56 protein-coding genes (1 of these 56 only partly in view) are annotated in these 55,569 nt (G+C 72.2%); 25 read left to right on the top strand and 31 right to left on the bottom strand.

Annotated features, from left to right (window positions below; genetic code table 11):
• Positions 1–174: 174 nt before the first annotated feature.
• From map to AC6EI4_RS18825, 4 genes are all read right to left on the bottom strand, one after another.
• Complete coding sequence (map, locus tag AC6EI4_RS18810) at positions 175–939, bottom strand: type I methionyl aminopeptidase (protein WP_498423117.1); 765 nt, start codon at positions 937–939, stop codon at positions 175–177.
• 183 nt (positions 940–1,122) lie between these two features.
• Positions 1,123–2,286, bottom strand: coding sequence for a thiolase family protein (locus tag AC6EI4_RS18815; protein ID WP_498452399.1), 1,164 nt, complete (start codon positions 2,284–2,286; stop codon positions 1,123–1,125).
• On the bottom strand, positions 2,286–3,338 hold the full coding sequence (locus tag AC6EI4_RS18820; RefSeq protein ID WP_498452400.1) for a thiolase family protein: 1,053 nt from the start codon (positions 3,336–3,338) through the stop codon (positions 2,286–2,288). The genes AC6EI4_RS18815 and AC6EI4_RS18820 overlap by 1 nt, the downstream gene beginning before the upstream one ends.
• 19 nt (positions 3,339–3,357) lie before the next feature.
• Positions 3,358–4,320, bottom strand: a complete 963-nt coding sequence (locus AC6EI4_RS18825) for a Zn-ribbon domain-containing OB-fold protein (RefSeq protein WP_498423111.1) — start codon at positions 4,318–4,320, stop codon at positions 3,358–3,360.
• Positions 4,321–4,400: 80 nt separating this feature from the next.
• On the opposite strand from AC6EI4_RS18825, the gene AC6EI4_RS18830 reads away from it, so the two are divergent.
• The 4 genes from AC6EI4_RS18830 to AC6EI4_RS18845 all read left to right on the top strand — a co-directional run bounded on the left by AC6EI4_RS18830 (position 4,401) and on the right by AC6EI4_RS18845 (position 8,908).
• Positions 4,401–5,444, top strand: coding sequence for an LLM class F420-dependent oxidoreductase (locus AC6EI4_RS18830; RefSeq protein ID WP_498452401.1), 1,044 nt, complete (start codon positions 4,401–4,403; stop codon positions 5,442–5,444).
• On the top strand, positions 5,441–7,102 hold the full coding sequence (gene fadD8, locus AC6EI4_RS18835) for a fatty-acid--CoA ligase FadD8 (protein WP_498452402.1): 1,662 nt from the start codon (positions 5,441–5,443) through the stop codon (positions 7,100–7,102). Before AC6EI4_RS18830 ends, fadD8 begins: the two co-directional genes overlap by 4 nt.
• 40 nt (positions 7,103–7,142) lie before the next feature.
• The gene (locus AC6EI4_RS18840; RefSeq protein ID WP_498452403.1) at positions 7,143–7,943 is read left to right on the top strand and encodes an alpha/beta fold hydrolase; all 801 of its coding nucleotides are present in this window, start codon (positions 7,143–7,145) and stop codon (positions 7,941–7,943) included.
• 152 nt (positions 7,944–8,095) lie between these two features.
• Positions 8,096–8,908 carry a hypothetical protein gene (locus tag AC6EI4_RS18845; protein WP_498452404.1) on the top strand — a complete coding sequence of 271 codons (813 nt, stop codon included), beginning with the start codon at positions 8,096–8,098 and terminating at the stop codon, positions 8,906–8,908.
• 14 nt (positions 8,909–8,922) lie between these two features.
• On the opposite strand, the gene AC6EI4_RS18850 is transcribed toward AC6EI4_RS18845, so the two are convergent.
• Positions 8,923–9,255 (bottom strand): hypothetical protein, encoded by a 333-nt coding sequence (locus AC6EI4_RS18850; RefSeq protein ID WP_498423101.1) that lies wholly within the window; start codon positions 9,253–9,255, stop codon positions 8,923–8,925.
• A 384-nt stretch (positions 9,256–9,639) separates the two neighbouring features.
• On the opposite strand from AC6EI4_RS18850, the gene AC6EI4_RS18855 reads away from it, so the two are divergent.
• The gene (locus tag AC6EI4_RS18855; protein WP_498423099.1) at positions 9,640–9,990 is read left to right on the top strand and encodes a type II toxin-antitoxin system HicB family antitoxin; all 351 of its coding nucleotides are present in this window, start codon (positions 9,640–9,642) and stop codon (positions 9,988–9,990) included.
• Positions 9,991–10,011: 21 nt separating this feature from the next.
• Here the strand turns inward: AC6EI4_RS18855 and AC6EI4_RS18860 are convergent, their stop codons facing one another.
• From AC6EI4_RS18860 to AC6EI4_RS18885, 6 genes are all read right to left on the bottom strand, one after another.
• Positions 10,012–10,719: a hypothetical protein gene (locus tag AC6EI4_RS18860; protein WP_498452405.1), complete on the bottom strand. Its 708-nt coding sequence runs from the start codon at positions 10,717–10,719 to the stop codon at positions 10,012–10,014.
• On the bottom strand, positions 10,716–11,546 hold the full coding sequence (locus AC6EI4_RS18865) for a hypothetical protein (protein WP_498423140.1): 831 nt from the start codon (positions 11,544–11,546) through the stop codon (positions 10,716–10,718). The genes AC6EI4_RS18860 and AC6EI4_RS18865 overlap by 4 nt, the downstream gene beginning before the upstream one ends.
• Positions 11,547–11,804: 258 nt before the next feature.
• The gene (locus tag AC6EI4_RS18870) at positions 11,805–13,172 is read right to left on the bottom strand and encodes a GntP family permease (protein ID WP_498452406.1); all 1,368 of its coding nucleotides are present in this window, start codon (positions 13,170–13,172) and stop codon (positions 11,805–11,807) included.
• Positions 13,173–13,258: 86 nt separating this feature from the next.
• Positions 13,259–14,242, bottom strand: a complete 984-nt coding sequence (locus AC6EI4_RS18875; RefSeq protein ID WP_498452407.1) for an AraC family transcriptional regulator — start codon at positions 14,240–14,242, stop codon at positions 13,259–13,261.
• A gap of 9 nt (positions 14,243–14,251) precedes the next feature.
• Entirely contained in the window at positions 14,252–14,551 is a 300-nt protein-coding gene (locus AC6EI4_RS18880) for an NAD(P)-dependent oxidoreductase (protein ID WP_498452408.1), read from the bottom strand.
• A gap of 50 nt (positions 14,552–14,601) precedes the next feature.
• A complete protein-coding gene (locus tag AC6EI4_RS18885) occupies positions 14,602–15,093 on the bottom strand; it encodes an anthrone oxygenase family protein (RefSeq protein WP_498452409.1) in 492 nt (163 codons plus the stop codon).
• A gap of 142 nt (positions 15,094–15,235) precedes the next feature.
• Here AC6EI4_RS18885 and AC6EI4_RS18890 point away from each other — a divergent pair, with 142 nt between their 5' ends.
• Positions 15,236–15,619, top strand: a complete 384-nt coding sequence (locus AC6EI4_RS18890; RefSeq protein WP_498452410.1) for a VOC family protein — start codon at positions 15,236–15,238, stop codon at positions 15,617–15,619.
• 297 nt (positions 15,620–15,916) lie between these two features.
• Positions 15,917–16,681 (top strand): hypothetical protein, encoded by a 765-nt coding sequence (locus AC6EI4_RS18895; RefSeq protein WP_498452411.1) that lies wholly within the window; start codon positions 15,917–15,919, stop codon positions 16,679–16,681.
• Positions 16,682–16,726: 45 nt separating this feature from the next.
• Here the strand turns inward: AC6EI4_RS18895 and AC6EI4_RS18900 are convergent, their stop codons facing one another.
• Together AC6EI4_RS18900 and AC6EI4_RS18905 are read right to left on the bottom strand one after the other, a co-directional pair.
• The gene (locus AC6EI4_RS18900; RefSeq protein ID WP_498423085.1) at positions 16,727–17,176 is read right to left on the bottom strand and encodes an iron chaperone; all 450 of its coding nucleotides are present in this window, start codon (positions 17,174–17,176) and stop codon (positions 16,727–16,729) included.
• A gap of 113 nt (positions 17,177–17,289) precedes the next feature.
• On the bottom strand, positions 17,290–17,943 hold the full coding sequence (locus tag AC6EI4_RS18905) for an HD domain-containing protein (RefSeq protein WP_498452412.1): 654 nt from the start codon (positions 17,941–17,943) through the stop codon (positions 17,290–17,292).
• 236 nt (positions 17,944–18,179) lie between these two features.
• Between AC6EI4_RS18905 and AC6EI4_RS18910 the strand changes: the two genes are divergently transcribed.
• Positions 18,180–18,737, top strand: a complete 558-nt coding sequence (locus AC6EI4_RS18910; protein ID WP_498452413.1) for a DUF2087 domain-containing protein — start codon at positions 18,180–18,182, stop codon at positions 18,735–18,737.
• Here AC6EI4_RS18910 and AC6EI4_RS18915 read toward each other — a convergent pair.
• Positions 18,716–19,291 (bottom strand): TetR/AcrR family transcriptional regulator, encoded by a 576-nt coding sequence (locus AC6EI4_RS18915; RefSeq protein WP_498452414.1) that lies wholly within the window; start codon positions 19,289–19,291, stop codon positions 18,716–18,718. The genes AC6EI4_RS18910 and AC6EI4_RS18915 overlap by 22 nt on opposite strands.
• A gap of 23 nt (positions 19,292–19,314) precedes the next feature.
• Here AC6EI4_RS18915 and AC6EI4_RS18920 point away from each other — a divergent pair, with 23 nt between their 5' ends.
• Entirely contained in the window at positions 19,315–20,526 is a 1,212-nt protein-coding gene (locus tag AC6EI4_RS18920) for an MFS transporter (RefSeq protein ID WP_498452415.1), read from the top strand.
• Here the strand turns inward: AC6EI4_RS18920 and AC6EI4_RS18925 are convergent.
• From AC6EI4_RS18925 to AC6EI4_RS18970, 10 genes are all read right to left on the bottom strand, one after another.
• The gene (locus AC6EI4_RS18925) at positions 20,523–21,839 is read right to left on the bottom strand and encodes a PP2C family protein-serine/threonine phosphatase (RefSeq protein WP_498452416.1); all 1,317 of its coding nucleotides are present in this window, start codon (positions 21,837–21,839) and stop codon (positions 20,523–20,525) included. The genes AC6EI4_RS18920 and AC6EI4_RS18925 overlap by 4 nt on opposite strands.
• Before the next feature lie 59 nt (positions 21,840–21,898).
• Positions 21,899–22,852 carry a mycothiol transferase gene (locus AC6EI4_RS18930; RefSeq protein ID WP_498452417.1) on the bottom strand — a complete coding sequence of 318 codons (954 nt, stop codon included), beginning with the start codon at positions 22,850–22,852 and terminating at the stop codon, positions 21,899–21,901.
• Between the two features lie 67 nt (positions 22,853–22,919).
• Positions 22,920–24,554: an ABC transporter permease gene (locus tag AC6EI4_RS18935; RefSeq protein ID WP_498452418.1), complete on the bottom strand. Its 1,635-nt coding sequence runs from the start codon at positions 24,552–24,554 to the stop codon at positions 22,920–22,922.
• A complete protein-coding gene (locus tag AC6EI4_RS18940; protein WP_498452419.1) occupies positions 24,551–25,540 on the bottom strand; it encodes an ABC transporter ATP-binding protein in 990 nt (329 codons plus the stop codon). The genes AC6EI4_RS18935 and AC6EI4_RS18940 overlap by 4 nt, the downstream gene beginning before the upstream one ends.
• A gap of 13 nt (positions 25,541–25,553) precedes the next feature.
• Positions 25,554–26,285, bottom strand: coding sequence for a TetR/AcrR family transcriptional regulator (locus AC6EI4_RS18945; RefSeq protein ID WP_498452420.1), 732 nt, complete (start codon positions 26,283–26,285; stop codon positions 25,554–25,556).
• 263 nt (positions 26,286–26,548) lie between these two features.
• Positions 26,549–26,923, bottom strand: coding sequence for a PaaI family thioesterase (locus AC6EI4_RS18950; protein ID WP_498423066.1), 375 nt, complete (start codon positions 26,921–26,923; stop codon positions 26,549–26,551).
• An 89-nt stretch (positions 26,924–27,012) separates the two neighbouring features.
• Positions 27,013–27,186 carry a hypothetical protein gene (locus AC6EI4_RS18955; RefSeq protein WP_498423064.1) on the bottom strand — a complete coding sequence of 58 codons (174 nt, stop codon included), beginning with the start codon at positions 27,184–27,186 and terminating at the stop codon, positions 27,013–27,015.
• Between the two features lie 6 nt (positions 27,187–27,192).
• A complete protein-coding gene (locus AC6EI4_RS18960) occupies positions 27,193–27,858 on the bottom strand; it encodes a potassium channel family protein (RefSeq protein ID WP_498423062.1) in 666 nt (221 codons plus the stop codon).
• Positions 27,851–29,236, bottom strand: coding sequence for a TrkH family potassium uptake protein (locus AC6EI4_RS18965; protein WP_498452421.1), 1,386 nt, complete (start codon positions 29,234–29,236; stop codon positions 27,851–27,853). The genes AC6EI4_RS18960 and AC6EI4_RS18965 overlap by 8 nt, the downstream gene beginning before the upstream one ends.
• A gap of 169 nt (positions 29,237–29,405) precedes the next feature.
• A complete protein-coding gene (locus tag AC6EI4_RS18970) occupies positions 29,406–30,227 on the bottom strand; it encodes a crotonase/enoyl-CoA hydratase family protein (protein WP_498452422.1) in 822 nt (273 codons plus the stop codon).
• A gap of 118 nt (positions 30,228–30,345) precedes the next feature.
• Between AC6EI4_RS18970 and AC6EI4_RS18975 the strand changes: the two genes are divergently transcribed.
• A complete protein-coding gene (locus AC6EI4_RS18975; protein ID WP_498452423.1) occupies positions 30,346–31,464 on the top strand; it encodes an NAD(P)H-dependent flavin oxidoreductase in 1,119 nt (372 codons plus the stop codon).
• 10 nt (positions 31,465–31,474) lie between these two features.
• On the opposite strand, the gene AC6EI4_RS18980 is transcribed toward AC6EI4_RS18975, so the two are convergent.
• The gene (locus AC6EI4_RS18980) at positions 31,475–32,140 is read right to left on the bottom strand and encodes a hypothetical protein (RefSeq protein WP_498452424.1); all 666 of its coding nucleotides are present in this window, start codon (positions 32,138–32,140) and stop codon (positions 31,475–31,477) included.
• A 104-nt stretch (positions 32,141–32,244) separates the two neighbouring features.
• On the opposite strand from AC6EI4_RS18980, the gene AC6EI4_RS18985 reads away from it, so the two are divergent.
• The 3 genes from AC6EI4_RS18985 (at position 32,245) to AC6EI4_RS18995 (ending at position 35,488) form a co-directional block, all read left to right on the top strand.
• Positions 32,245–32,898 carry an HD domain-containing protein gene (locus tag AC6EI4_RS18985; protein ID WP_498452425.1) on the top strand — a complete coding sequence of 218 codons (654 nt, stop codon included), beginning with the start codon at positions 32,245–32,247 and terminating at the stop codon, positions 32,896–32,898.
• Positions 32,899–33,110: 212 nt separating this feature from the next.
• A complete protein-coding gene (locus tag AC6EI4_RS18990; protein ID WP_498452426.1) occupies positions 33,111–34,469 on the top strand; it encodes a hemolysin family protein in 1,359 nt (452 codons plus the stop codon).
• Complete coding sequence (locus tag AC6EI4_RS18995; RefSeq protein WP_498452427.1) at positions 34,469–35,488, top strand: CNNM domain-containing protein; 1,020 nt, start codon at positions 34,469–34,471, stop codon at positions 35,486–35,488. The genes AC6EI4_RS18990 and AC6EI4_RS18995 overlap by 1 nt, the downstream gene beginning before the upstream one ends.
• 145 nt (positions 35,489–35,633) lie before the next feature.
• On the opposite strand, the gene fadD1 is transcribed toward AC6EI4_RS18995, so the two are convergent.
• The 3 genes from fadD1 to AC6EI4_RS19010 form a co-directional block, all read right to left on the bottom strand.
• A complete protein-coding gene (gene fadD1, locus AC6EI4_RS19000) occupies positions 35,634–37,220 on the bottom strand; it encodes a fatty-acid--CoA ligase FadD1 (RefSeq protein ID WP_498452428.1) in 1,587 nt (528 codons plus the stop codon).
• Between the two features lie 88 nt (positions 37,221–37,308).
• A complete protein-coding gene (locus AC6EI4_RS19005; RefSeq protein ID WP_498452429.1) occupies positions 37,309–38,427 on the bottom strand; it encodes an acyl-CoA dehydrogenase family protein in 1,119 nt (372 codons plus the stop codon).
• 7 nt (positions 38,428–38,434) lie between these two features.
• A complete protein-coding gene (locus tag AC6EI4_RS19010; RefSeq protein ID WP_498423044.1) occupies positions 38,435–39,625 on the bottom strand; it encodes an acyl-CoA dehydrogenase family protein in 1,191 nt (396 codons plus the stop codon).
• A gap of 129 nt (positions 39,626–39,754) precedes the next feature.
• On the opposite strand from AC6EI4_RS19010, the gene AC6EI4_RS19015 reads away from it, so the two are divergent.
• The 5 genes from AC6EI4_RS19015 (at position 39,755) to AC6EI4_RS19035 (ending at position 43,506) form a co-directional block, all read left to right on the top strand.
• Positions 39,755–40,948 carry a 3-ketosteroid-9-alpha-monooxygenase, oxygenase component gene (locus AC6EI4_RS19015; RefSeq protein WP_498452430.1) on the top strand — a complete coding sequence of 398 codons (1,194 nt, stop codon included), beginning with the start codon at positions 39,755–39,757 and terminating at the stop codon, positions 40,946–40,948.
• Positions 40,948–41,250 carry a hypothetical protein gene (locus AC6EI4_RS19020; RefSeq protein WP_498452431.1) on the top strand — a complete coding sequence of 101 codons (303 nt, stop codon included), beginning with the start codon at positions 40,948–40,950 and terminating at the stop codon, positions 41,248–41,250. The genes AC6EI4_RS19015 and AC6EI4_RS19020 overlap by 1 nt, the downstream gene beginning before the upstream one ends.
• The gene (locus AC6EI4_RS19025; protein WP_498452432.1) at positions 41,240–42,340 is read left to right on the top strand and encodes a 2Fe-2S iron-sulfur cluster-binding protein; all 1,101 of its coding nucleotides are present in this window, start codon (positions 41,240–41,242) and stop codon (positions 42,338–42,340) included. Before AC6EI4_RS19020 ends, AC6EI4_RS19025 begins: the two co-directional genes overlap by 11 nt.
• Before the next feature lie 96 nt (positions 42,341–42,436).
• Entirely contained in the window at positions 42,437–42,694 is a 258-nt protein-coding gene (locus tag AC6EI4_RS19030; protein WP_498423038.1) for a hypothetical protein, read from the top strand.
• A 23-nt stretch (positions 42,695–42,717) separates the two neighbouring features.
• Complete coding sequence (locus tag AC6EI4_RS19035; RefSeq protein ID WP_498452433.1) at positions 42,718–43,506, top strand: spermidine synthase; 789 nt, start codon at positions 42,718–42,720, stop codon at positions 43,504–43,506.
• A gap of 268 nt (positions 43,507–43,774) precedes the next feature.
• Here AC6EI4_RS19035 and AC6EI4_RS19040 read toward each other — a convergent pair whose 3' ends face one another.
• Both AC6EI4_RS19040 and AC6EI4_RS19045 read right to left on the bottom strand, forming a co-directional pair.
• Complete coding sequence (locus tag AC6EI4_RS19040; protein ID WP_498452434.1) at positions 43,775–44,449, bottom strand: MBL fold metallo-hydrolase; 675 nt, start codon at positions 44,447–44,449, stop codon at positions 43,775–43,777.
• Positions 44,425–45,150, bottom strand: coding sequence for a maleylpyruvate isomerase family mycothiol-dependent enzyme (locus tag AC6EI4_RS19045; protein WP_498452435.1), 726 nt, complete (start codon positions 45,148–45,150; stop codon positions 44,425–44,427). Before AC6EI4_RS19045 ends, AC6EI4_RS19040 begins: the two co-directional genes overlap by 25 nt.
• Positions 45,151–45,325: 175 nt before the next feature.
• On the opposite strand from AC6EI4_RS19045, the gene uvrA reads away from it, so the two are divergent.
• On the top strand, positions 45,326–48,379 hold the full coding sequence (uvrA, locus tag AC6EI4_RS19050) for an excinuclease ABC subunit UvrA (protein ID WP_498452436.1): 3,054 nt from the start codon (positions 45,326–45,328) through the stop codon (positions 48,377–48,379).
• A gap of 49 nt (positions 48,380–48,428) precedes the next feature.
• On the top strand, positions 48,429–48,896 hold the full coding sequence (locus tag AC6EI4_RS19055) for a Rieske (2Fe-2S) protein (RefSeq protein ID WP_498452437.1): 468 nt from the start codon (positions 48,429–48,431) through the stop codon (positions 48,894–48,896).
• Here AC6EI4_RS19055 and AC6EI4_RS19060 read toward each other — a convergent pair.
• Complete coding sequence (locus AC6EI4_RS19060; protein ID WP_498452438.1) at positions 48,862–50,226, bottom strand: tetratricopeptide repeat protein; 1,365 nt, start codon at positions 50,224–50,226, stop codon at positions 48,862–48,864. The two genes, AC6EI4_RS19055 and AC6EI4_RS19060, sit on opposite strands and share 35 nt — an antisense overlap.
• 92 nt (positions 50,227–50,318) lie before the next feature.
• On the opposite strand from AC6EI4_RS19060, the gene uvrC reads away from it, so the two are divergent.
• From uvrC to gap, 5 genes are all read left to right on the top strand, one after another.
• Entirely contained in the window at positions 50,319–52,331 is a 2,013-nt protein-coding gene (gene uvrC, locus AC6EI4_RS19065) for an excinuclease ABC subunit UvrC (protein ID WP_498423025.1), read from the top strand.
• Positions 52,331–53,242: an RNase adapter RapZ gene (rapZ, locus tag AC6EI4_RS19070; protein WP_498423023.1), complete on the top strand. Its 912-nt coding sequence runs from the start codon at positions 52,331–52,333 to the stop codon at positions 53,240–53,242. Before uvrC ends, rapZ begins: the two co-directional genes overlap by 1 nt.
• Positions 53,239–54,207 (top strand): gluconeogenesis factor YvcK family protein, encoded by a 969-nt coding sequence (locus AC6EI4_RS19075; protein ID WP_498452439.1) that lies wholly within the window; start codon positions 53,239–53,241, stop codon positions 54,205–54,207. Before rapZ ends, AC6EI4_RS19075 begins: the two co-directional genes overlap by 4 nt.
• Positions 54,208–54,267: 60 nt before the next feature.
• Positions 54,268–55,254 carry a DNA-binding protein WhiA gene (whiA, locus tag AC6EI4_RS19080; RefSeq protein ID WP_498423020.1) on the top strand — a complete coding sequence of 329 codons (987 nt, stop codon included), beginning with the start codon at positions 54,268–54,270 and terminating at the stop codon, positions 55,252–55,254.
• A 166-nt stretch (positions 55,255–55,420) separates the two neighbouring features.
• A protein-coding gene (gene gap, locus AC6EI4_RS19085; RefSeq protein WP_498423018.1) for a type I glyceraldehyde-3-phosphate dehydrogenase crosses the window boundary here: on the top strand, positions 55,421–55,569 show its 5' portion. It continues 856 nt past the right edge of the window; the window shows 149 of its 1,005 coding nt (coding positions 1–149); it begins with the start codon at positions 55,421–55,423; its stop codon lies off the right edge, out of view.

Consider the following 55,569-nt stretch of genomic DNA (forward strand, 5'->3'; position numbering starts at 1 on the left):
CCAAGCAGACCAGCTCGAAGAACTCCTCGCGCTCCTCGTAAGGCACGTACCGCTTCGCCATCCACAACACCACCATCGGTCAGCGTTGCTACGACCGATGGAGTCCGCGGCGTTATTTCGCTGTGGTGGTGGACATAACCCCGCGTTACATGGAGCGCGGGGCCCGCGCGGGGGTCAGCGGGCGGTGAGGATCTGGGGGCCGTCGGCGGTGATCGCGATCGTGTGCTCGCTGTGGGCTCCGCGGGAGCCGTCCGCGCTGCGCAGGGTCCAGCCGTCGGGGTCGGTGAAGATCTCGTCGGTGCTGTGCAGGAACCACGGCTCGATCGCGATGACCAGGCCCTCGGGGAGCTTGAAGCCGCGCCCGGCGCGCCCGTCGTTGGGGATGTGCGGGTCGCCGTGCATGGTGCGCCCGACGCCGTGGCCGCCGAACTGGGTGTTGATGCGCAGCCCCGCCTCGCGGGCGACGCCGGCGATGGCGGCGGAGATGTCGCCGATCCGGTTGCCGACGAGCGCGGCGGCGATGCCCGCGGAGAGCGCCCGCTCGGAGACGTCGATGAGGCGCAGGTCCTCCTCGCGCGGGGTACCGACCACGACGCTGACCGCGGAGTCACAGACCCAGCCGTCCACCGCGACCGCGAAGTCGAGGCTGAGCAGGTCGCCGTCGCGCAGCTTGTAGTCGTGGGGGAGGCCGTGCAGCACGGCGTCGTTGACCGAGGTGCACAGCACCTTGCCGAACGGGGAGGCCCCGAACGACGGGTGGTAGTCGATGTAGCACGACTCCGCCCCGCGCTCGCGGATCATCTGGTGGGCCAGGGCGTCCAGCTCGAGCAGGTTCACGCCGACGTCGGCGACCTCGGTGAGCCGGGTGAGGACCTCGGCCACGAAGCGGCCGGCGGGTCGCATCTCCTCGATCTGGCTGGGGGTACGGAGCTCGATCACGGCCCCAGCCTAGGCGGACGGCCCCCTCGCAGCAGAACCGCGCCAGCGAACACCACCCCCAGCTGCCTGCCGCGCCGGTGACCGGCGGGTAACTGGAGATTCCCACGCACCTGGTGCCTGAAGAACTCCAGTTACCTATCGGTAGCGCGCGGCGCGCGCGGCCAGGAGCGCGCTCGGCGCTGATCAGCTCGCCGGACGCTCCGCGCCCACCACCCACATCGCGAAGAACTGCGACCCACCGCCGTACGCATGCCCGAGCGCGCGGCGTACCCCGTCGACCTGGTGCTCGCCGGCCTGCCCGCGGGCCTGCAGCGCGGCCTCGGCGAAGCGGAGCATGCCGGAGGCGCCGATCGGGTTGGAGGAGAGCACCCCGCCCGAGCAGTTCACCGGGATCCGGCCGTCCATCGCGGTCTCGCCGGACTCGGTGAGCTTCCAGCCCTCGCCCTCGGCGGCGAAGCCGAGATTCTCCATCCACATCGGCTCGAACCAGGAGAACGGCACGTAGATCTCCGCCGCGTCGATCTCGTCGAGCGGGTGGGTGATCCCGGCCTGCTTCCACAGCGCCGCCGCCGCCTCCCGGCCCGCCTGCGGGTTGACCTGGTCGCGCTCGGCGGCGGTGGTCGGCTCCGAGCGCATCACGGTGCCGTGGATCCAAGCCGGTGAGGTGGCCGCGCGGGCGGTGTCCTCGTCGGCGATCACCATCGCGCAGGCCCCGTCGGAGGAGGGGCAGGTCTCGTCGTAGCGGATCGGGTCCCACAGCATCTGCGAGGCGAGCACCGACTCCACCGTGGTGTCCTTGTTGCGCAGGTGCGCGTACGGGTTGCGCAGCGCGTTCTGCCGGTCCTTGGCCGCCACGACCGCCCCCACGTGCAGCGGCGCGCCCGAGCGGCGGATGTAGGAGCGCACGTGCGGCGCGAAGTAGCCGCCGGCCCCGGCGTGCACCGGCATGATGAACGGCACCGGCACCGACAGCGCCCACATCGCGTTGGACTCCGACTGCTTCTCGAAGGCCACCGTCAGCACCCGCTTGTGCACCCCGGCCTGCACCAGGGACGCCGCGACGATCGCGGTCGAGCCGCCCACCGACCCGGCGGTGTGCACCCGCAGCAGCGGCTTCCCGGCGGCGCCGAGGGCCTCGGCGAGGTACAGCTCGGGCATCATCACGCCCTCGAACAGGTCGGGGGCCTTGCCGATCACGATCGCGTCGATGTCGGCGAACGTCATCCCGGCGTCCTCGAGGGCCCGGTCGACGGCCTCGCGGCACAGCCCCGCCATCGAGACGTCCAGGCGCTTGGCGCGGTGGTGGGTCTGGCCGACCCCGACCACGGCGGCGAGCTGCTTGCCCATCAGCTGTTCCCTTCCATCACGCACACGAGGTTCTGCTGCAGCACCGGGCCCGAGGTGGCGTGGGCGAGCACCTTGCTCGCCGAGCCCTCCCAGACCCGCCGGGCCGCCTCGCCGATCCGGTTCAGGCCCGCGGTGAACATCGGGTTGGCGACCAGCGCCCCGCCGGAGGGGTTGACCCGGACGTCGTCGGGCAGGCCCAGCGCCGCGCGCAGCACCAGCTCCTGGTGGCTGAACGGCGCGTGCAGCTCGGCCACCTGGACCCCGTCGGTGTCGAGGCCGCGGGCGGCGGCCGCCGTCGAGGCCGAGCGGGTCAGGTCGCGGGCGCCCAGGTGCAGCGGGTCGACGCTGTGGGCGATGCCGGTGATCCAGGCCGGGTGCTGGGTGACGGCGCGGGCCCGGTCGTCGGCGGCGAGGACGATCGCCGCGGCGCCGTCGCTGACCGGGGCGATGTCGTGTTTGCGCAACGGGTCGGCGTACATCGCCCGAGCCAGCAGCTCCTCGACCGAGGAGCCGCCGCTGCGCACGGCGTACTCGTTCTTCTCCGCGTCGCTCAGGGACCGGTTGGCCACCTCGGCCATCGCCCGCTCGTCCCACAGCCCGGCCTCCAGGCCCAGGCGGGCCTGCAGCCCGGCGAGGGAGACGGTGTCGGGCCACAGCGGCGTCATCGTGTAGGGGTCGAGCTGGAGGGTGAGGGTACGGCGCAGCACGCCGGCCGAGGACTTGCCGAAGCCGTAGACCAGCGCGGTGTCGATCTCGCCGGTCTGGATCTTCAGCCACGCCTCGTAGAGCGCCCAGGCGGCGTCCATCTCCACGTGCGACTCGTTGACCGGCGGCAGCGCGCCGATCGCGTCGACGGCCGAGACGAAGGAGAAGGAGCGCCCGGCCAGGTAGTCCGAGGAGCCCGAGCACCAGAACCCGATGTCCTGGCGGGTGAGCCCGGTCTGCTCGTAGAGCTCGGCGAAGATCGGCACCAGCATCTCCACGCAGGTGGGGGAGCCGTCGAACTCCTTCATCTGTCGCTGGGCGAACCCGACGACCGCTACGTCTCTCACAGCCACGTTGTCCTTCGTCTCAGAGGTGCTGCTTGTAGGTGTCGTAGTCCGCGTCCGGCTCCCCGGTCGGGCGGAAGTGGCTGATGTTCTCCACGGTGGTGCCCCACTCCTCGCGCGGGCGCCACACGGCCTCGACGCGCATCCCCATCCGGACCTCCTCGGCGGGCACGTCCAGGATCAGGTGCAGGAAGGCGATGTCGGCGCCGTCGAGGAGCACATAGGCCGACACGTAGGGCGGCTTGATCCGCTGGCCGAGGAACGGCACGTTCACCACGCAGTACGTCGTCACGGTGCCGGTGTGCGCCAGCTCCACCTCCTCGGTGGGGGCGACCCCGTCGACCGGGCAGGCGCTGCGCGGCGGCACGTAGACCTTGTGGCACACCGGGCAGCGCTGGCCGAGGATGCGGCCCTGCTCGAGGCCGCGGAAGAACGCCGACTCCTCCGGCGAGGCGGCGTAGAGGTAGTCCAGCGCGACCGGGGTGACGATGCCGGTGACCGGGTCCTCGGTGGCCGCGAACGGCGTCAGCTCACCGACCACCGCGAGGCTGTCGTCCGGCTCGAAGCAGGCGATGTCGGTGATCACGCCGCTGCGCTCGTCGGCCCAGCGCACCCGGACCCGCATCCCGGCCGAGACCGCGTCGGGGGAGTCCACGTCCAGGGCGTGCAGGAACGGCACGCTCGCCCCGTCGAGGCGGACCAGCGCCCAGGCGAAGGGCCGGTCGAAGGGCTGCCCGGCCACCGGCTCGGGCACCCACGCCCAGGAGACCACCGCGCCGGTGGCGGCGACCTCGACCAGGTCGGCGAGTGGCTCGTGGGTGTGCGGGTCGAACTCCGGCGGCGGCAGGACCACGGATCCGTCGCTGGTGCGGCCCGCGACGAGGCGTCCGTCGCGCAGTCCGGTGAAGAACGCGCCGAGCACGGGGCCGACCGAGCGGGTGTAGTCGAAGGCCACCTGGACGGGGGCCTGCAGGGTGCGGGTCATGGCTCGGAAGTGAAACATGTTCTATTGTGTGTGGCAAGCGTCACGCGGGGCCTGCGGGTCCGGTCACCACAGGAGGTTGGATGAAGCTCGGTCTACAGCTCGGCTACTGGGGAGCGGCTCCCCCCGCCGGTGTCGGGGAGCTGGTGGCGGCGGCCGAGGAGGCCGGCTTCGACGCGATCTTCACCGCCGAGGCCTGGGGCTCGGACGCCTTCACGCCGCTGGCCTGGTGGGGTCGGGACACCTCCCGGCTGCGCCTGGGCACCGCGATCGCGCAGCTCTCGGGGCGCACCCCCACCTCGACCGCGATGCACGCCCTGACCCTGGACCACCTCAGCGGCGGCCGGGTGATCCTCGGCCTCGGCGTGAGCGGCCCCCAGGTCGTCGAGGGCTGGTACGGCCGACCCTTCACCAAGCCGCTCGCGCGAACCCGGGAGTACGTCGACATCGTGCGCCAGGTCCTCGCCCGCGAGGACAAGGTCACCAGCGACGGCCCGCACTACCCGCTGCCCTACCCCGGCGACGACGGGGTGGGGCTGGGCAAGCCGCTCAAGCCGATCGTGCACCCGCTGCGCGCGGACCTGCCGATCTGGATGGGCGCCGAGGGGCCCAAGAACGTCGCGCTGGCCGCCGAGATCGCCGACGGCTGGCTGCCGATCTACTTCTCGCCGCGGATGGCCGACATGTACGCCGGCTGGCTCGACGAGGGCTTCGCGCGCCCCGGCGCACGTCGTACCCGTGAGACGTTCGAGGTCGCCGCCACCTGTCACGTGGTGATCGCCGACGACGAGCGGCAGGCCGCCGCCGCCAGGGACGCCTACCGGCCGTGGCTGGCGCTGTACATGGGCGGGATGGGCGCCAAGGAGCAGAACTTCCACAAGCAGGTCTTCGAGCGGATGGGCTACGCCGACGTGGCCGACCGGATCCAGGAGCTCTACCTCGAGGGCCGTAAGGACGAGGCCAGCGCCCTGGTGCCCGACGAGCTGGTCGACGAGGTCACGATCATCGGCACCCCCGAGCAGGTCCGCGTGGGCGCGCAGCGCTGGGCGGACGCCGGCGTGACGATGCTGCTGCTGACCGCCGACACCCCCCACGACGTACGACGAGCAGCGGAGGTTCTCGCGTGAGCGACACCCAGATCCAGCCCCAGGCCCAGCCCCAGCTCCCCAGCGGTCAGGTCGCCAGCGGCGGGGTCGACCCGATGCGGGTCGGCACCCACAACGGTCACCTGATGGTGGCGGCGCTCAAACGCCACCGCGACGTCCCGGTGATGCACCTGGGCGAGACCACGCTGACCGGCCGGGAGACCGCGGCGCGGATCAGCCAGTACGTGCAGGCCTTCGAACGGCTCGGCGCCGGCGATGGCAGCGGCGCCGCGCTGCTGGCGCTGAACCGCCCCGAGGTGCTGTTCATCCTGGGGGCCGGGCAGACCCAGGGGTTCCGGCGCACCGCGCTGCACCCGCTCGGGTCGCTGGAGGACCACGCCTACGTGATCAACGACGCCGAGATCACCACGCTGGTGATCGACCCGGTGCCGATGTTCGTGGAGCGCGCGCTCGGGCTGCTCGCGCAGTGCCCGGGGCTGCGCCAGGTGCTGACCATCGGCCCGGTCCCCGACGAGCTGGCGGGGGTCGGCACGGACCTGGCCGCGGCGGCCGCGGCGTACGAGCCGGAGCCGCTGGAGGCGGCGACGCTGCCGCCCGACCACGTCGTGTCGATCACCTACACCGGTGGCACCACCGGTCGGCCCAAGGGCGTGATCGGCACGGTGCAGGCGATGACCACGATGTCGCAGATCCAGATGGCGGAGTGGGAGTGGCCCGAGGCGCCGCGGTTCCTGATGTGCACGCCGCTCTCGCACGCGGGGGCCGCGTTCTTCGTGCCGACGGTGCTCAAGGGCGGCTGCTGCTACGTGCTGCCGCGCTTCGACGCCGCGGAGGTGCTGCGCATGATCGAGGAGCAGCGGATCACCGCGACGATGCTGGTGCCCTCGATGCTCTACGCACTGCTCGACCACCCCGACTCGAGGACCCGCGACCTGTCCTCGCTGCAGACCGTCTACTACGGCGCGTCGGCGATCAACCCGGTCCGGCTGCGCGAGGCGATCGACCGGTTCGGGCCGATCTTCGCGCAGTACTACGGCCAGTCCGAGGCGCCGATGGCGATCAGCTACCTGGCCAAGGGCGCCCACGACGACGCGCGGCTGACCTCGTGTGGACGGCCCTCGGCGTTCCTGCGCACCGCGCTGCTCGGCGAGGACGGCCAGCCGGTGCCGGTCGGGGAGCCGGGCGAGATCTGCGTGGCCGGCCCGCTGCTGGCCGGCGGCTACTGGAAGCTGCCCGAGGCCACCGCCGAGACCTTCCGCGACGGCTGGATGCACACCGGCGACGTCGCCCGCGAGGACGAGGACGGCTTCTGGTTCATCGTGGACCGGACCAAGGACATGATCGTGACCGGCGGCTTCAACGTCTATCCGCGCGAGGTCGAGGACGTGATCGCCGAGCATCCCGCGGTCGCGCAGGTCGGCGTGATCGGCACTCCCGACGAGCGCTGGGGCGAGGCGGTGACCGCGATCGTGGTGCTGCGCGAGGAGCACGCCGGCGACGAGGCGTCGCGGGCCCGGGTGGCCACGGAGATCAAGGCGGCGGTCAAGCAGCGCAAGGGCGGGGTGCAGGCGCCCAAGGAGGTCGTCTTCGTGGACGCGCTGCCGCTGACCGCGCTCGGCAAGCCGGACAAGAAGGTGCTGCGCGCGCAGTTCTGGACGGGGGACAGGTCGGTGGGCTGACCGCGCGCCAGAGGGCGCTCGCCCCGAGTACCGTCGAGAGGTGCAGCTTGTCGAGACGGGTGGCCTCACGATCGCCTACCAGCGCGACGGCCAGGGAGCGCCCTTGGTCCTCGTCCACGGCGCCGCTGAGGACAGCCGCATCTGGGCACCGCAGTTCGCGGACCTGAGCGATGAGTTCACCGTCATCGCCTGGGACGAGCCGGGGGCCGGCAGCTCCGCGGACCTTCCGGATGACTTCGCCCTGGCGGACATCGCGGATGCACTCGCTGGGCTGCTGGAGAGCCTTGATCTCGGACCGGCGCACCTGGCCGGCCTCTCCTGGGGCGGCACGGTGCTGCTCGAGCTGTACCGCCGTCACCCTGCGCAGGTGGCGACCCTGATCCTGATCGACACCTACGCCGGGTGGCAGGGATCGCTGCCCGCCGAGGAGGTCCGCGCACGGCTGGCGAGCACGCAGAAGATGCTCTCCGTCCAGGATGAGCCCTTCGACCCCACGCCTCCGGGGCTCTTCGCCAACGACCCGCCGGCAGAGTTCGTCCCCCTGCTCGCGGCCATCGCTGCCGATGTCCGAGCGGACACCCTGCGCCTCCAGCTGCCGATCATGGCGCAGGCCGATCTCAGCGACCTGCTGCCCCGGATCGCCGTCCCGACTCTGCTGATCTGGGGACAGTACGACGCGCGCTCGCCGTTGAGCGTCGCGCACCAGTTCCACGAGGCGATCCCGGACTCGACGCTCGTCGTGATCGACGACGCAGGGCACCTGAGTCACCTGGAACGGCCCGTGCAGGTGAACCAAGCCGTGCGCGCGTTCTGTCGCGCCCATCCGTCGGGATCGGGCTAGCGGAGGGCTGATCCTCTCCACGTCGACACGTCGACCCCCCACGGCGCGGAGCGGAGCGTGGTGCGTTGTGAAGGTCCTCGTCCTCGGCTCCGGGCCGACCGGGGTGCCTGACCGGTGCGGCGCTGGCGGCGCGTGGGCACGAGGTCACCTCGGTGGACCGCGACCCCGGCCCGGCTCAGGACGGCACCTGGCGCCGCCGCGGGGTCATGCAGTTCGAGCATGCCCACGGGTTCCGGCCGCAGGTCTCCGACGTGCTGCGGCGACGCTGGCCGGCGGCGTACGACGCGTGGCTGGGCCCCGGGGCCGAGCAGATGGTGATCGGGGCCCCCGGGGGAGCGGGCCACCTCCATCGGTCACCGCTCGCGGCGCTCGGTCCTGTCCTCTTCGTCTGCCCGACCGCGGATGAGGCGTTGAAGCCGCTGCGGTTCGACGCCGTGTTCGACGCCGCCTGTCGCGCCGTCCCGGCCCTCGCCGCGTGGACCGTTCCCGACCGGGCGCGACCCACCGGCCCGGTGATGGTGGGCGGCGCCCTGCGTAACGTCTACCGATCCCAGCGCGGGCTCGCCGGGCTGGTCGCGCTCGGTGACACCGTGTCGACCACGACGCCGACGCGCGGTCGGGGCGTGGCGATGGCGTTCACCCAGGTCGACGCCCTGCTGCGGGTCCTGGACGACGGCGCGGATCCGGGCCAGGTCGCCGACCCGTTCGGCGACTGGCGCGACGAGTACGTCCGGCCCTGGGTCGAGGACCACATCGTCATCGACGGCGACGCCGTGGCACGCTGGCAAGGTGCCGCGCTCGACCTGGCCCGCCCGCCGTCGACCGAGCGGATCTGCGAGGCGGCCCAGGCCGACCCCCGGATCTACGAGACGGGTTGGCGGGCGCCGTACGCCCCCGGACCGAGCCGCGATCAGCTGGTCGAGGTGATCGACGACGCGGTCTCGTGCGCTGGGGGAGGGGAGTGAGGCTCCCCGGCGCGCTATCTGGCACGCAGATCGTCCTCACCCACCGGACGCAGGAGTCGGCGCAGGTACAGCCCGAGTGGCACGCCCAGGAGTGCCATCGCGAGAACCGCGAATCGTGACGGATCGGGGCTGTCGACGTGCTCGATGCCGTTCGTATCCCAGCGGCACGTGGTGCCTGGCGGCAACCAGCTCCGGTCGGCGCTACCCCACAGTGACGATGCCTGTCCCAGGTCGCACATCAGCGTCGCGTCGTCTCCCAGGGCGAGCCAGAGGATCACCAGGGTGGCGGAGAGTGCTGCAAGAGCGAATGACGCGGCGACCAGCCAACGACCTGGGTAGGTAGACATGCCCGAACCGTACGTGTGCCGCCGAGCCGGCCACCCCAGCGCCGCAGGCGACGACCACGCCCGACAACAACGCAGAGACGACAAGGCGGGTCACAGCGCAGGCATGGGGCGGGCTGCCCGCGAGTGTTCCCCCGACGCTGACTCGCCGCACTCCTCGTTCAAAAGGGGCTGGAAGTCCTCCTGTAGTCCGATCCGGGCTCGCTTCCAGCGTGCTCGACCTCGACGGCAGTCGACAGGCGGAGTGCGCAGGGAAGCGGAGGTCGGGTGCGGGCGACCTTGAGTCACGGTACCACTGGCGGTACCGTAGTCCGTGACTTCCGGCAAGGCGAAGGCCTATCAGGTGCGGCAGGTCCTCGCGGCGATCGATAAGAAGGAGGCACAGTGATGGAGACGCTGAAGCGTCGCTCCGTGAACGCGGAGCACTACACCTACCGGGTTACCTGGTCAGCCGACGATGACGAGTACGTCGCCACCTGCCTCGAGTTTCCCTCGCTGTCCTGGCTGGCAGCGTCTCGCAGCGATGCCATCGACGGTCTCGAGAGACTCGTTGCCGACGTCGTCGAGGAGATGAGCGCCGACGGCGAGGCGGTGCCCCAGCCCCTCTCCGAGCGGAAGTTCTCCGGGACCTTCAACGTCCGGATCGGCGAGCACCTCCATCGCGATCTCGTGATGCACGCGGCCGAGGAGCACATGAGCCTCAACCAGTACGTGTTGCGCAAGCTCGCCTCGAGCTGATGCCGGCGCTGGGCATCACAGCTAGCCAGCACGTGGCTTCGGCACGATGCCCGTGCGGCCCTCCCAGGAGCCGTGCTCGGAGAGGGGACGGAAACGGTAGGTGGCGAACTCGTGGTGGAAGTCGCGGCGCTTGCGCTCGCGCATCGCCGCGGCGTGCCGATCGGGGTCGGGGACGTCCGAGTGCCCGTGGACCATCTCCACCATCTGAGCCACGCTGTGCCAGATCGAGAACGTCGAGATGGTCCGCGGCGGTCGCAGGGCGGCGACCGCGAGCGTGACGCCCGGGTGGTCCCGTACCAGTCGCTCCACGGGCCTGCCGTGACGCAGGAAGCGCGGCACCTCCGGCAGTCGCATCCGGGCCAACGTGACGGCGACCACCGGTTCCTCCTGCTGCCACGTGCCGGCGCGTACCGGCAGGCCCGGCAGCGCGGCGATGCCCGACCACCGGCGGATGAACTCCAGGCGCACGTGCCACCCGTGGGCCAGGGCGCGTCCCAACGCATCGCGGGCGAGGAACTGCGTGAGTGCCTCCTCGTCCTGCCACTGCGCGAAGACGGCCAACCGGGACAGCTGCAGCCGATCGGGCGAGGCCACGGGGGCGCCGAGCCGCATGAGCGAGAGGCACTCGAGGTGGTCGAGGCCGGGCGTCGGGGTGGATGGGGGACGGATCAACGCCCGTGCCCCGACCAACCGCGGGACCTCGGCCAGGTGGAAGCTGTGGATCGTCACGACGCCCGCTCGAGCTTGTAGTGGAGCCGAACCGCCGGCGCGGACCACACCCGCAGCACATGGTCGGTGCGCAGCACGCCGTGGGCGTCGACGTACACGTGGAAGGTCTCGTGCAACGGGATCCGGGCGGCGTGAGCTCGGCGCGCGCGGACGACGACGTAGGCCCCGTCCTCGCCGAACCGGCCACTCGGTGACTCCAGGAGGAGCCCCCCGCAGTCGAGGACGGTGGGGCGAAGGAACACCTGGAGATTGCCGGACTCCAGGGGGAACGCGACGTGCACGCTCGGGCGATCGGCTCCGGGGAGCGTCCGGGCGGAGTAGGCGCCGCTGAACACCGGCCGCCCGTCGCTGCGCAGCGTGCGCGTCCAGGCCGCCGCGACCTGGGCATCGCGGTGGTCGCGGATCGGCGTGACCCGGCTGTCCATCCCGTGAGCAACGTCCAGCGGCCGCATCGGCAGGGCGAGCTGCTCGACACGACGCCCCCACAATCGCGAGACCAGCTCCCCGCCAGGCCAGAAGAACGGCGACCAACCGGTCCACACCTCCATCCGCCAGGACGCCGTGTGCTCGTAGAAGTCGCGCACGTCCGGGTGCAGGCGCCCCGCATCGAAGCCGGGACCGTCGAGGGCGGACATCGACGGCAGCAGCCCGGCGTCCGGGTCCTCGGCTCCCAGCGCGCCTCCGTGCCGCGACGCCTCAGCCTCGAGCCACTCGTTGCTGACTCGCGGCGACCGACTCACCGGCGCGTCGAGCCACCGCTCGCGGCCGTCGAGGTCGACGCTTCGACCGGTGACCTGCCAGAACTTCCGGGACCAGAGATCCAGCATGTGGGGCACGAACCGGATTGTGTCGTAGTCACCGCCGAGGCGTCCCCGGACTTCGGATTCCCGAGGGTGTGACGTGCGCCGACTCGACGTGGGCCTCGGCGGCGGCCCGGTCCCGGCGCCGCACACGATCAACGTCCGCGGCGCCTGAATGAGGGGGCACGGCCGCTATCTGGAGGCCCTGTCCACCTACATCCGGCGCCGCCTGACCCAGGCCGCGCTGACGGGATCACCGTGCAGGGGCCGGAGGGATGCGGGGGTTCACACTGCCGCGGCGACCAGGCTGGCCACCAGCACCAGGGGAAGCGAGACGACGGCGCCGAGCGAGGTGGCCAGCGTCAGCGTCTTCAGGCTGCCCTTGGTGGAGAGGTCGAGGAGGGTGGTGAACATCCAGAAGAAGTTGCTGTTCACGTGCAGGGCGAACATCGCGCCCGATGCGATCGCCAGTGCGATCACGACCGGATCGACGCTGAGGGATCCGACGATCGGCGAGATGATGCCGGCGGCGGTGATCGCCGCGACCGACACCGAGCCGATCGCGAAGTGCAGCAGGGCCGCGATGAACCAGGCCAGCAGGATGCTGAGGATCACCGGAGCGCCCTCGTCGACGGAGAAGAGGTCCTTCAGCGTCACCTCCATGCCGCTGGCGGCGATGACGGCGCCGAGCGACCCACCCACGCCGGTGACCAGCAGGATCTCGCCGGTGGTCTGGAACCCGTTGGCGAGAACCCGGCCGACCCCGTCGGCGCCCAGGGACCACCGGACCATGCCGAACGCGATCAGCAGCCCGACGAAGAGCGCGATGTTGGCGTCGCCGAGGAAGGCGAGGACCGGGTTGGAGCCGCCCGCCACGTCGGTGACCGCGCCGGCGCCGATGAGCAGCAGCGGCACGAGGATCGGGAGCAGCCGCACCCACAGGCTGAGCCGGGCCGCCTCCTGGGCGACCGGCGCGCCCTCGGCCTCAGCCGGATCGTGCTCGGGGTCCGGCAGCGCGTCGGGGTCCAGGTCGGTCTCGTTGTTCCAGAAGCCGCGGCTCAGCAGCAGTCGGAACAGGAGCGTGGTGATCAGCGCGGTGGCCAGGCCGATCGGCAGCCCGTAGAGCAGGTACTCGCCGAGCGGCACGTCCATCAGCCCGGCGATCGCCACGGCCGCGAGGCCCGGCACCACGAACACGTACCCGGCGAAGATGCCGATGGCCATCGACCCGGCCAGCCACGGCAGGCCGAGGCGGCGGTCCACGGCATGGGCCGACTCCTTGGCCATCGGCGCCGCCAGGACGACCTGCACATCGACGTAGATGGAGGGGAAGATCGCCGAGAGCGTGGCGGCCATCGCGTACGGCAGCCGGCGGCCCACCCGTCGGGCCAGGATCTCCACCAGGTCCGCGAAGGTGCCCATCGCGTGCAGCAGCGCCCCGATCAGCACGCCGAACCCGATCAGCAGACCGACCTCGGCCATGATCTCGCCGAAGCCCCCGGTGATCAGCGTGACCGTGCCCTCGGCCCCCTGCTCGGTGGCGAGCCCCAGGTAGACGCAGGACAGCAGCAGCGCGATGACGGGGTCGATCTTGAACCGGATGATGAGCAGGATCGCGGCCAGGATCGCGATGGCCGAGTGCACGATCTCCATGGGGGCTCCCTGACGCTCGCTGTGACGGACGCCACCAAACTAGGGGACCCGCCCGCAAAGAGCGACGACCCCCGCCGGTCGGGACCTCAGCGGGCGGCCGCCGGCACGCCCGGGGCGCCGAGGCCACCGGGGGAGCCCCGCAGCTCTCGGTACTCCTGGGGGCTGCGCCCGAACTCTCGCTTGAACGCCGCGCTGAGCGCGAACGGGCTGCCGTACCCGACCCGGCGGGCGATCGCGGTGAGGGTGGCGTCGGACTCCAGGAGCAGGTCCGCCGCGAGTCGCAGCCGTCGCTGGGTGAGGTAGGCGATCGGCGGCTGGCCGAGGAGCTCGGCGAAGCGGCGCCCGAGGGCCGCCCTGCTGACCCCGGCCCGGGTAGCGAGCTCGGCCACGCTCCAGGGGTGCTCGGGAGCCGCGTGCAGCAGCCCCAGCGCCGTGCCGACGACGGGATCGGTCTGGGCGCGGTACCAGCCGGGCACCTCGCCCGCCCTCCCGTTGAACCAGGTGCGCAGGGCGGCGATCAGCACGACGTCGAGGAGCCGGTCCAGCACCGCGCGCTGCCCGGGCGCGTCGACGGTCGCCTCGGCGGCGAGAACGTGCGGAAGGGGCGAGGACCAGCTGTCCCTGCGCACCACCGCCACGTCCGGCAGCGCCGCCATCAGCGGGCGGCCGGTCTCGCCGGTGTGCTGGTAGGTGCCGGTGAGCAGCACCGTCTCGCCGCGCAGCCCCGGACCCCAGGTGCGCACGCCACGTCCCCACAGCTCTGCCAGCGGGCTCTGGTCCTCGGTGCTGGTGCAGCTGCCCCCGGGACCGACCACCACCTGCACCGGCGAGGCCGAGTCGTCGCAGACGGTGTAGTGCGCCGGCCCCCGCACGATCGCCAGGTCCCCGGATCGCAGCTCGTGGCGCTCGCCGGCGTCCGTCACGAGCCAGCCGCCACCGCGGACCACGAAGACCAGGGCGAGCGCCGCCTCGTCCTCGATGCGCAGGCTCCACGGCGCGTCGAGCAGGGAGCGCAGCAGGAACGCGCCACGGGCCCGGGGCCCCTCCAGCAGCACGTCGAGCATGTCCATCCCCGCAGGCTAGTAGGAGACGGCGATCGCCCGGCCGACTCCGGCGGGTTCGCGGAGCTGCCGCAGGAGGGCGTGCGCGACGTCGGCGCGCGAGATCTTCAAGGTGGTGCTGCGGTCGTCAGGACCGAAACCGTGCCGGTAGCTCGCGGTCAGCGGACCGTCGGTGAAGGCCGCGGGCCGCAGGATCGTCCAGTCCAGCGTGCTCGCGCGGACCACGTCCTCCTGGCGCTGGTGGTCGGCGTACGCCCGACGCAGCAGCAGCCCGAACAACAGGTGCTTCCAGACGAGGTCGAGGGGGTCGTGGGACATGGGACTCTCCGATCGGTCGGTGGATCAGGCGGTGGGTCGGTGTTGGGGTGTCAGTGGACGCGCGCCAGGGCCAGGGCCAGGCATGCGAAGGAGCCGGTGGCGGTCACCGTGCGAACGATGTTCCACAGCACCCAGCGCTGCTCGAAGCGCGCGCGGGCCTCGGCGATCACCTGTGCTCCGGCGCCGGGCGGGAGATCTGCGAGGTACCGGTTCAGCGGCAGGTGCACCGCCGCGGTGATCACCACGGTGGCGATGGCCAGCGCGAGGGCCGCCGCCAGCAGGACGGCCGCCGCAGGGCGTTCAGCGGTGAGCGCCAGGATCAGCGCCACCCCGACCAGCGCCGGCGCCAGCGTGAACGGCGCCATGAACCAGGGGTTGTAGACCGCCCGGTCCAGGGCCCGGAACCCGGCGATGAAGCCGTCGTCGTCCGCCGTGGCCAAAGCAGGCATCACGGTGTGGGCGAAGGCGGCCAGGAAACCGGCGGTGAGCCCGTTGGCCACCACCGCGACCGCCAGGGTCGGCGTCAGGAGTGCGCTGGTCATGTCCCTCAGCGTGTCGACCGGTGGAGCGTTCTGGAATGGCTCACCCGCTCATCGCCATGCGCCAAACACCCGTCGAGGCGTATTCCGCGAAGACACGTCAGGCCGTAGCGTGGAGTTACGTCGATCGCGCCTGGGAGAGCCGATGAACCAGCTGACGCCGTACCTGTGCGTGGGCGACGCGCGCGCCGCCATGAAGTGGTACGCCGACGTGCTGGGCGCCGAGGTCTCCGTCGAGCCGATCATGATGGACGACGGGCGCATCGGGCACGTCGAGATGGCCGCCGCCGGTGCCCGGTGGATGATGGCCGACCCGTTCCCCGACACCGGCGTGGAAGCACCTGACGCGAGCAGGGGCTCCGCGGTCACGCTGCACCTCGAGGTGCCGGATGTCGACGTGCTGCTCGCCCAGGTGACGGGCTCGGGAACCGCCCTCGACCGAGGCCCGGAGGATGGGCCGGCCGGTCGGGTGGCGGTGTTCCGGGACCCCTTCGGTCATCGCTGGCTCGTCAACCAGCCCCGCCCCTGACTTCGCCTCCGCGGTCGCCCCACCCCGCCGCCCCGCCGTACGGCCTCGCCACGTCGCCGCTGCTTGTAACGCGGGGTTATGTCCACTACCTCGGCGGTATTTCGCTGCGGTAGTGGTGATAACCCCGCGTTACAAGCCGGGCGTGGGGGGTGCTCGCGTCGGCGGGGGAGGCCGGGCCGGGTCGACGCTGAGGTGGAGCACGGCCCCTTTCCACCTCCCTGCAGCCTCGGTAGAGTCCCGCGAAAGTCCGCACACACCCCCACGCGACGTACCCGAACCGCCCGACGACTCGGCACCGTGGTCACCGCCCTGGCGCTGCTGGCACCGATCCCCGCCGCCCAGGCCGCCCCACCGGAGGACGCCCGCCGGATGCCCGGCAAGGTGTTCGCGGCCTACGAGTACGGCTGGTATCCGATCGCCTTCGTGGACCACTTCGTCGAGCCGCTGGAGTCCTATTGGGACGTCGACGGTCGCGGTTCGGTCCGCACGCAGAACGGGATGATCACCGTCGAGAGCACCGGCCGCGGAAGCATCGGCGCCACCCTGCGCACCAAGGCGCACGACCGGGGAAGGTGGGAGATCCGGCTGCGCGGGCGCCGCTACGAGACCGCGCACCGCAACTACACCGTCGCCGCCGAGCTGATCCCGGCCGGGGCGCGTGCGCAGAACTGCGGCGCGCGCAACGTCTCGCTCGCCAGCTTCAAGCCCACCGGCAACACCGTCAAGCAGTACGCCCGGACCCTGCCGAACCGCTCCTTCACCAGCACCCGCAAGAACATCAACCTCACCAATGACTACTGGCACACCTACGCCGTCGAGGTGACGCCGCGACGGATCTCCTGGTTCATCGACGGCAAGGTGCGTGCCACCGAGCGCCGCAAGGCCGCACTCTCCGGTGTGCCGCTGACCCTGCGCCTGCAGCTCCAGGCCGCCCCCGGCAAGCGGATGAACCGCAGCCGTCTCCAGGTCGACACGGTGCGCTACTTCTCGCTGAAGAGCCCCAACGACAAGTCGATCCGCGCCGCTCAGCCGACCCAAGGCACGCACCGCGGCGCCTGCTGACCACCCGCGGCGGTGGCGGTCCAGTGACCGCCACCTCCGCGCGGCCTACGCGACGGCGGCCCGCACCAGCTCCTCGACCCTGCGCTCCACCGCCGGGCTCCACGCGGTGATCGCATACGAGACCGACCACATGTCGCCGTCGTCGAGCCGGGCGTTGTCCTGGAAGCCGATGGTCGCGTAGCGGGCCTTGAACTTCCCCGCGTCCTGGAAGAACACGAGCGGCTTGCCGTCCAGATCGGCGTACGCCGGCATCCCGTACCAGGTCTTCGGGGCCAGGTCGGGCGCCGCCCGCGTCACGGCGACGTGCACGCGCTCGGCCAGCGCGCGGTCCTCCGGGTCCATCTGGGCGATCCGGTCCAGCAGCGCCTTGAGGCCGTCGGCCTTCTTGGCGCCCTTCCTGCCCTCGGCGCGCAGCTCGGCCGCGCGCTCCTTCATGGCGGCGCGCTCCTCGGCAGTGAACCCGTCCGACCCGGTGTCGGTCTTCTGCGCGGACATCGTGACTCCTCTCGTCGTGGGGGCCGGCGGTCGCCGGCGCCGCAACTACGACGCTAGGCCCGCACCCGCCGCGGCGCTTCTCGATTCCTGACCACCGTCGAGAGGTGTCCGGTTCAGGCGTCCCGCCGGATCCAGCCGCGCTCGAGTCCCTCGTCGACGAGCCGTCCGGTGAGCGAGCCCAGCGTGCTCGAGGCGGCGGCGACGCCGGCCTCCCGGGCGCGCACGGCGCTCTCGGTGGCGCCCGGGAGTCGCCAGGTGCCCCCGTGGTTGAGCCAGTTGAGCACCATCGGCTCGAGCCGGTCGATGCCCTTGCAGAACCGGGCCTCGGGGGTCTGCCCGGCCTCGAACTCGTCCCACAGCGCGCGTACGCCGCTGGCCTGGTCGGCCGGCAGCAGCGTGAAGAGCCGGTCGGCCGCCGCCTGCTCGCGCTCGACCTGGCCGACCACGGCGGCCGCGTCGAAGACCGGGCTGTCACCGGCGTAGATCTCCACCAGGTCGTGGATGATCACCAGCTTCATCGCGTGCCCGACATCGATCGGCTCGTCGGCGTGCTCTGCAAGCAGCAGCACCATCAGCGCCAGGTGCCAGGAGTGCTCCGCGTCGTTCTCCCTGCGGTCGGCGGCGGCGAGCGGCGAGGCCCGCAGGATGGTCTTGAGCTTGTCGGCCTCGGCGATGAAGCTCAGCTGCTCGCGCAGGCGCTGCGGAATGTCCTCGGGCAGCGGGCTGCGCTCGATCATCAGGCCGGGGTCGTCCTCGGATTCGGGCACGACGCTGAGCCTAGGACACCACCGGGACCCGGGAGGGCGTGCTCGGTAATCCACTGGATGATCCGTGCCGGCCGTGCGAGGATCCTGCGCAGTGGCGCCGCCCAGCGCCCAGCCCGCGCGTCGGCCCCAGTCCGAGCGAGGTGGCGAAGGGGAGCAGATCCTCGGGCGCTCGGCTGGCACTCGTCGCTCCACACACTGCGGCGTACTGGGGACGCGGCGCAGGCGAGGTGAGGACAGTGACCAAGGATCGCGACTTCAAGCAGGTCGTCCGGGCGAGGATGATCCGGACGGGCGAGACGTACACCGCCGCCCGTGCGGCGATCGCGCAGCGGGCCGCGCCGATGACGGCGGTGGCTGCAGACAGCGCCCACGACTCGGCCCACGACACGGCGTACGACGAGGCGCGCCGCGACCAGGAGCGCCTGGTCGCACGCCTGTTCACCGAGGGCCGGCTGGCCCGGATCCCGGCCAAGCGGAAGACCCGGGCGGCCGCTCTGCTGGAGGTGCTGACCCGCTTCGAACCCGGCCGGGTCTACACCGAGCCCGAGGTCAACGCGGTGCTCCTCGGCGTCCACGAGGACTTCGCCTACCTGCGACGCGAGCTGGTGAACTACCACTACCTCGAGCGCGGCGAGGGGCGCTACCGCGTGGTCGCCCGGGCGCCCGAGCGGGCACGGCACCAACGCCAGGAGCTACCGGCCTGGGAGGCCGCCTGGCTGCCGGGCTTCGTGCACGGAGGGTCCGCGCCGGGGGCTTCGGCCCCCTCGGGTCCTCAGCAGACGCGGTCCGGGTGATCGAGCAGGGTCTCGGCGATGCTGCGGGCGAGCGTGACGGTGCCGTCTCGCTCGTCTCGCAGCCGCATGGCCAGCCGCCCCGAGACCACGAGCGTCAGCGCCTCGGCGAGGCTCGCCGCGTGGGAGCCGACCAGCGGCGTGGCCAGCTCGGTCAGCCGACTGCGTAGCGCCTCCGACTCCTGCTGGAGCGCCGCGGCCAGGACCGGCGGCGGGGCGGGGTACTCGGCTGCGGTGCCCAGGAAGGCGCACCAACGGGCGGCGCCCGGTCGCCGTTGGAACCGGTCCAGGGCGTCGAAGACGGCCAGCAGCCGGGCCCGCGCGTCGGGCGCCTCGGCGACCGCGTCGTCCCACACCGACAGCCACTCGCGATGGCGCCGCTCCAGCGCCGCGGCCACCAGGCCCTCCTTGCTGCCGTAGGCGCGGTAGAGCGTCGCGGGGGAGACGCCGGCGCGCGCCAGGATCTCGTCGACCGGGGTGTTGATGACCCCGTGGTCGAAGAGCAGCTCCTCGGCGGCGTCGAGGAGCTTGGTCTGCGTGCTGGTGCGAGTGGCCACCCGGTTAGCCTAGACTCGACAAAGTGAAACGTACGTTATCGTTTGGTGGACGTCGTGAGTCGGCTCTGGTGCTCGCCGGCATGGGCCTGATCGCGGCCACCTACGGACTGGTCCGGCTGGCCTACGGACTGTTCCTGCCCGACATCCAAGCCTCGCTGTCGATGAGCTCCGCGACCGCCGGCTACGTGTCCTCGGGCGCCTCGCTCGCCTACTGCGCCGGCGCGCTGTTCGGCCTCGCCGGCGGGGACCGGTCGCGCGCCCTCGTCCTGGGCGCGTTGGGGACCGCCTCGCTGGGATCGGCCGGCATGGCGTTCGCGCCGGGGCTGAGCCTGTTCGTGCCGGCCGTGATCCTGAGCTCGACCGGCGCCGGGCTGGCCTCCCCGGGGCTGGTGGCCATCGTCGCGCGCACGATCGCCGAGCCGCACCGGGACCGGGCCCAGGCCGTGGTGAACGCCGGCACCGGACCGGGCCTGGTGGCCGCTGGGCTGCTCGCGCTGGTGCTGTTGCCGCAGTGGCGGCTGGGGTTCGCGATCAGCGCCGTCGTCACCACGGTGCTGGGGATCGGCGTCCTGGTTCTGGACCGCCGCGGCGCCGCCTGCGCGGCGCAGGCGTCCCGGCGGCGTGGCGGGGGCTGGCTGCGGGAGTTGCTGGCACCGGCCAGCGCCGCCGCGCTGCTCGGGGCCGCGTCGGCGGTGGTGTGGACCTATGGCCGGGCCCAGCTGGTCGCCGAGGGTGCCAGCGACTCCTCCTCCACCCTCGCGTGGATGGCCCTGGGCGGGGGCGGGGCGGCCACCGTGCTCACCTCCCGGGCGTTGTCGCGGCTGCTGCCCGCGCGGGCGTGGCTGCTCACCGCGGCCAGCGTGGCCGTGGCGATCGCCGTACTCGGGCTGGCCCCCGGCCACCTGGCGGCGGCCGTCGTGGCGTGCGTCGTATTCGGGTGGGGCTTCGTCGCCGCGACGTCCGCGCTGATCGCCTGGACCACGCTCCTTGCGCCGGAGCACGCGGCGCGCGGCACCTCGTTGCTCTTCGTCACCCTCGTCCTGGGACAGGCGGGCGGCTCGTCGGCGGCTGGGAGCGTCGCGGAGGGTTACGGGCTGCCCACCGCGTTCCTGCTCGCCGCCGCCACCGCCGTACTGGCTGCCTCGTGCGGACAGCGCAGCACTACGCGTGCCGCCCGGCGGGAGGTCGACGCGCGCGTCGACCAGGCCGTCGGCGACGGCGCGGGACCCGGCTAGCGCAACGGCTGGCTCGCCCGCGACGCGTCGGCGCCGGAGCTGGAGTCCCGGGACTCGTCGTGCATGCCGTGCCAGTCCAGGACCAGCACGGTGGCGTCATCCTGCAGCGCGTGTCCGGCAGCCGCAAGCGCGCTGTCGGCCAGCGCGCGGACCACCTCCCGGGGATGCAGGCCGCGGGAGTCCCGGATGGCGCTGGGCAGGTCGGCGCCGGCGACGTTGCGCTCGAGCATGCCGTCGGTCACGAAGACGACCCGGTCCCCGGGCTCGAGGGCCACCTGGGTGCTGGCGTAGGTGCTGTCGGCGAACATCCCCAGCGGCAGGCTGATGCTCAGCTCGGGCGAGGTCAGCGCGGAGCCGCGCAGCAGGTACGGCGCGACGTGCCCCGCGTTGACGATCTCGAGCGAGCCGGTGCGCAGCTCGAGCCGGGCGATCAGGCCGGTGACGAAGTCGTCACCCGCGCGACTCGCCGCCTGCTCGGACAGGGCGATGTTGGTCGCCGAGACCTGCTCGCGCAGCGACATGCCGCGCCGGCGGGCCCCTCGCAGACCTCCCAGGCACACGCTCGCGGTCAGCGCGGCGTCGACGCCGTGCCCCATCGCATCGGTCAGCGACAGGTGCAGCGAGTCGCGAGCCAGGCTGTAGTCGAACGTGTCGCCGCCGATGCTGGCAGCCGGCTCCAGCCAGCCGGACAGCGTGAACGCCGCCGCCTCGCACGTGCGCGCCTCGGGGAGCAGCCGCTGCTGGATCTCCGCGGACAGGCTGAAGGCCCGGCTGCGCTGACCCCACTCGAACAGGTCGGTGTGGCGCCGGTTCGCGATCACCACGAAGGCGAGGATGTGCGCGACCTGGGCGATCTCCGCGACCACCTCCGGGTCGGGTGCGCCAGGAAGGTACATCTCGAGTAGGCCGATGGTCTCGCCCCGCTCGGTCACGGGCGCGAGCACCCGCCACGGGCCGGGGTGCTCGCCGGTGCCGTCGGGGGCGAGCACCTGGACGGCTTGGGTGCGAACGGCCTGCTCCTCCGGGCCGCCGTCGAAGGGCACCACCGTGGCCGACTCCTCGTCCTCGCGGCGCTCGCGATCGACCTGCGCGTCGGGAAGGTGCGGCGCGGACGCGCGCGACACGTGCGCCAGACGCACCAGGGCTCGCCCGGAGAGGTCGGTGATCAGGAAGGAGACGGCCGCCGCGCCGAACGCGCGTCCGAGCTCCCGGGCGACGCCCTCGACCGCCTCGACCGGTGAGGCCGCCTCTGCGGCCTCCAGCACGCGTCCGACGTCTGTGAGCCTGCGCCGACGCATCATGCCGCGGAGCATAGCGGCAGGCTATCGGCCCCCGGACGCCGTACCCGGGCGTGGTCAGCGGCCCCGCGCGCTCAGTCGAGTCGGTACGGCGACGGGGGTCCGGGTGGGTCCTCTCCGACCCGGCCGTCGACAGCCTCGCGCAGCAGATCGGCGTGACCCGTGTGGCGCGCGTACTCCTCGATCATGTCGACCAGCAGGCGTCGCAGCGTCAGCGCCTGCCCGTCGTCGAGCTGATACGTGGTGCCGGGGCCATCCGGCTCCAGAGCCTGCCGGACGGCGGCACGGGAGCGGTGCACCGCCTCGCGCCACCACCCGTAGAGGGCCTCGGGGGAGTCGTGGTCCGCGGAGTCGAAGACCCATTCCGATCGGGTCGCGGCGGCCACGTCCGCCCAGGGTGGCGGCAGCTCGGCACCCGCCAGGGAGTGGGTGAAGTTCAGGTCCTCCAGGTAGGCAAGGTGCTTGAGGAGCCGGCCGAGGGAGAGCTCGGAGGACGGCAGCCGCCTGGCCAGCGCGGCGCCGTCGAGGTCGGCGCACTTCCACGCGAACGTCGCCCGCTGCCGCTCCAAGGACCCCAGCAGCGTCGAGGCCTCATCACCGATGGCCGGCGGCTCGGGGTGCCCGACGTGCTGCGCCACGTCGTCGTCTCCGGAGGACGCGACCTGATGGAGGGGTCGCGACAGCAGGCAGAACTCGTTGCCCTCCGGGTCGGCCAGGACGACCCACGAGGCGTCGGCCGGCTGGCCGACGTCGACCCGGCACGCCCCCAGGGCCAGCAGCCGGTCGAGCTCCATCTCCTGGGTGCTGGCGCCCTCGGGGCGCAGGTCGAGGTGCAGCCGGTTCTTCATCCGCTTGGCCTCCGGGACCCGCGCCACGTCGATGCCCGGCCCCGCCCCGGCGCCCGGACCGATGCTGATCACCTCCGCGTCGCGCTCGACGACCCGCCACCCGAGGGCCTCGCACCAGAACCGCGCCACCAGCTCGGGGGCGACGGCATCGATGACGATCGCGCTGAGTCGGTTGACCATGCTGGGCCCTTACCCCTGTCCGGGCTTCGGCACTCGTGCGGCCCGGGCCGCGGCGGTGGTTCGAGCCTCAGCCGACGTCGCGACGCCGGAACCCCGCGAACGCCACCGCGAGGAACGCCAGGAGGAAGGCGCACAACCAGGCCAACCCACTCCACTGGGGCGCCGCCGCGGTGACGTCGGGGACGTGTCGCAGCGGGCTGATGTCGAGGGCCCAGCCCCACAGGTTGAACGTCGGGCCCAGGATGGTCAGGCCGAACGTCGCGATCACCCCGGCCCAGCCGACCAGCCTGCGCGAGGGCGCCGCGCCGATGGCGGCCAGCGCGAGGGCGACGAGCACCCACACCGCGGGGATGGTGGCGACGGCCTGCCAGACCACGTCGCCGACAGCGATGCTGTCGTCCTGGCCGTGCGCGACCAGGCCCAGCGACGTGCCGGCCAGCAGCATCGCGGCGGCCGTGCCGAGCAGGGCGACCACGGTGTTCGAGGTCAGGTAGGTGCGGCGGCGCAGCGACCCGGCGAGCAACGGCTCCAGACGGTGGTCGACCTCCTCGGCGTAGATCCGCTGGGCGACCTGGACACCCATCACGGCCGCGATGATGGCGATGATCTGCAGGATCGTGACCAGGAACGCGAAGGAGAAACTGGAGGAGGTCGCGGCACCGGCGGCCATCACGTCGCCGACGGCCGGGTTGTCGGCGATCAGGTCGCCCACCGAGGTGACCAGGTTGCCGAAGAGCAGGCCCAGACCGGCGAACGCGATCAGCCAGGCCACGAGCGATCCGCGGTGCAGCCTGAGCGCCAGGCCCCAGATGTTGCCGGCGGCACCCGCCTGCGCGGGGCCCGGGCGCTGGGCGAGCACGCCCTGACCGAAGTCGCGGCGACCCTGCAGCACGAAGCCGGCCGCCACGAGTACCACCGCCAGGGCCAGCGCGAGCAGCAGCGGCCACGGGTTGTTCGCCGAGGCGGGGCGGGTCTCCGCCAGCCACCCCAGCGGGGTCAGCCAGGTCGCCCAGTCCGCGGCGCCGGAGGTGTCGAGGTAGCCGCGCAGCACGTAGCAGACCCCGAGCACCGCCACGCCCAGGCTGGTCGCCGTACGGGCGTCGGAGCCGAGCTGCGACGTGACGGCCGCGACGCCGCCGAACATCAGCCCGGAGGCGGTGAACGTGGCGGACAGGGTGAGGGTGGCCGCGACGTCGCCCCCGCACAGGACCGTGACCAGGAACGACAGCACGCCGAGCGCCACCGAGGCGATCGCGGCCATCGCGACGGCGACGGCGAGGCGCGAGCCGCGCGCCAGCACCCCCGAGGCGAGCAGCTCGGCCTGCCCGGAGTCCTCGTCGGCGCGGCTGTTGCGCACCACGATCAGAATCGCCATCAGGGCGGCGAAGAACGCGCCGAGCTGGCCCGCACGCCAGGCGTTGAACCCGTCGGCGGTGCTCAGGTCGCGGGCCGGGCCGAAGATCAGCGACAGCGCGGGGTTCGCGCCGAGGCTCCCCGCCAGCGCGGCGCGGTCCTGGGCGTCGGGGAAGATCCAGGCATAGGCCAGGATCGAGGAGGCCGACAACACCGAGGTCAGCACCACCCAGGGCGCGATGGCATGGGCGTCCTGGCGCAGCGACACCTTCAGCAGCGGTCCGACGCCGGCGAGGCGGTGACGGCCCGTGGCGGCGGGGGAGCGCGGTGCGGAGAGGACCGAGCTCACGGCCGGGCCTCGTGGGCGGCGGTACCGGCCGGGGACTCGGTGCCGGAGCTGCCGTCGTACTGGCGCAGGAACAGGTCCTCCAGGGAGGCCGCCGAGACCGTCAGCGCGGAGAAGTCGTGCCGCACGAGCACGGCCATCGCGGCGCTGACCTGACTGGGCGAGACGGTCGCGGTGAGTCGCCCGTGCTCGTCGATGACCGCGTCGCGCAGGACGCCCAGCCCGTGGCCCGGCGCGGCGGGCGGACGGGCCAGCGTCGCTCGGATCGTCACGCCGGCCTGCCCGCGCAGGTCCTCCAGGGTGCCGGTCTGCACGATGCGGCCCTGGCGGATGATGCTGACCCGGTCGGCGAGCGCCTCCACCTCGCTCATGATGTGGCTGGACAACAGGATCGTCTGCCCCTCCGCCTTGGCCCTGCCCACCTCCTGCTGGAAGACCGCCTCCATCAGCGGGTCCAGGCCCGAGGTCGGCTCGTCGAGGATGAGCAGCTCCACGTCGGCGGCCAGCGCGGCCACGATCGCCACCTTCTGCCGGTTGCCCTTGGAGTACTGGCGTCCACGCTTGGTGGGGTCGAGCTCGAAACGCTCGATCAGCTCGTCGCGGCGTGCCCGGTTCAGTCCGCCGCGCAGGTTGCCGAGCAGGTCGATCGCCTCCCCGCCGGACAACGCCGGCCAGAGCACCACGTCGCCGGGGACGTAGGCCAGGCGGCGGTGCAGCGCGACGACGTCGCGCCAGGGGTCGCCGCCGAGCAGCTCGGCCGTGCCGGCGTTGGGGCGCAGCAGGCCGAGCAGCACCCGGATCGCCGTCGACTTCCCGGCACCGTTGGGTCCCAGGAAGCCGTGCACCTCACCGCGCGCCACCTCGAGGTCCAGGCCGTCGAGGGCGGTGAATCTGCCGAACCGCTTCACCAGGTCCTGGGTGCGCACAGCGGGGCCGGCACCGGGACCGGGGGCGCCGGGGCGGGGTCGGACCGGTGAGGTAGACGTCATGGCTGGCTCCTGTTCAGGAGGCGGGCGCGGGGGAGTGCTCCGTGGCGGGGGTGGCCGGGAGCGGGACGACGGCCGGGGCGTCGGCCAGGTCGCCGTACAGGTAGTGCGAGACCGTCGGCGCCACCAGGGCGGCCAGCTGGTCCGCCGGCATGCTGGCGAGCGGCTCGAGCTCGAAGACCCGGCGCAGCAGGCACAGGCCGAGGACCTGGCTCACCACCAGGGACACCCGCTCCCGGGCCTCGTCCGGGGGCAGGTCGCCGACCAGGGCGGTGGCGACGGCGCGCAGCACGGTCGCGCCGAAGAAGTCGCGCAGCAATTCGGTGTCGCCCTTCGTGGCCACCGCGCGGCGCATCATGCTGACCATCGCCGGTCCGGTGTCCGGGGAGTCCCACACCCCCAGGAGCGTCTGCACCAGACGCAGCGGTGCTTCGTCGGCGCCGGTGGCCGCGATCTGCCCGGCCAGGGCCGCGGGGTCGATGGGAATCTCCAGCGCCGCGCGGAACAGCCCCTCCTTGTTCCCGAAGTAGTGCAGCACCAGCGCCGGGTCCACCGCCGCACTCTTCGCGACCGCACGGATCGAGGTGCCGGCGAACCCCTGCTCGGCGAAGAGCTCCCGGCCGGCCTCCAGGATCGTCTGCCGCGTCTCGGCGCGACCCGGGCGACGTCCGGTCCGGCCCCCGCGGTCGGGGGCGGACGACCCGTCGCCGGGGGCGAGGGCGTCGGAGCGTCGGTCGTCACGGGTCATCGCTGCTCCAGGGTGGAAGAATTCAACACCTGTTGAGTCAACGGTAGACCCGGATTCCGGGGAAGGCCACAGATTTCGGGCGCGGGGCTGTCGGTTTCCCCGGCCGACCGGCGAATCCTGAACTTGTCGGCCGAAACTTCGCCTGACAAGTTCAGCGATCCCCGGTCGACCGGGGAAACCACCACCCGCCGGGCACCCCCGCGCGCCCGCCCGCAGTCCGCGCCGCCGGAGGCGCGAGCCGACGAGCTGCCTCGGCCGGGCGGTCAGCCGTGCACGAGGGCGAACGTCGCCAGCGCGTGCACCAGCGACTTGCCCTCCTGCTCCACCTCGGCCTCGCACACGGTGATGTTCTCGCCGCGCTTGTGCACCTTGGCGCTCACCTCCAGCGGCCCGGGCTTGCCGGGGCGCAGGTAGGTGATGCTGAGCTGGCTGGTCGCCGGGGTCTCATCGCCGATGGCGCTGCGCACGGCCGCGCCCATCGTGGTGTCCACCAGCGTCGCGAGCAGCCCGCCGTGGACGGTGCCGGCCGGGTTGAGGTGGCGCTGCTCCGCCTGCAGGGTGAGCGTCGCCGTGCCGTCGGCGGCCTCCGGAGCCTGGGCGCCGATGAGTTCGATGAATCCGAGGTCTGTGTCAGTCACGCGGCGCCAGTACCCATCCGCGCGCTCCCGACTCAGGAATCCGCCGATGGGCTGCGGTCGTCACGCCCCAGCGTTGCGGGGCCTTCGCTTCAGCTGATGAGGAGTCGGCCCAGCGCGATCAGGGCGATGGCTGCGAACAAGGTGCTGAGCCCGTCGAAGCGGAAGGCGCCCGGTGTCCTCCCGACGATCACGATCGTTGCGCGGACCAGCAGCACCACGCCGACGAGCATGAGGAGGACGCCCGCTCCGTCCGCGGTGCTCATCGGTCCTCAGATGAGCTCACTGAAACGCTCCACCTTCTCCTGGGGGCCGGACACGATGACGATGTCGCCGTGACGAACGACGGTGGCCTCGGTGGCGTGGGTGAAGTCCTCGCCGGCGCGCTTGACGCCGACGATCGTGACGCCGTGCTTCGTGCGAACCCCCGACTCGCCCAGGCTGACGTCGAGGACGTGGCGCGGGGGTGTGGTCTTCACGATCGCGTAGCCGTCGTCGAACTCGATGTAGTCCAGCATCCGTCCCCGGACCAGGTGGGCGACGCGCTTGCCCATGTCGTGCTCGGGACGCACCACGTGGTGGACGCCGATCTGGTTGAGGATGCGCGCGTGGGAGTGGCTGATCGCCTTGGCCCACACGTTGGGCACCGCCAGGTTGAGCACCACCGAGGCCGAGAGCAGGCTGGCCTCGAGGTCGTTGCCGACACCGATGACGGCTCGGTCGAACTCGTGGACGGCGAGCTGGCGCATCGCCTCCTCGTTGGTCGAGTCGGCCTCGACCACGTGGGTGAGGCGCCCGGCGAGCGACTGCACGATCTTGCGATCGCAGTCGATGCCGAGGACCTCGGTGCCCTCCTTGACGAGCTCGAGGGCCAGGGACCTGCCGAAGCGCCCCAGACCGATGACGACGACTCCGCTGGTGTGCTTGGACCTAGCCAATGAGAGGCCGCCCTTCCGGTAGCTCGTACAGACGTTGCCGCTCGCGCATCGCGAGAGCGGAGACCAGGGTGATCGGGCCGAGCCGGCCCAGGAACATCAGTCCGGTGAGGATCAGCTGGGCCGAGGCCGGCAGGTGCGGCGTGATCCCGGTCGACAGGCCCACGGTCGCGAACGCGCTGACCGCCTCGAAGAGGACCGCGTCGGTCGACACTGCGGTGAGCTCCAGCAGGGCCAGCGTCGCGGTCGTCACCGCCGCGACCGACAGCAGCGCGACGGTGAGCGCCTGCCGTGTCGCGCGGTCGTCGATGCGCCGGTCGAAGGCGTCCACGTTGCGCTCGCCGCGCACCTCGGCGTAGATCACGTAGAACAGGACCAGGAACGTGGTGACCTTGATGCCACCGGCCGTGCCCGCGGAGCCACCGCCGATGAACATCAGCACGTTGGTGCCCAGCAGCGTGCCCTCGTGCATCTGTCCGTAGTCCAGCGAGTTGAAGCCCGCGGTGCGCGGCATCACCGCCTGGAAGAACCCGGCCAGCAGCCGGCCCGGGGCGTCGAGTGCGCCCAGGGTGCCGGGGTTGCTCCACTCGTTGGCGGTGACGAAGAGGGTTCCACCCGCCAGCAGGACGCCGGTCATCGCCAGGGTCATCTTGGTGTGCAGGCTCCACAACCCCGGGGCGCGCAGCTGCTTGCGGAGCTCGAACAGGACCGGGAAGCCCAGGCCACCGGTGATCACCGCGACGGCGATCGGCAGGCAGATCCACGGATCGGCGACGAACCCCATCAGGTTGTCGGAGTAGAGGGCGAACCCCGCGTTGTTGAAGGCCGAGACCGCGTGGAAGACGCCGTGGTAGACGGCGGTGGGCAGCGCCTCGTCGTACCCGAGGCGGAAGCGGAGAGTGAGGCAGAGCGCGGTCGCTGCCTCGAAGATCAGGCTCACCTTCACGACGCCCTTGATCACCGAGCGCACGTCGCCCAGGCCGACCGCCTTCGTCTCGGCGGCCGCGGTCAGGCGGGTGCGCAGCCCCATCCGCCGCGACACCAGCAGCCCGAGGAGCGAGGCGAGGGTCATGATCCCGAAGCCGCCGATCTGGATCAGCAGCAGGATGACGCCCTCCCCGAAGCCCGACCAGTACGACGGGGTGTCGACGACGGCGAGACCGGTGACGCAGACCGCGCTGGTGGCGGTGAACAGGGCGGTCACGATCGGCGCGCCACCGTCGCCGGTGCGTGCGACCGGCAGCATCAGCAGCACGGTCCCGGCTGCCACGGCGGCGGCGAAGCCGAGCACCACGGCTTGCGAGGGATGGCGGACCAGTCGCCGCGATGAAGGCCGGCTGCGTGAGAGGCCCAGCAGCTCCGGCACGGCGAGACACTCCACTGGGTCGAGGTTGCTGGGAAGCGGAGGCCGCTTCAGCGCAGGTCGCGCCTGTCCGCCCCCACCCTGCCCCGCAGCGGGGGCACCGCGGCGCCAACAGGCGTTAAGACGGCGTCAAGATCTGCCGCTCCTGGACGTGGGGCCGGGGCTGCTGGGGCCCGGGCTGCGCCGGTCATCGCCCCCGGAAGACCGGCCTGCGCTTCTCCGCGAACGCCCGCGGCCCCTCCTTGGCGTCCTCGGAGGCGAAGACGGCGGCGCCCACCCGGGCATCGTCGGCCCAGCAGTCGTCCTCGTGCCTGCCCTCGGAGTCGCGCATGGTCTTGAGGATGGCCTGTACGGCGAGCGGCCCGTTGGCCACGATCTGGTCGGCGATCTCGTGCGCCTTCGCCAGCGCCGTGCCGTCGGGCACCACGTGTCCGATCAGGCCGATCTCCTTCGCCTCGGCGGCGAGCACGTGGCGGCCGGTGAGCAGCAGCTCGGCGGCCACGGTGTAGGGGATCTGGCGGACCAGGCGCACGGCGGAGCCGCCCAGCGGGTAGAGGCTCCACCGGGCCTCGGACACGCCGAACTTGGCGGACTCGCCGGCGACGCGGATGTCGGTGCCCTGCAGGATCTCGGTGCCACCGGCGATCGCCGGGCCCTCGACGGCCGCGATCAGCGGCTTGCTGAGCCGGTAGCCCTTGAGCAGCGACTTGATCCGCGAGGGGTCGAAGTCACCGGAGGCGAAGCTGTCGCCGGGGGCCGTGCGGGTCATCGCCTTCAGATCTGCGCCGGCGCAGAAGTAGCCGCCGGCCCCGGTCAGGATCACCGCACGGACATCCGCGTCGCTGTCGGCGCGGTCCCAGGCCTCGCTCATCAGGGCGAGCATCTCGCCGGACAGCGCGTTGCGGGACTCGGGCCGGTTCATGGTCACGACGAGCTTGTGGTCGGCGTACTCGACCAGGCAGTGCGGCTGCTCGGCGGTGGGCGCGGACTCGGGGATGGTGTCGGTCACCGGTGCTCCTGGATGGCGAGAGGAAGTGGCGGGCGACCGTCCCAGCGGGCTGTGGGGCCGGGTCGCGGCGTACTCGGGAGCCTAGCCATAAACGAGAACGTGTTCTAGTCTCACGCTCATGCGCACCGACATCTGCGAGCAGTTCGGCATCGACTACCCGATCTTCGCGTTCACTCCCTCCGAGCACGTCGCGGCGGCCGTCTCGCGCGCCGGTGGCCTGGGCGTGCTCGGCTGCGTGCGGTTCAACGATCCCGAGGAGCTCGAGAGGACGCTCACGTGGCTCGACGACAACACCGACGGCAAGCCGTACGGCGTGGACATCGTGATGCCGATGAAGGTGCCGACCGAGGGCACCTCGCTCGACCTGGCCGCGATGATCCCCGAGGAGCACATCTCCTTCGTCGAGCGCACCCTGCAGAAGCTGGGCGTCCCGCCGCTGCCCGAGGGCGAGGGGCGCGAGGGGGTGCTCGGCTGGCTGCACTCGGTGGCCCGCTCCCACCTCGACATCGCGCTCAACCACCGTCCGGTGCTGATCGCCAACGCATTGGGTTCCCCGCCCAAGGACGTCATCGACAAGTGTCACGAGCGCGGGGTGCAGGTCGCCGCCCTCGCCGGCGCGGCCAAGCACGCGGTCAACCACGTCCGCAACGGCGTCGACATCATCGTGGCGCAGGGCTACGAGGCAGGCGGGCACACCGGCGAGATCGCCAGCATGGTGCTCACTCCCGACATCGTCGACGCCGTGGGTCCCGACGTGCCGGTGCTCGGCGCCGGTGGCATCGGCTCGGGGCGGCAGGTGGCGGCGTCGCTGGCGCTGGGGGCGCAGGGCGTGTGGACCGGGTCCATCTGGCTCGGCACCACGGAGTACCAGAACCTGCAGTCGCACGACGGCTGGACCGAGGCGTTCACCCGCGCCACGTCCAGCGACACCGTGCGCACCCGGGTCTACACCGGCAAGCCGGCCCGGCTGCTCAAGACGAAGTGGACCGAGGCCTGGGCCGAGGAGGACGCACCGGAGCCGCTGCCGATGCCGCTGCAGAACCTGCTGGTCGCCGAGGCGCACAGCCGGATCAGCGCGTCGGGGGATCCGGACGTGATCTCGATGCCGATCGGCCAGATCGTGGGCCGGATGAACGAGGTGCGCCCGGTCGCGGACGTGATGGCGGACCTGGTCGCGGAGTTCGACCAGGTCGTCGCCCGGCTCGACTCGCTGCGCGGGGCCGCCGCTCCTCTCTGAGCGGGGCCGCTCAGGAGCGGTCGGCGACCCGCTCGGCCAGCGCCACGGCCGCCCGCTGCGCCATCGTGGCGGTCTCCGGGTCGGCGGCGGCCTGCTCCGGCACCAGCCCGGCCAGCAGGCCGGCCGGCTGGGTCAGCCACACCCACGCGCGCCACGGCTCGATGCCGGCGGCGAGTAGCGGTTCGAGCAGCGGGGCGAGGTCGGGGCGGGGCTCACCGTCCTCGGTGAGCTGGAAGGCGGGCACCAGCGTGCGCTCGTCGGCCGGGACGACCAGCAGCCGGTGGTTGTTCGCGGCCTTGTGCACGGCGAAGCGGGTGGCGTCGACCGAGGTCCCGCGCACCTCGGCCAGGGTCTCGTAGGTGAACCAGTCGCTGGCCAGCAGCTGCTGGCGCAGCCGGGCCAGGCGGGCCAGCTGCAGCAGCGCCACCGGCACCGCGTGCTCGGGCTCGGACCCGTCCTTGTGCAGCATCGCGTCGAGCTGCTCGAGCTGCTCGAGGCTCAGCGGCTGCTGGGTGTTGGGGTCGGTCCAGGCCGCGCGCCCGTCCGCGTCGCGGGTGAACGTCGGCAGGCCGGCCTCGGTGAGCTGGTCGGTGAGGTGCAGGTCCTCCAGCCAGGTGGCCAGGCGCTCGCCGAGCTCGGTTGCGCGTTCGTCGGGGGAACCGTCCTGCGAGGTCATGGGACCAGCCTGCCGCATGTCCGTCCCGCGGGGTCTCGCGGGCTCCGTCCGACCGCGGCGGGGGCCATGATGGGGGGAGCGTCGACATCCGCCGGGAGGCACCCGTGACCGAGACCATCGCAGGCATCCAGATCCCCGACACCGAGCTGGCCCGCGCGGCGACAGCGCTGGTGCGTGAGGCGAACGACGACCCGGCGCTGGGCGACGCGCTGTTCCACCACTCCCGTCGCGTCTTCCTCTGGGGCATGCTCAAGGCCCGGGCGCGTGGACTGCAGGTCGACCCCGAGCTTGCCTACGTGGGCGGGATGTTCCACGACCTGGGGCTCACCCGCCGCTACCGTCAGGCCGATCAGCGCTTCGAGATCGACGGTGCCGAGGTCGCCTTCGACTTCCTGCGCGAGCATGGCCGCTCGGAGTCCGATGCGGGCGACGTGTGGCTGGCCATCTCCCTGCACACCACCCCCGAGGTGCCGTTGCGGCTGGCCCCCGAGGTCGCCGTGGTCACGCTGGGCGTGGAGACCGACGTACTCGGGCTGGGGTTGGCGGAGATCGGCGAGGAGGTCAGGCGCGCGGTGCTCGAGACCCACCCGCGCCCCGACTTCAAGCGCCGGATCCTGCGCGCCTTCTACGAGGGGATGGCCGATCGCCCGGACACCACCTTCGGCACCATGAACGACGACGTGCTGGCGCACTTCGACCCGCACTTCCGGCGGCGGGACTTCGTCGACGTCATCCAGAACAGCGCCTGGCCAGAGTAGGGCCGGGCCGGGCGCGCTGGGTGCGCGCTGGGGCAGAACCACCGACGCGGGGCTGGGCGGCGCGCGTGCTCCAGGGCACGCCCGCGATCGGAACTTCCCCCGTGGACGGTCCGTTGAACGAGCATCATGCGCAAGAAGAAGCCCCGACCAGGCCAGGCCATTCACACTCGAACTGAGGCTCCTCGAGGCGCCGTGGCGGGGATGGGTGGCCGATGATCACGATCCTGTCGCTCCTGCTGGGTCTGCTGGTGGTGTTGGCCATCACCGCCGCGACCGGTTACTTCGTGGCTCAGGAGTTCGCCTACATGGCGGTCGACCGGTCCCGACTGAAGGCGCGCGCCGCCGCCGGGGACGCCACGGCCGCGCGTGCGCTGCGAGTCACCCGACGGACCTCGTTCATGCTCTCGGGCGCCCAGCTGGGCATCACCGTCACCGGGCTGCTGGTCGGCTACGTCGCCGAGCCGCTGATCGGTGACTCCCTCGGCACGATGCTGGGCGGTGTGGGCGTCCCGACGGCGGTCGGCGTCGGGATCGGCACGGTTCTGGCGCTGGTGTTCTCCACGCTCGTGCAGATGCTCTTCGGTGAGCTGTTCCCCAAGAACCTGGCCATCTCCCGCCCCGGTCCGGTGGCGGACTGGCTGGCCCGATCAACACTGGCCTACCTGAAGGTGACCGGCCCGCTCATCTGGGTGTTCGATCAGTCCTCCAACCTGTTGCTGCGCGCCCTACGCATCGAGCCGGTGCACGACGTCGAGCACTCCGCGTCGGCACGCGACCTCGAGCACATCGTGGCGGAGTCACGCGCGGCCGGCGACCTGCCCGAGGAGCTGTCCGTGCTGCTTGACCGGGTGCTGGACTTCCCGACCCGAGACGTCGAGCACGCGATGGTGCCGCGCAACCGAGTCGACGTCGTCAGCGTCGGGACCGAGGTCTGCGAGGTACGCCGGCTGATGGCTGCCGGACACTCCCGCTACCCGGTCACCGACGCAGAGCAGTGCATCGTCGGCGTCGTCCACCTCGTTGACGTACTGGACGCCGCCCCCGGTGCCACGCTGGCCGATCTGGTGCGCCCGGCGCTCGTCGTACCGACTCGGATGGCGCTGCCGGACGCGCTCGAGGAGCTGTCCCGCACCCGCAACGAGCTGGCCGCCGTGGTCGACGAGTACGGCGGGTTCGTCGGCGTGCTGACCTTGGAGGACCTCGCCGAGGAGCTGGTCGGTGAGCTGACCGACGAGCACGACCGCGCCGAGCCGATCGTGGTCAACGACACCGGCGGCTCCTGGCTGATCCCGGGGGACCTCCCGCTCGACGAGGTCGAGCGGACCCTCGACCAGGACCTGCCGGAGGGTGACTACCAGACCCTGGCCGGCCTGGTCATCGCCGAGCACGGCCGGCTGCCCGAGGTCGGCACCCTCATCGAGATCCGACTGCCCGACGACCCGGCCGACCTGGCCCACGACGAGGAACCGGGTCCCCGCCATGCGCGCTTGGAGGTGATCGAGGTCGAGCAGCACGTCCCCTCGGTCCTGCGCATCACCATCGAGCAACACCCGGCCGAGGAGAAGTCCTGATGGAGAACCCGATTCTGGTGGCCGTCGCCACCGTTGTCATCATCGCCGCGAGCGCGTTCTTCGTGGCTGTCGAGTTCGCGCTGATGGCCGCCAAGCGGCACCGCCTCGAGGATGCGGCTCCCGACAGCCGGTCCGCTCGGGCGGCGTTGCGCAGCTCCTCGGAGCTCACCGTCCTGCTGGCCGGCTCCCAGCTGGGCATCACGATCAGCGTGCTCGCCCTGGGCGCGATCACCAAGCCGGCGGTCCACCACTGGCTCACGCCCCTCTTCGAGGGTTGGGGCGTCGCGGTCTGGCTCGCCGACGTGACCGGGTTCGTGCTGGCCCTGGTCGTGGTCACCTTCCTGCACCTGGTGGTCGGCGAGATGGCCCCCAAGTCCTGGGCGATCGCACATCCGGAACGCTCGGCCACGATGCTGGCGATCCCGATGCGCGGCTTCATGTGGCTGACTCGGCCGCTGCTGCGCGCGCTCAACGAAGCGGCCAACTGGTGCCTGCGCAAGGTGGGGGTGACGCCGATCGACGAGATGGGGGCAGGGCAGGACCTCGCCGGGCTGCGTCAGCTCGTCGAGCACTCCGCCAACGTGGGCGCGCTGGACGCGTCGTACTCGGTCCAGCTCTCGGGTGCGCTGGAGCTCGAGACCCTCACCCTCGGAGACCTGGTGCGGGCCACCCCGACCACGGCCGTGCCCGAGGGGGCCCGGATCGCCGACGTGCAGGCCGCCAGCCGGCGGACCGGCCATCTGCGGATCCTGGTCGGAGGCGCCGAACGACCAGTCGGTGTCGTCCACGTGCGTGACACCCTCGAGTCGGACGAGACCGAGCCGATCACCGCCGTGACGCGGCCAGTGCTCACCCTGTCCGCCGACACCAAGGTGTACGCCGCCCTGGCGCGGATGCGCGAGACCAGCAACCAGCTGGCCGTCGTGACCGGCCCGAGCGAGGGCGACCGGATGCGTGGTCTGGTCACCATCGCCGACCTGCTGCAGCGACTGTTCCCGCTGCGCGAACAGCCGGCGTAGCCGACCCGGACGTGGCGGCTGGCTGCAGGTTTCCCCGGCCGACCGGGGAAGCCTGAACTTGTCGGCCGAAATTTCGCCTGACAAGTTCAGCGATCCCCGGTCGGCCGGGGAAACCACCAGGGGCAGAAAGGCCCAAGACCCGGCGTCAGGCCCGCGCCACCACCGCGTACGCCGTGCCTCGCTCCTCGCGCACCCAGAGCGGGTCGGGGGCGGCCGTGCCCTGGCGGACCAGCTCGCGCTTGAGGATCTTGTGCGTCGCGGTGCTCGGCAGGTCCGCGGCGATCCGGACGTAGCGGGGCCAGGCCGTGGGGGAGAGGTCGCCCTGTGCGGTGAGGAAGGCCTCGAGCTCGGCCGGCTCGAGGCGCGCGCCGTGGTTGAGCACGAGCGCGGCCATCACCTGGTCGGCGTCCCGCGCGCCGGGCACGGCGTAGACGGCCACCCGGTTGATCTTCCGCAGCCGCATCAGGATCCGCTCGAGGGGCGCGGGGGCGAGGTTCTCGCCGTCCACCCGCAGCCAGTCGTCGGTGCGCCCGGCCAGGTAGACGAAGCCGTCCGCGTCGCGGTAGGCGAGGTCGCCGCTCCAGTACATCCCGTGCCGCACCCGCTGGGCGGTGGCGCGCTCGTCGTTGTAGTAGCCGGAGAACCAGCAAGCGCCCTCGGTGTTGACCAGCTCGCCGATCGCCTCCGCGGGGTTGGCCAGCGCGCCGTTCTCGTCGAAGAGCGCCCGGGGGCACTCCGCCACGGTGGCGGGGTCGTAGACGGCGACGCCCGCGTACGGCTGGCCCACCGAGCCCGGCGGTGTCTCGTCGACGCGCAGGATGACGACCGCCGCCTCGGTCGAGGCGAACCCGTCGCGCACCTCGCAGTCGAAGCGGCGCCCGAAGTCCGCGATGTCACGCTCGTCGGCCTCGTTGCCGAACGCGACGCGCAGCGGGTTGTCGGCGTCGTCGGGCCGCTCGGGCGTCGCCAGCACGTAGGCGAGCGGCTTGCCGACGTAGTTCATGTAGGTGGCGCCGTAGCGGCGGACGTCGTCGAGGAAGCGCGTGGCGCTGAACTGCGCCAGCGCCATCGCCGCTCCCGTGCAGATGCCGACCGCCCACCCGGCCAGGAGCGCGTTGGAGTGGAACAGCGGCATCGACAGGTAGCAGACGTCGGCGCCGGTCAGGGTGTACCTGTCGCGCAGCGTCATCCCCGCGATCAGCACCATCACGTCGCTGAGCGGCACCGCCTTCGGGTCGCCGGAGGTGCCCGAGGTGAAGATCAGCATGAACGTGTCGAAGGGCTCGCTCTCCCGGTGCACGACGAGGTCGCGCGGAGCCGCGGACAGCAGTTCGGCGTAGGCCGCGCTGGAGGTGTCGACGACTCGGACGTCCCCGAGGTCGAGGCCGTCGAGCAGCGAGTGGTGCTCGGCGTCGGTGAGCAGCACCTGGCACTCCGCGAGCCGTACGTCGCGCGCCAGGCCGGCGCCGCGGCGGGTGGTGTTGATACCGCACAGCACGAAGCCGCCCAGTCCCGCGGCGGCCAGCGCCCGCGCCATGTCGGGGGTGTTGCCGAGCAGGACGCCGACGTGCAGCGGCCGGGCCGGCGCGGCGACCCGGATCAGCGCCCGGGCGAGCTCGGCGGCCTCGGCCAGGTGCTCGCGCCAGGTCCAGCAGCGATCACCGAACAGCAGCGCGGGGCTGTCGTCGTCGAGTCTGGTGCGCAGCAGCTGCTGCACGGTCTCCTGCACCATCGGTCCTCCAGGGTCCGGGTGCGCCCAGCGCACGACGTGGGCCTAGAGGTACCAGATTTCGCCGCCCGATGTGCGGTGAGTCACGTGGTCACACCGGCTCGGTCGCCAGCGCACGCCCGATCGCCCGTGCCTGCTCGGTGGTGCCCCCGAAGGCGAGCTCGAAGCGCTTGGCGGCGGTGAAGTAGCGGTGCGCCTCTGCGTCGAGGTCGATGCCCACCCCGCCGTGCACGTGCACGGTGGTGTGCGCGACCCGGTGCCCGGCGTCGGCCGCCCACAGCTTGGCGGTGGCCACCTCGGTCGTCGCGGGCAGCCTCTCGTCGAGGCGCCAGGCGGCCTGCCACAGGGTGAGCTGCTGACCGAGCACGTCGATGTAGCCGTCGGCCAGGCGCTGCGAGACCGCCTGGAAGGAGCCGATCGGCCGGCCGAACTGCTCGCGGGCGCGGGCGTACGCCGCGGTCAGCGCCGACGCCCCCTCGGTCACCCCGAGCTGCTGGGCGCAGGCCGCGAGCACCAGCAGGTCGCGCAGCCGCCCGTCCACGGTGCCGTCCGCCGGCCCGACCAGCCGGTCCCCGTCGAGCTCGGTGTCGTCGAGCTCGAGGCGGGCGACGGTGTCGCCGTCGGAGACCCGGCCACCGACCAGCCGCGCCCCGGCGTCGTCGGGGAGCACCAGGAAGACGCCCACTCCGCGCGGCGTCTGCGCAGGCACCAGCAGCGCGTCGGCGTCCATCCCGGCCGGCACCACGACCTTCGTGCCGCGCAGGCGGTGCCCGGTGCCGCCCGGCGTCGGGGTGGCCGTGGTCGTCGGCCGCACCGGGCAGAAGGCGTGCTCCTCGGAGACCGCCGCGGTGAGCAGTACGGCGCCCGAGGCCGCGCCCGGGAGCCAGCGGTCCTGCTGGGCGAGGCTGGCGTGCTCGGCGAGCAGGCGCCCGGCGGGCCCGTGCCAGGCCAGCGGCACCGGCGCCACCCGGCGGCCGACCTCGACCAGCACCCGGCAGAGCTCGATCAGCCCGAGCCCGGCACCGCCGTGCGTCGCGGGCAGCGCCAGCGACAGCAGCCCCGCCGAACCCAGCTCGGCCCACAGGTCCCGGTCGAAGCGGTCCCCGCCCTGCTCGACGGCGCGCATCCGCTCCGGGGTGGCCCGGTCGGCGAGGATCTCGGCCGCCAGTGCGGCTGCCGACTCCTGCTCGGCGGTGAAGGTGAAGTCCACGGTTCCCCTATCGCTTCGCGGCCGGCAGGCCGAGCCCGACGTAGCCGATGATGTCGCGCTGGATCTCGTTGGTGCCGCCGCCGAAGGTCATTACCAGCGACGAGCGGTGGTAGCGCTCCAGGCGCCCGGCGAGCACCGCTCCGGGGGAGTCGCCGGTCAGCGCCGCGGACGGGCCGACCACCTCCATCAGCGCGCGGTAGACCTCGGTGGCCAGCTCGGAGCCGTAGACCTTGGTGGCCGAGGCGTCGGCCGGGGAGAGGTCGTCGACGGCCGCGGCGAGGCGCCAGTTGAGCAGGGTCAGCATCTCGACGCGGGCATGCGCGCGGCCGAGCAGCACCTGCACCCACTCGGCGTCGACGACGCGCTGGCCGTCGGGGGTCTTGGTCTCCTGCGCCCAGCGCCGGACGAGCTCCAGGGAGTGCGCCAGCGGAGCCGAGGAGGTGAGGGCGACCCGCTCGTGGTTGAGCTGGTTGGTCATCAGCGACCAGCCGCCGTTGAGCTCGCCCACCAGGTTGCCGGCCGGCACCCGGACGCCGGAGAAGTAGGTGGCGCTGGTGCCGACCCCGGCCAGGGTGTGCACCGGGGTGTAGGAGAAGCCCGGCGCGTCGGCCGGGACGAGGAGCATCGACAGGCCCTTGTGGCGGGGCAGGTCGGGGTCGGTGCGGCAGGCCAGCCAGATCCAGTCGGCGTACTGGATCAGCGAGGTCCACATCTTCTGCCCGTCGATCACCCACTCGCCGTCGTCGAGCGTGCCGTCGAGCACGGCCCGGGTGCGCAGCGAGGCCAGGTCGGTGCCGGAGTCGGGCTCGGAGTAGCCGATCGAGAAGTGCAGCTCGCCGGCCAGGATCCGGGGCAGGAAGTAGCGCTTCTGCTCGTCGGTGCCGTAGCGCATGATCGTCGGCCCGACCGTGTTCAGCGTCAGGTAGGGGATGGGTACGCCGGCGACGGCCGCCACGTCGGTGAAGATGAGCTGCTCGATCATCGACCGGTTCTGCCCGCCGTACTCCTCGGGCCAGCCGATGCCGAGCCAGCCGTCGCGGCCGAGCTGGCGGACGACCTCCTTGTAGACCTCGCCGTCGCCGAACTCGCCGGAGGCGGCGGCGAGCGCGGCCCGGCGCTCGGGGGTGACCAGCGCGGCGAAGTACTCGCGCAGCTCCTCGCGCAGCGCCTGCTGCTCGGTCGTCAGTGCCACGTGCATCGCGCTCTCCCACACCAGCCGAGCACCCCGGGGGGTGAGGGCGACGAGGGTGGCGCCCGCACCCGGCAAACTATAACCTGTTCTCGTTTTGGTCCACCGTCCGCGCGCCGACACCTCGGAGGCAGCACCATGACTGAGACCCGCCTGCTCGACCACGGCACCCCGCCCGAGCGCTTCGCCCGCGGCTGGCACTGTCTCGGCCTGGTCCGGGACTTCGCGGACGGGGAGCCGCACGCCGTCGAGGCCTTCGGCGGCAAGCTCGTGGTCTGGAGCGACACCGCCGGCGAGGTGCACGTGCTCGACGGCTACTGCCGCCACATGGGCGGCGACCTGACCCAGGGCACGGTCAAGGGCGACGAGATCGCGTGCCCGTTCCACGACTGGCGCTGGGGCGGCGACGGGAAGTGCAAGGCGATCCCCTACTCCCGCCGCGTGCCGCTGCGCGCGCGCACCCAGGCCTATCCCACCGCCGTGCGCAACGGCCAGCTGATGGTCTGGCACGACGCCGAGCACGGCCCCGCCGACCTGACGATCCTGCCGCCCGAGCTCGACGGCGTGGGCACCGACGCCTGGACCGACTGGACCTGGAACGTCCTCGACGTGCCCAGCGCGCACTGCCGCGAGATCGTCGACAACGTGGTGGACATGGCGCACTTCTTCTACATCCACTTCGCCTTCCCCACGAGCTTCCGCAACGTGTTCGAGGGGCACACCGCCTCGCAGTTCATGGAGTCGACCGGGCGTCCGGACATGGCCGGCGCCGGGTACGGCGACGAGAGCCTGGTGCTGAGGTCCGAGGCGACCTACTTCGGGCCGTCGTACATGGTCAACTGGCTCAACGTCGACTTCAAGGGCTTCGAGACCGAGGTCGTGCTGGTGAACTGCCACGTGCCCACCTCCGACAACTCCTTCAAGCTCCAGTACGGCCTGTGCGTGCGCAAGCCCGAGGGCCTCGACGAGAAGACCGCGCAGTACATCGCGAAGAAGTACTCCGACATGTTCGGCGACGGCTTCATGCAGGACGTGGACATCTGGCTGAGCAAGGCGCCGGTGCAGAACCCGCTGCTCTGCGAGGAGGACGGGCCGGGCTACCAGCTGAGGCGCTGGTACGAGCAGTTCTACGTCGACGTCGCCGACGTGACCCCGGAGATGACCGAGCGCTTCGAGTTCGAGGTCGACACCACCAAGGCCAACGAGTTCTGGCGCGCCGAGGTGGCCGAGAACCTCGCCCGCAAGGCCGCGGAGGACCAGGCGGCCGGCTCGGACGACGCGAGCGGCTCCGCCGGACCCGACACGCCGCGCGGCGTGATGACGGGCACCTGATGGCCTCGTTCGTGCCGTCGCGCGCGGAGACGCTGGAGGACCAGCGCCTCTACACCCAGGCCCGGCTGGTCGAGGTGGACTGCCTCGACTGCCTCGCCCGGGTGGGGGTCAAGAAGAACAGCGAGCACCACACCTCCATCCAGTGGCCGGAACCCGCGCTCGCGCAGTGCCAGGAGTTCGCGAAGATGGCCTCGGCGCCCGGTGGGCGCCGCGTGCACGCGCCCTGCCCCAGGCTGGCCGCGAGCATCGAGTCCGCTGTACGTGACGGGGCGATCCCGATCGGAGCCGAAGATGGATACTGAGTCCTTCACCCTCGAGGTGCTGGACGTGGTCGAGGAGACCGCGGACGCGCACTCGATCGTGCTGGCCCTGCCCGACCGGGGCCGTGAGCACTTCGCCTACACGCCGGGCCAGTTCCTCACCGTCGCGGTGCCCAGCGACCAGACCGGGATCGCCGCACGCTGCTACTCGCTGTCGAGCAGCCCCGGGGTCGGCGATGAGTCGCTGACCATCACCGTCAAGCGCACCGCGGACGGCTTCGCCTCGAACTGGCTGTGCGACAACGTGCGCCCCGGCGACACCCTGCGGGTGCTGCCGCCGAGCGGGATCTTCAGCCCCAAGAGCCTCGACGCCGACCTCCTGCTGTTCGCCGGCGGCAGCGGGGTCACCCCGATCATCTCGATCGTGCGGACCGCCCTGGCGCAGGGCAGCGGCCGGATCGTGGTGTTCTACGCCAACCGCGACGAGCCCAGCATCATCTTCAAGGACGCCTTCCGCGAGCTCTCCGCCGCGCATCCCGACCGGCTGGTCGTCGTGCACTGGCTCGAGACCGTGCAGGGGCTGCCGACCCAGGAGCAGCTCAAGGCGTTCGCCGCGCCGTTCGCGTCGTACGACGCGTTCGTGTGCGGGCCCGCGCCGTTCATGAAGGCCGCGGTGAGCGCGCTCAAGGAGCTGGAGCTGCCGCGCGAGCGACGCCACCAGGAGAAGTTCGTCTCGCTGGGCGGCAACCCGTTCGGAGAGCTGGCGGACGTCCAGGAGGCCGAGCACGAGATCCAGGCCGCCGAGACCGACGACGACGACGCGGCCGCCGACGTGCTGGCCGTGGCTCCTCAGGCGCCGGTCAAGGTCGAGGTCGAGCTCGACGGCACCGACTACAGCTTCGACGACTGGCAGCCGTCGGTCACCCTGCTCGACCACCTGGAGGCCAAGGGCGTCCCGGCGCCGTACTCGTGCCGCGAGGGCAACTGCTCGGCGTGCGCCTGCAGGGTGCTCGAGGGCGAGGTGAAGATGCTGCACAACGAGGTGCTCGACGCCGAGGACCTCGCCGACGGCATCCGGCTGGCCTGCCAGGCGGTCCCGGTCACCGACACCGTGAAGGTCACCTACCACTGAGGGGTTCGCCCCAGGCTGCGTTCGCACAAGTGTTCGAACCCGTGGCACCATAGGGGAGTGGCCGGTGGGATGAACAAGCGCGGTGGGGGGATCCCCATGGCGGAACGCGTGCGGCTCGGCGCGACGTCCGATCCGGGGCCGGTCGAGCCCCCGTCGGAGGAGGGTCCGGCCAAGCACTGCTGGGTCGCCGACGCGATCGACCGACACGGCGTGAAGCGGCCGGGGCTGCTCGTGGAGTGGCGCCAGGCGCCGGTCGGCTGGGAGGGGCGCGTGCTCTACGCCGCGATGCTGCGCCCGGGGGAGTGGGCCGTGGTCGAGGAGTGGCTGCCGGCCGAGCTGCTGACGCCGCGCTGAGCGACGCCCCGTAGCCTCGGCACGTGGTCGCTGATGCCGAGATCGTGCCGGAGGGTCCGACGTCCTTCGTCGTCCGGGTGGGCGGCACCGACCAGTCCCACGTCGACCTCGCGGACCCGACCCGGCTGGTCTTCGACTACGTCCGGCGGATGGCCGACGTGGTCGACGCACACCGCCCCGTCAGCGAACCGATGTCGGTCGTGCACATCGGAGGGGCCGGCCTGACGCTGGCGCGCTACGTCGCCGCGACCCGTCCCCGCTCCGGGCAGATCGTGCTCGAGCCCGCCGAGGAGCTGACCGCGCTGGTCCGCGAGCGGCTACCGCTGCCGCGCCGCAGCGGCATCAAGGTGCGCCCCGTCGACGGAAGGGCCGGGCTGCCGGCCCTGCGCGACGCCTCCGCCGACCTCGTCGTGCTGGACGCCTACGCCGGCGCGCAGGTGCCCGGCGAGCTCGTCACGGTGGAGTGCTTCGCCGAGGTCGCCCGGGTGCTGGCGCCGGACGGGCTCTTCCTGCTCAACCTCGCCGACCGCGCGCCGTTCGCCTGGACCCGCCGGGTGGTGGCGGGGCTGCGGACCGACTTCGCGCACCTGCTGCTGAGCGCGGAGCCGGCCACCCTGCGCGCGCGCCGGTTCGGCAACCTGCTCGTGGTCGCCTCCCGCGCCGACGTGCCCGCGCTGGCCCTGCGCCGTCGGGCCGCCAGCTCGGAGCACCCCTACCGCGTGCTCGGCTCCGCCGAGCTCAGTGACTCCTTCGGGGGCGGCGCCCCGCTGCGCGACCAGGCGACGGAGCCCTCACCGGCGCCTACCCGCTGAGCCCTGCGGCACGACCGGTCGCAGTACGTCACCGACGTCGCATCCGGAGAGCGCCGACTCTTTCGAGCAGACACCTGAATGAGCCAGAGTCGGCGCTACCTCGCCCGCCGCCCGTCTACCCGCAAGTAACTGGAGGATCGCACGCGCCAGGTGCACGGGAATCTCCAGTTACCTGCCGGTCACCTGAGGGGGTCCACCGTTCGCAGGCCTCACCGGCGTACGGCCGTCCGATCCGGACACCCCCGTCAGCTCAGGCCAAACGGCGGGGTCACCATCCGCGCTCGCGCCACTCCTCCAGATGGGGTCGCTCTACGCCTAGGCGAGAGTCGTTGCCGTGGCCGGGGTAGAACCACGTGTCGTCGGGCAGTGTGCCGAAGATCTTGGTCTCCACCTCGTCGACGAGCTGGGCGAACGCGTCCGCGTCGCCGAAGGTGTTGCCGACCCCGCCGGGGAACAGCGAGTCGCCGGTGAACAGGTGCGGGTGCCCCTGCGGGTCGTCGTAGACCAGGGCGATCGAGCCGGGGGTGTGGCCGGCGATGGCGAGCACGCGCAGCGTCTGGTCGCCCACGCCGATGGTGTCGCCGTGTGCCACCCGGCGGGTCACCTCGACGCCGGTCTGCTCGGTGATCGCGTCCGCGTCGGGAGCCCCGGCCACCACGGCCGCGCCGGTGGCGGCGACCACGTCGGCCAGCGCGCGGTGGTGGTCCCAGTGCTGGTGCGTGGTGACCACGGCGCTCAGCCCGGCGTCCCCGATCAGCGGAAGCAGCCGCTCGGGCTCCGCCGCCGCGTCCACCAGCAGCTGCTCGCCGGTGGTCAGGCAGCGCAGCAGGTAGCAGTTGTTCGACATCTTCTCGTCGACCGCGAGCTTGGTGATGCTCAGGCCGGGGAGCTCGCGGGTGTCGGGGGAGCCCCCGGGGGTCACTTCGCCGGTGTACGTCGCCATGCGCCGATCCTAGGCAGGGTGCCGCCGCTGGTGCGGAGCGCAGCGCCGGCCGCGGACGGGTCGGCGCGCCCGGTCAGCCACCAGGCCAGCTCCGGCGCCCCGCCCGAGACCACCGGCCCCTCGCCCTCGCCCACCTGCCAGGTACGGCGCAGGTCGGTCGCCTCGATCCGGAACGGGCCGGACCCGGCGAGGTCCGCGGCCAGCTCGTCGAGCAGGCCGGTGAGGAAGTCGGTGGGCCACGCGCCCGGGCCGTAGTCGAGGCCGAGATCGGCATGGTGCACCTCGACCTCGCGCCGGCGCCCGGGGACGATCGCCGCGCCGGGGACCCGCGGCCCACCCGGCACCCGGGGCACTCCCGCGGCCCAGGCCTCGGCGGGCACCCGGGTCACGGCCTCGTGGAACAACGCCGACTCGGCGAGCAGGCGCGCACGCAGCGTGGCGGCATCGGCGGTGGCCAGTCCGTCGATGTCGGCGTCGCGCTGGGCGGCGGAGGCGTAGAACGCCACCTCCTCGCCGCGGGCGAGCCCGTCCAGCGCAGCGGCCAGACCCGCGGCGTTCAACGCGAGGTGGGCCACCACGTGGGCGCGCGACCACCCGGGCAGCACCGACGGCGCGCGCAGCTGCTCCTCGGAGAGCGCGTCCACGGAGCGGAGCAGCCGGCGAGTGGACTCCTGGCAGGCGGCCAATGCGTGGGCATCCATGAGTGACATTCAACACCCCGCGTGCGGGCATGGCGCGCCTCGTAGGATCGTTGACACGACAGGCGTGGCGGGTTGCACTCGACCCCGTGATGGCGAACACTTGTTCGAACCCGGCGCCGTGTGCTGCGCCCGTCGCGTCTCGTGACGCCGACCCGACCCCGACCCTAGGAATGCTGTGACCGACCAGATCCTCATCCGGGGTGCTCGTGAGCACAACCTCAAGGATGTCTCACTCGAGCTCCCGCGAGACTCGCTCATCGTGTTCACCGGACTGTCGGGGTCCGGCAAGTCGAGTCTCGCCTTCGACACGATCTTCGCGGAGGGCCAGCGCCGTTACGTCGAGTCCCTGTCGGCCTACGCCCGCCAGTTCCTCGGGCAGATGGACAAGCCCGACGTCGACTTCATCGAGGGGCTCTCACCCGCCGTCTCGATCGACCAGAAGTCGACGTCGAAGAACCCGCGCTCCACGGTCGGCACGATCACCGAGGTCTACGACTACCTGCGCCTGCTCTACGCCCGCGCCGGTCGCCCGCACTGCCCCACCTGCGGGGCGCCCATCGAGCGGCAGACGCCCCAGCAGATCGTGGACCGGATCCTCGACCTCGAGGAGGGGCGGCGGTTCCAGGTGCTCGCGCCGGTCATCCGCGGGCGCAAGGGCGAGTACGTCGAGCTGTTCAAGCAGCTGCAGACGCAGGGCTTCTCCCGCGCCCGGGTGAACGGCGAGACGCACGCGCTCGACGACCCGCCCAAGCTGGACAAGCAGAAGAAGCACACCATCGAGGTGGTCGTGGACCGCCTCGCGGTCAAGGAGTCCTCCAAGCGGCGGCTCACCGACTCCGTCGAGACCGCTCTCGGCCTGGCCAGCGGGCTGGTGGTCTTCGACTTCGTCGACCTGGACGCCAAGGACCCCGGCCGGGAGATGAAGTTCTCCGAGAAGATGTCGTGCCCCAACGACCACGCCATCGACACCGACGACCTCGAGCCCCGCTCGTTCTCCTTCAACTCCCCGTTCGGCGCCTGCACCGTGTGCCACGGCATCGGCACCCGGATGGAGGTCGACCCCGAGCTCGTCGTTCCGGACCCCTCGGCCACCCTCGGCGAGGGCGCCATCCAGCCGTGGAGCGGCGCCCACGTCGCGGACTACTTCCTGCGGATCCTCGGCGCCCTCGGCAACGAGTTGGGCTTCGACCTGAACACCCCCTGGGAGCAGCTCTCCGCCAAGGCGCAGAAGGCCGTGCTGGACGGTCACCCGACCAAGGTGCACGTGCGGCACCGCAACCGCTACGGCCGCGAGCGCTCCTACTACACCGAGTTCGAGGGCGTGCGCAGCTACATCGAGCGGCGCCACAACGAGGCGGAGACCGACACCAGCCGGGACCGCTTCGAGGGGTTCATGCGCGAGGTGCCCTGCCCGGCCTGCGGCGGCAGCCGGCTGCGTCCGGTCTCGATGGCGGTCACCCTGGGCGGCAAGAACATCGCCGAGGTGTGCCGGATGCCGATCAACGAGACCGCGGAGTTCCTGCGCGAGCTCGACCTGAGCGAGCGCGAGCGCCAGATCGGCGAGCGGGTGCTCAAGGAGATCCAGGAGCGCCTGAACTTCCTGCTCGACGTCGGCCTGGACTACCTGTCGCTGGACCGCCCCTCGGGCTCGCTGTCCGGCGGGGAGGCTCAGCGGATCCGGCTCGCCACCCAGATCGGCGCCGGGCTCGTCGGCGTCCTCTACGTCCTCGACGAGCCCTCGATCGGGCTGCACCAGCGCGACAACCAGCGACTCATCGAGACGCTGGTGCGGCTCAAGGAGCTGGGCAACACGCTGATCGTCGTCGAGCACGACGAGGACACCATCCGGGCCGCCGACTACGTCGTCGACATCGGCCCCGGGGCCGGGGAGCACGGCGGCCAGGTCGTCCACGCCGGCTCGGTGAAGGGGCTCTACGAGCACCCCGACTCGCTGACCGGGCAGTACCTCTCGGGGCGCCGCGAGATCGCGGTGCCGCAGATCCGACGGCCGAAGACCAAGGGCCGCGAGCTGACCGTGCACGGTGCTCGGGAGAACAACCTGCACGACGTCGACGTGTCGTTCCCGCTGGGCATGTTCGTCGCCGTCACCGGCGTCTCCGGGTCGGGCAAGTCCACGCTGGTCAACGACATCCTCTACACCGCGCTGGCCAAGCAGATCTACAACGCCCGCACCATCCCGGGCCGGCACCGCAAGATCACCGGCACCGAGCACATCGACAAGGTCATCCACGTCGACCAGTCGCCGATCGGCCGCACGCCGCGGTCCAACCCCGCGACGTACACCGGCGTCTTCGACCACGTCCGCAAGCTCTTCGCCTCCACCCCGGAGGCGAAGATGCGCGGCTACCTGCAGGGTCGGTTCTCGTTCAACGTCAAGGGTGGGCGCTGCGAGGCCTGCCACGGCGACGGCACCATCAAGATCGAGATGAACTTCCTGCCGGACGTCTACGTCCCCTGCGAGGTCTGCCACGGGGCGCGCTACAACCGCGAGACCCTCGAGGTGCACTACAAGGGCAAGACCATCGCCGAGGTCCTCGACATGCCGATCGAGGAGGCGGTCGACTTCTTCGGTGCGGTGCCCGCGATCGCACGCCACCTGAAGACCCTGGTCGAGGTGGGCCTGGGCTACGTGCGCCTCGGCCAGCCCGCGACCACCCTGTCGGGCGGCGAGGCGCAGCGGGTCAAGCTCGCCGCCGAGCTGCAGAAGCGCTCCACCGGACGCACCGTCTACGTGCTCGACGAGCCGACCACCGGCCTGCACTTCGAGGACATCCGCAAGCTGCTGCTGGTGCTGGGCCGACTGGTCGACCAGGGCAACACCGTGCTGGTCATCGAGCACAACCTCGACGTGATCAAGACCGCCGACTGGCTCGTCGACATGGGCCCCGAGGGCGGTTCGCGCGGCGGCATGGTCGTCGCCGAGGGCACCCCGGAGGAGGTCGCCGCGCACCCGGACAGCCACACCGGCCGATACCTGGCGCCGCTGCTCGAGGGGCGTCACGCCACCGCCTCCGAGGCGGTGGACGCGCCGGCGCCCGTGGTGAAGGTGACCAAGGCCGCGGCCAAGCGCGCGGCCGCGCTGGAGCGCGCCGAGAAGGCCGCGGCCAAGAAGGCGGCTGCGGAGAAGAAGCCGGCGAAGAAGGCGGCCGCCAAGAAGGCCGCCGCACCCCGGAAGGCGGCGCGCAAGACGGTGGCGCCGAAGGGCTGAGCGGCGTGACTAGGCTGCGGTGCGAGGTACGTCAGATGAGGAGTGCAGGATGACCCACGAGTTCCAGCCCAGCCGCAGGATCGTCTTCCACGGGTTGGGGGCACTGGCCGTGGCGGCAGCGCTCGCCGGCTGCGCGGGTGGTGACGACTCCGAGCCGGGCGCCGGCTCGAAGGAGGACGGCGGCTCCTCGGGCGGGGCGAGCTCCTCGGGCGGCGGGAGCGCGGCGGCAGGCGAGTCGCTGGCCACCACCGACGAGGTTCCGGTCGAGGGCGGTGTGATCCTGGTCGGCGCCAAGATCGTGGTGACCCAGCCCAGCGAGGGCGAGTTCAAGGCCTTCTCCGCGATCTGCCCGCACCAGGGACAACTGGTCACCGACGCCGGTGACGGCACGATCGTGTGCTCCTACCACGGCAGCGAGTACGACGCCGCCACCGGCGACGTCACCCAGGGCCCGGCCACCACCGGGCTGACGCCGGTGGAGATCAAGGTCGAGGGCGACCGGATCCTGCTGGTCTGAGCACCGACGGCGGCTGCGGCGCCGACGGGGACGGCGGCGTCGGACGCTGAGCCGAGGTCCGGCAGGCGAGCCGCCACCGGGCGTCGCGCGGGCTCGGGCGGCGGTCCAGCCTGCGGTCGAGCAGCTCGCGCGCCTCGTCGTAGCGGCCCGCCCGCAGCAGGGCGAGGATCCGCGTCTCCTCGAGGATCTCGCGCTGGGCGTCGGAGCCGCCGAGGCGCCAGCTCACCGCGCTCAGCCGGGCCAGGCCGTCGGCCGCCTGTGAGGGCTGCCCGCGGTGCAGGGCGAGCAGGGCGCGTGCCAGTGGAGCCACCACCTCGCGGTGGGTCGGGTGCGCGTGGGCGGCGCTGCGCGCGGCGAGCCGCTCGAGTCCGCAGCCGTCGCCGAGGGCGAGCAGCGCCACCGCGGCGTGCATCGCCACGAACGGCGTCGCCGGCCGCGCGAGCACCTCAGGGCCGACCGCCGCCGCGACGTCGTCGAGCGAGGGGACGTCCTCGGCCCCCGGAGTGAGCGCCCAGCGCCACACCAGCGACCCGGTGTCCACCAACGCCCGGCAGCCCGGAGCGCTCGACGGGGTCAGCTGGGAGCGGTGGCGAGCCCGGACCGCCGGCAGGTCTCCCAGCGACAGCTCGTGCAGCGCGGCGTGCCAGGAGAAGTGGCTGCGTCCGTCGCTGCCGGCGCCGTGCGTGCTCACCCAGTCGTCCATCCAGGCCAGGCCGGCGCCGTGGTCACCGGTCTCGTAGTGCGCGTGGGCCCGGGCGTGCGCCGAGTGCCCGGCGGTGGGCTCGACCGCGAGCGAGCAGTTCGCCAGGTCCATCGCCTCGTCGTGGCGGCCCTGCTCCTGGCGGACGAAGGCCAGCATCCCGGCGAACCACCAGTCGTCGCCGTAGGCGTCGGCGGCGCCCTCCACGAGGCGCCACGCCTCGGCCGGCACCTCGGTCGCCCCGGAGAACGCGATCGTCGGCACCGCCACCGACAGCAGCAGCGCGTCGCGCGGACAGTCGCGGACCTGCGCCAGCAGGGGAGCGGAGTCACCCCGGACATGGGCGATCACCGCCTGCACGTGGCGCCGCTCGCGCTCGGTGGCCCGGCGCGCGTGCAGCTCCGCGTCGCGCAGCCGGGCCGTCACGTCGACCGGCACGCACATCTCGTAGCCGAGCAGGGCCAGGGTGGAGTGCGCCAGGGCGAAGGTGGGATCCAGGGCCAGCGCCTCGGCGATCGACCCGGCGGCTCCGTTGCGCAGGCGCAGCACCTGCGAGAGCCCGCGGTTGTACGCCGCGGCCGCCTCGCGGCTGGTGGTCTGGGGGAGCCCGTACAGGTCGTGATGCCGCATGTAAGTACAGTAAGCCAGTAAACAACGATTCGTTGGCATCTCGGCCGGGTGCGGGTCGCGGCCCTGTCCCCGCCGCCCCGTAGGGTTGTCGGGTGACGCCCGCTCGACCCTCCCCACGCTCCCGGGGACCGCTCTCCTACCGTCCGGAGCCGGGGTCGATCCCCACCCAGCCGGGCGTCTACCGGTTCCGGGACCCGCGTGGGCGGGTGATCTACGTGGGCAAGGCCAAGAACCTGCGCGCCCGGCTCTCGTCGTACTTCCAGGACATCGGGGGCCTGCACCCGCGCACCGCCACCATGGTCACCACCGCGGCCAGCGTGGAGTGGACGGTGGTCAACACCGAGGTCGAGGCGCTGCAGCTGGAGTACTCCTGGATCAAGGAGTACGACCCGCGCTTCAACGTGAAGTACCGCGACGACAAGTCCTACCCGTGGCTCGCCGTGACCGTCGGCGAGGAGTTCCCGCGGGTGATGGTCGGCCGCGGCGCCAAGAAGAAGGGCACCCGCTACTTCGGCCCCTACAGCCACGCCTGGGCGATCCGCGAGACCGTGGACCTGCTGCTGCGGGTCTTCCCGATGCGCTCGTGCTCGACCGGCGTGTTCAAGCGCTCCGCGCAGATCGGGCGCCCCTGCCTGCTGGGCTACATCGACAAGTGCTCGGCGCCGTGCGTGGGCAACGTCAGCGCCGAGGAGCACCGACGGATCGTCGAGGACTTCTGCGACTTCATGGGCGGGCAGACCACGGCGTTCGTGCGGCGCGTCGAGAAGGAGATGTACGCCGCCTCCGAGGCGCTCGACTTCGAGAAGGCGGCCCGCCTGCGCGACGACCTCGGGGCGCTGAACCGGGCCCTGGAGAAGCAGGCCGTGGTGCTCGGCGACGGCACCGACGCCGACGTGATCGCGTTCGCCCAGGACCCCCTCGAGGTCGCGGTCCAGATCTTCTACGTGCGCGGTGGGCGCATCCGGGGTCAGCGCGGGTGGGTGGCCGACCGGGTCGAGGAGGGCGAGACGCCCGAGCTGGTCGAGAACTTCCTGCTCCAGCTCTACGCCGGCGACGCCGGCGACGCGATCCCGCGCGAGGTGCTGGTGCCGGCGCTGCCGCCCGACGTGGAGACCCTCGAGCAGCTGCTCGGGGAGCTGCGGGGCAGCCGCGTCGCGATCCGGGTGCCGCAGCGCGGGGACAAGAAGTCGCTGCAGGAGACGGTGGCGCGCAACGCCGAGCATGCCCTGAACCTGCACCGCACCAAGCGGGCCAGCGACCTGACCACCCGCAACCGGGCGCTGGAGGAGATCCAGCAGGCGCTGGAGCTCGACGAGGTGCCGCTGCGCATCGAGTGCTACGACGTGTCGAACCTGCAGGGCACCGAGGTCGTCGCCTCGATGGTCGTCTTCGAGGACGGGCTCGCCCGCAAGGGGGAGTACCGACGCTTCGTGATCCGCGGAGTGGAGGGGCAGAACGACGTCGCCTCGATGCACGAGGTGATCACCCGGCGCTTCCGTCGCCTCCTCGACGACCAGGCCAAGACCGGCGAGGTGACGACCGGGGGTGAGGTCGCGGCGGAGTCGGGGCCGATGCTGGTCGATCCCGACACGGGCCGGCCGCGCAAGTTCGCCTACGTGCCCGGGCTGGTCGTCGTGGATGGTGGCCCGCCGCAGGTGACGGCCGCCCAGCGGGCCCTCGCGGAGCTCGGCATCGACGACATCCCGGTGTGCGGGCTCGCGAAGCGGCTCGAGGAGGTGTGGGTCCCCGGGGAGGAGGATCCGGTGATCCTGCCGCGCTCGAGCGAGGGCCTGTACCTGCTGCAGCGCATCCGCGACGAGGCGCACCGCTTCGCCATCAACCACCACCGCGGGCGCCGCTCCAAGACGATGGTCGAGAGCGCCCTGGACGGGGTGCCCGGGCTGGGTGAGGTGCGCCGCAAGACGCTGCTCAAGCACTTCGGCTCGCTGCGCAAGCTCAAGGGCGCCACCCTCGAGGAGATCGCCGCGGTCCCGGGCATCGGGCCGCGCACGGCGACCGCGATCAAGGAAGCCGTCACGCAGCCGGCGCCGACCGGCCAGACTGTCCGCATCAACACCGCAACCGGCGAGATCGAGGAGGACTGATGACCCCGACCAGCGAGGCAGCCAGCGAGGTGCCGCGGGACCCGGCGCCGGCCACGGCGGGGGAGCTGGTGATCGTCACCGGGATGACCGGCGCCGGGCGCAGCACCGCCGCCAAGGAGCTGGAGGACCTCGGCTTCTTCGTCGTCGACAACCTGCCCCCGCGCCTGCTCAAGGACGTCGTGGAGCTGGTCGACGAGAGCCGGGGGAGCACCCAGCCCATCGCGGTGGTCGTCGACGTGCGCTCGGGGTCGTTCTTCGGGTCGCTGCAGTCGATCCTGGCGCGCTCCGCGACCGGACGGCGCACGACCCTGCTCTTCCTCGAGGCCACCGACGAGGTCCTCGTGCGACGCCAGGAGGCGGCGCGCCGCCCGCACCCGCTCCAGGCCGAGGGGCGCCTGCTCGACGGGCTGCAGCGCGAGCGCGTCGTACTGGCCGATCTGCGCAGCAACGCCGACCTGGTGATCGACACCAGCAGCCTCAACGTGCACCAGCTCACCGACCGGGTGGCCGAGGCCTTCGGGACCCCGGACGCCACCCGGCTCAAGGTCAACGTGATCAGCTTCGGCTTCAAGTACGGCATCCCGGTCGACGCGGACTTCGTCGCGGACATGCGCTTCCTGCCCAACCCGCACTGGGTCCCCGAGCTGCGTCCGCGTTCGGGTCGCGACAGCGAGGTGGCCGACTACGTGAAGAGCCGGGACGGCGCGCAGGAGTTCCTCGACCAGTTCGTGCCGCTGCTGCACACCGTGACCGCCGGCTACCTCACCGAGGGCAAGCGCTTCATGCGCGTCGCGATCGGCTGCACCGGTGGCAAGCACCGCAGCGTGGCGATGTCCGAGGAGATCGCGTCCCGGCTGACCGAGGCCGGTATCGAGGCGCGTGCCACCCACCGTGACCTCGGGCGGGAGTGACCTTGCCGGACTCCGCACCGACCGCAGGCACCTCGGTGGTGGCTCTCGGCGGTGGGCACGGGCTGCACGCCTCGCTCTCGTCGCTGCGCCGGGTCGTCGACGACCTCACCGCGATCGTCACGGTGGCCGACAACGGCGGCTCCTCGGGGCGGTTGCGCGGGGAGTTCGGCGTCCTGCCGCCCGGCGACCTCCGGATGGCCCTCGCCGCCCTCTGCGGTGACGACGACTGGGGCCAGACCTGGTCGAAGGTGCTCCAGCACCGCTTCGCCGGCGACGGCGAGATGCACGGCCACGTGGTCGGGAACCTGCTGATCGTCGGGCTCTGGGAGCTGCTCGGCGACCACGTGCAGGCGCTCGCGCTGGTGGCCCGGCTCCTCGGTGCCCAGGGGCGGGTGCTGCCGATGTCCATCTCCCCGCTCGACATCACCGCCGACGTGCGTGGGATCGACCCCGGCGACGCCCAGGCCCTGACCCGGGTCCGGGGGCAGGTCGAGGTGGCCACGACGGACGGCACGATCGTCGGCATCCAGCTCGACCCGCCCGACCCGGCGGCCTGCCCCGAGGCGGTCGAGGCCATCCTCTCGGCCGACTGGGTGGTGCTGGGCCCGGGCTCCTGGTACACCTCGGTCATCCCGCACCTGCTGGTGCCCTCGCTGCGCGACGCGCTGGTGGCCACCGAGGCGAGGCTGCTGGTGGTGCTCAACCTCGAGGGCCAGCAGGGGGAGACGCTCGGCTACGCGCCGGAGGACCATCTCGCGGCCCTGCTCGAGCACGCGCCGCAGCTGCGCATCGACACCGTCCTGGCCGATCGCGCAGCGGTGCCGGACCCGCATACCCTCGAGCAGGTGGTGGCCTCCGCCGGAGGCAGACTGGTGCTCGACGACGTGGCCCGCTGTGACGGCACGGCCCGCCACGATCCGGTCCGACTCGCCGCGGCGTACGACCGGATCCTGAGGTGTGGCTGACCCCCGCGGCGGGCTCGGCCGGACACGGACGGAATTGACGGACATGGGAGGATCTCGGGCATGGCGATGACAGCACAGGTGAAGGCAGAGCTGTCGAGCACTCCGATCACGAAGACCTGCTGCCGCAAGGCCGAGGTCGCCTCCCTGCTCCGCTTCGCAGGCGGCCTGCACATCGTCAGCGGCAGGATCGTGGTCGAGGCCGAGCTCGACACCGGCGCGGCCGCGCGACGTCTGCGCAAGGACATCGCCGAGGTCTTCGGCCACCAGTCCGACGTGGCGGTCGTGCAGGGCAACGGCATCCGCAAGGGCACCCGCTACATCGTGCGGGTGATCCGGGACGGGGAGTCGCTGGCCCGCCAGACCGGCCTGCTCGACGTGCGCGGTCGACCCGTGCGGGGGCTGCCGCCGCAGGTGGTCTCCGGGGGCGGTTGCGACGCCGTGGCCGCCTGGCGCGGAGCGTTCCTGGCCCACGGCTCGCTCACCGAGCCGGGGCGCTCCTCCGCGCTGGAGGTGACCTGCCCCGGCCCCGAGGCCGCGCTCGCGCTGGTGGGCGTCGCCCGTCGGCTGGGGATCCAGGCCAAGGCCCGCGAGGTGCGCGGCGTGGACCGCGTGGTGATCCGCGACGGCGACGCGATCGGGGCCCTGCTCACCCGGCTCGGCGCGCACGAGTCGCTGATGGCCTGGGAGGAGCGTCGGATGCGGCGCGAGGTCCGCGCCACGGCCAACCGGCTGGCGAACTTCGACGACGCCAACCTGCGCCGTTCCGCGCGCGCCGCGGTCGCCGCGGGCGCCCGCGTCGAGCGCGCCATGGAGATCCTCGGCGAGGAGGTCCCCGACCACCTGCGGATGGCCGGTCATCTGCGTCTGGAGCACAAGCAGGCCTCGCTCGAGGAGCTCGGGCAGCTGCACGAGCCGGTGCTCACCAAGGACGCCATCGCCGGTCGGATCCGTCGACTGCTCGCGATGGCGGACAAGCGCGCCGAGGAGCTCGGCATCCCCGACACGGAGTCGTCGCTGACCCCCGACATGCTCGCTGAGGACGTCTGACCCCCTCGGCAGGGACCTCTGGCAGGTATTGGCCTGCTCAACGTCTCGCAGCCCCCGCGCGGGAGCGTGACGTGGGTCGCGCGGGGTAGGGTTTTCCATGGCGCAGAACCCGGGTGCTCTCTGAGCGCTCGGCTCCAGTCGACAACGCACAGAGGAGTCCTCAAAAGTGACGGTTCGTGTAGGCATCAACGGGTTCGGCCGCATCGGCCGCAATTTCTTCCGTGCAGTGCGCGCTTCGGGCGCTGACATCGAGATCGTGGGGGTGAACGACCTCACCGACAACGCGTCGCTCGCTCACCTGCTGAAGTACGACTC

The organism is Nocardioides sp. Z43_10, from assembly GCF_059766615.1.

Bases quoted from the DNA above. Each gene is read 5' to 3' on its own strand.
- AC6EI4_RS18815 (WP_498452399.1), bottom strand. From the start codon at position 2,286: ATGGGCAAGCAGCTCGCCGCCGTGGTCGGGGTCGGCCAGACCCACCAC.
- AC6EI4_RS18825 (WP_498423111.1), bottom strand. From the start codon at position 4,320: ATGACCCGCACCCTGCAGGCCCCCGTCCAGGTGGCCTTCGACTACACC.
- AC6EI4_RS18830 (WP_498452401.1), top strand. From the start codon at position 4,401: ATGAAGCTCGGTCTACAGCTCGGCTACTGGGGAGCGGCTCCCCCCGCC.
- AC6EI4_RS18850 (WP_498423101.1), bottom strand. From the start codon at position 9,255: ATGTCTACCTACCCAGGTCGTTGGCTGGTCGCCGCGTCATTCGCTCTT.
- AC6EI4_RS18855 (WP_498423099.1), top strand. From the start codon at position 9,640: ATGGAGACGCTGAAGCGTCGCTCCGTGAACGCGGAGCACTACACCTAC.
- AC6EI4_RS18865 (WP_498423140.1), bottom strand. From the start codon at position 11,546: ATGCTGGATCTCTGGTCCCGGAAGTTCTGGCAGGTCACCGGTCGAAGC.
- AC6EI4_RS18870 (WP_498452406.1), bottom strand. From the start codon at position 13,172: ATGGAGATCGTGCACTCGGCCATCGCGATCCTGGCCGCGATCCTGCTC.
- AC6EI4_RS18875 (WP_498452407.1), bottom strand. From the start codon at position 14,242: ATGGACATGCTCGACGTGCTGCTGGAGGGGCCCCGGGCCCGTGGCGCG.
- AC6EI4_RS18880 (WP_498452408.1), bottom strand. From the start codon at position 14,551: ATGTCCCACGACCCCCTCGACCTCGTCTGGAAGCACCTGTTGTTCGGG.
- AC6EI4_RS18885 (WP_498452409.1), bottom strand. From the start codon at position 15,093: ATGACCAGCGCACTCCTGACGCCGACCCTGGCGGTCGCGGTGGTGGCC.
- AC6EI4_RS18890 (WP_498452410.1), top strand. From the start codon at position 15,236: ATGAACCAGCTGACGCCGTACCTGTGCGTGGGCGACGCGCGCGCCGCC.
- AC6EI4_RS18900 (WP_498423085.1), bottom strand. From the start codon at position 17,176: ATGTCCGCGCAGAAGACCGACACCGGGTCGGACGGGTTCACTGCCGAG.
- AC6EI4_RS18925 (WP_498452416.1), bottom strand. From the start codon at position 21,839: ATGCTCCGCGGCATGATGCGTCGGCGCAGGCTCACAGACGTCGGACGC.
- AC6EI4_RS18930 (WP_498452417.1), bottom strand. From the start codon at position 22,852: ATGGTCAACCGACTCAGCGCGATCGTCATCGATGCCGTCGCCCCCGAG.
- AC6EI4_RS18940 (WP_498452419.1), bottom strand. From the start codon at position 25,540: ATGACGTCTACCTCACCGGTCCGACCCCGCCCCGGCGCCCCCGGTCCC.
- AC6EI4_RS18945 (WP_498452420.1), bottom strand. From the start codon at position 26,285: ATGACCCGTGACGACCGACGCTCCGACGCCCTCGCCCCCGGCGACGGG.
- AC6EI4_RS18955 (WP_498423064.1), bottom strand. From the start codon at position 27,186: ATGAGCACCGCGGACGGAGCGGGCGTCCTCCTCATGCTCGTCGGCGTG.
- AC6EI4_RS18975 (WP_498452423.1), top strand. From the start codon at position 30,346: ATGCGCACCGACATCTGCGAGCAGTTCGGCATCGACTACCCGATCTTC.
- AC6EI4_RS18980 (WP_498452424.1), bottom strand. From the start codon at position 32,140: ATGACCTCGCAGGACGGTTCCCCCGACGAACGCGCAACCGAGCTCGGC.
- AC6EI4_RS18990 (WP_498452426.1), top strand. From the start codon at position 33,111: ATGATCACGATCCTGTCGCTCCTGCTGGGTCTGCTGGTGGTGTTGGCC.
- AC6EI4_RS18995 (WP_498452427.1), top strand. From the start codon at position 34,469: ATGGAGAACCCGATTCTGGTGGCCGTCGCCACCGTTGTCATCATCGCC.
- fadD1 (WP_498452428.1), bottom strand. From the start codon at position 37,220: ATGGTGCAGGAGACCGTGCAGCAGCTGCTGCGCACCAGACTCGACGAC.
- AC6EI4_RS19010 (WP_498423044.1), bottom strand. From the start codon at position 39,625: ATGCACGTGGCACTGACGACCGAGCAGCAGGCGCTGCGCGAGGAGCTG.
- AC6EI4_RS19015 (WP_498452430.1), top strand. From the start codon at position 39,755: ATGACTGAGACCCGCCTGCTCGACCACGGCACCCCGCCCGAGCGCTTC.
- AC6EI4_RS19020 (WP_498452431.1), top strand. From the start codon at position 40,948: ATGGCCTCGTTCGTGCCGTCGCGCGCGGAGACGCTGGAGGACCAGCGC.
- AC6EI4_RS19025 (WP_498452432.1), top strand. From the start codon at position 41,240: ATGGATACTGAGTCCTTCACCCTCGAGGTGCTGGACGTGGTCGAGGAG.
- AC6EI4_RS19030 (WP_498423038.1), top strand. From the start codon at position 42,437: ATGGCGGAACGCGTGCGGCTCGGCGCGACGTCCGATCCGGGGCCGGTC.
- AC6EI4_RS19040 (WP_498452434.1), bottom strand. From the start codon at position 44,449: ATGGCGACGTACACCGGCGAAGTGACCCCCGGGGGCTCCCCCGACACC.
- AC6EI4_RS19045 (WP_498452435.1), bottom strand. From the start codon at position 45,150: ATGGATGCCCACGCATTGGCCGCCTGCCAGGAGTCCACTCGCCGGCTG.
- AC6EI4_RS19055 (WP_498452437.1), top strand. From the start codon at position 48,429: ATGACCCACGAGTTCCAGCCCAGCCGCAGGATCGTCTTCCACGGGTTG.
- AC6EI4_RS19060 (WP_498452438.1), bottom strand. From the start codon at position 50,226: ATGCGGCATCACGACCTGTACGGGCTCCCCCAGACCACCAGCCGCGAG.
- rapZ (WP_498423023.1), top strand. From the start codon at position 52,331: ATGACCCCGACCAGCGAGGCAGCCAGCGAGGTGCCGCGGGACCCGGCG.
- whiA (WP_498423020.1), top strand. From the start codon at position 54,268: ATGGCGATGACAGCACAGGTGAAGGCAGAGCTGTCGAGCACTCCGATC.